Source organism: Piscibacillus salipiscarius, assembly GCF_042685285.1.
GTDB classification, from domain to species: Bacteria; Bacillota; Bacilli; order Bacillales; family Alkalibacillaceae; genus Piscibacillus; species Piscibacillus salipiscarius.
Window position 1 is genome coordinate 1 of the sequence record NZ_JBHUMZ010000047.1, and the last position, 44,285, is coordinate 44,285.

The 44,285-nt window shown below is 38.2% G+C and carries 44 protein-coding genes, 1 other RNA gene, 1 pseudogene and 2 riboswitches; of the genes and pseudogenes, 11 read left to right on the forward strand and 35 right to left on the reverse strand.

Going from position 1 to position 44,285, the window contains the following annotated elements:
• Window positions 1-163: 163 nt before the first annotated feature.
• The 4 genes from ACFSW4_RS13040 to ACFSW4_RS13055 form a co-directional block, all read right to left on the reverse strand.
• Complete coding sequence (locus ACFSW4_RS13040) at window positions 164-304, reverse strand: hypothetical protein (RefSeq protein ID WP_279401910.1); 141 nt, start codon at window positions 302-304, stop codon at window positions 164-166.
• Window positions 305-546: 242 nt separating this feature from the next.
• Window positions 547-1,395, reverse strand: a complete 849-nt coding sequence (locus tag ACFSW4_RS13045; protein WP_377329797.1) for a MetQ/NlpA family ABC transporter substrate-binding protein — start codon at window positions 1,393-1,395, stop codon at window positions 547-549.
• Between the two features lie 57 nt (window positions 1,396-1,452).
• Complete coding sequence (locus ACFSW4_RS13050) at window positions 1,453-2,121, reverse strand: methionine ABC transporter permease (protein ID WP_054754663.1); 669 nt, start codon at window positions 2,119-2,121, stop codon at window positions 1,453-1,455.
• Window positions 2,111-3,139: a methionine ABC transporter ATP-binding protein gene (locus ACFSW4_RS13055; protein ID WP_054754664.1), complete on the reverse strand. Its 1,029-nt coding sequence runs from the start codon at window positions 3,137-3,139 to the stop codon at window positions 2,111-2,113. The genes ACFSW4_RS13050 and ACFSW4_RS13055 overlap by 11 nt, the downstream gene beginning before the upstream one ends.
• A 92-nt stretch (window positions 3,140-3,231) precedes the next feature.
• Window positions 3,232-3,338, reverse strand: a riboswitch (SAM riboswitch).
• Window positions 3,339-3,450: 112 nt separating this feature from the next.
• Window positions 3,451-3,560, reverse strand: a riboswitch (SAM riboswitch).
• Between the two features lie 88 nt (window positions 3,561-3,648).
• Here ACFSW4_RS13055 and ACFSW4_RS13060 point away from each other — a divergent pair.
• Window positions 3,649-4,071, forward strand: coding sequence for a TlpA disulfide reductase family protein (locus ACFSW4_RS13060; protein ID WP_377329800.1), 423 nt, complete (start codon window positions 3,649-3,651; stop codon window positions 4,069-4,071).
• Here ACFSW4_RS13060 and ACFSW4_RS13065 read toward each other — a convergent pair.
• The 9 genes from ACFSW4_RS13065 to ACFSW4_RS13105 form a co-directional block, all read right to left on the reverse strand.
• Window positions 4,063-4,374 (reverse strand): thioredoxin family protein, encoded by a 312-nt coding sequence (locus tag ACFSW4_RS13065; protein ID WP_377329802.1) that lies wholly within the window; start codon window positions 4,372-4,374, stop codon window positions 4,063-4,065. The genes ACFSW4_RS13060 and ACFSW4_RS13065 overlap by 9 nt on opposite strands.
• Window positions 4,375-4,376: 2 nt before the next feature.
• Window positions 4,377-4,736, reverse strand: coding sequence for a toprim domain-containing protein (locus ACFSW4_RS13070; RefSeq protein WP_279401895.1), 360 nt, complete (start codon window positions 4,734-4,736; stop codon window positions 4,377-4,379).
• A 131-nt stretch (window positions 4,737-4,867) separates the two neighbouring features.
• Window positions 4,868-5,251 carry a glycine cleavage system protein GcvH gene (gene gcvH / locus ACFSW4_RS13075; RefSeq protein ID WP_054754666.1) on the reverse strand — a complete coding sequence of 128 codons (384 nt, stop codon included), beginning with the start codon at window positions 5,249-5,251 and terminating at the stop codon, window positions 4,868-4,870.
• A gap of 78 nt (window positions 5,252-5,329) precedes the next feature.
• Entirely contained in the window at window positions 5,330-5,686 is a 357-nt protein-coding gene (locus ACFSW4_RS13080) for an arsenate reductase family protein (RefSeq protein ID WP_377329804.1), read from the reverse strand.
• 266 nt (window positions 5,687-5,952) lie between these two features.
• Window positions 5,953-7,737, reverse strand: coding sequence for an acyl-CoA dehydrogenase family protein (locus tag ACFSW4_RS13085; protein WP_054754667.1), 1,785 nt, complete (start codon window positions 7,735-7,737; stop codon window positions 5,953-5,955).
• Window positions 7,738-7,757: 20 nt separating this feature from the next.
• On the reverse strand, window positions 7,758-8,933 hold the full coding sequence (locus ACFSW4_RS13090; protein WP_377329806.1) for an acetyl-CoA C-acetyltransferase: 1,176 nt from the start codon (window positions 8,931-8,933) through the stop codon (window positions 7,758-7,760).
• Between the two features lie 46 nt (window positions 8,934-8,979).
• Window positions 8,980-11,382: a 3-hydroxyacyl-CoA dehydrogenase/enoyl-CoA hydratase family protein gene (locus ACFSW4_RS13095; protein ID WP_377329808.1), complete on the reverse strand. Its 2,403-nt coding sequence runs from the start codon at window positions 11,380-11,382 to the stop codon at window positions 8,980-8,982.
• 134 nt (window positions 11,383-11,516) lie between these two features.
• Window positions 11,517-12,434 carry a proline dehydrogenase family protein gene (locus ACFSW4_RS13100; protein ID WP_377329859.1) on the reverse strand — a complete coding sequence of 306 codons (918 nt, stop codon included), beginning with the start codon at window positions 12,432-12,434 and terminating at the stop codon, window positions 11,517-11,519.
• Window positions 12,435-12,607: 173 nt separating this feature from the next.
• A complete protein-coding gene (locus ACFSW4_RS13105; protein WP_054754668.1) occupies window positions 12,608-13,000 on the reverse strand; it encodes a DUF302 domain-containing protein in 393 nt (130 codons plus the stop codon).
• 159 nt (window positions 13,001-13,159) lie between these two features.
• On the opposite strand from ACFSW4_RS13105, the gene ACFSW4_RS13110 reads away from it, so the two are divergent.
• The 4 genes from ACFSW4_RS13110 to ACFSW4_RS13125 are packed head-to-tail and all read left to right on the forward strand — an operon-like array spanning window position 13,160 to window position 16,155.
• Window positions 13,160-14,119, forward strand: a complete 960-nt coding sequence (locus tag ACFSW4_RS13110) for a metal ABC transporter solute-binding protein, Zn/Mn family (RefSeq protein WP_054754669.1) — start codon at window positions 13,160-13,162, stop codon at window positions 14,117-14,119.
• Between the two features lies 1 nt (window position 14,120).
• Window positions 14,121-14,876, forward strand: a complete 756-nt coding sequence (locus ACFSW4_RS13115; RefSeq protein ID WP_054754685.1) for a metal ABC transporter ATP-binding protein — start codon at window positions 14,121-14,123, stop codon at window positions 14,874-14,876.
• A 15-nt stretch (window positions 14,877-14,891) separates the two neighbouring features.
• Window positions 14,892-15,755, forward strand: coding sequence for a metal ABC transporter permease (locus tag ACFSW4_RS13120; protein WP_377329811.1), 864 nt, complete (start codon window positions 14,892-14,894; stop codon window positions 15,753-15,755).
• The gene (locus tag ACFSW4_RS13125) at window positions 15,745-16,155 is read left to right on the forward strand and encodes a Fur family transcriptional regulator (protein ID WP_377329813.1); all 411 of its coding nucleotides are present in this window, start codon (window positions 15,745-15,747) and stop codon (window positions 16,153-16,155) included. The genes ACFSW4_RS13120 and ACFSW4_RS13125 overlap by 11 nt, the downstream gene beginning before the upstream one ends.
• 111 nt (window positions 16,156-16,266) lie before the next feature.
• Here ACFSW4_RS13125 and ftsW read toward each other — a convergent pair whose 3' ends face one another.
• The 4 genes and pseudogenes from ftsW to ACFSW4_RS13140 form a co-directional block, all read right to left on the reverse strand.
• Window positions 16,267-17,436 carry a putative lipid II flippase FtsW gene (ftsW, locus tag ACFSW4_RS13130; protein ID WP_377329815.1) on the reverse strand — a complete coding sequence of 390 codons (1,170 nt, stop codon included), beginning with the start codon at window positions 17,434-17,436 and terminating at the stop codon, window positions 16,267-16,269.
• A gap of 113 nt (window positions 17,437-17,549) precedes the next feature.
• Complete coding sequence (locus ACFSW4_RS16165; RefSeq protein ID WP_449305992.1) at window positions 17,550-18,509, reverse strand: ABC-F family ATP-binding cassette domain-containing protein; 960 nt, start codon at window positions 18,507-18,509, stop codon at window positions 17,550-17,552.
• Between the two features lie 111 nt (window positions 18,510-18,620).
• Window positions 18,621-19,199, reverse strand: a pseudogene (locus tag ACFSW4_RS16170) (ATP-binding cassette domain-containing protein); the annotation flags it as partial.
• A gap of 35 nt (window positions 19,200-19,234) precedes the next feature.
• The gene (locus tag ACFSW4_RS13140) at window positions 19,235-20,368 is read right to left on the reverse strand and encodes a zinc-dependent alcohol dehydrogenase (protein WP_377329819.1); all 1,134 of its coding nucleotides are present in this window, start codon (window positions 20,366-20,368) and stop codon (window positions 19,235-19,237) included.
• 141 nt (window positions 20,369-20,509) lie between these two features.
• Between ACFSW4_RS13140 and ACFSW4_RS13145 the strand changes: the two genes are divergently transcribed.
• A complete protein-coding gene (locus ACFSW4_RS13145; protein WP_377329821.1) occupies window positions 20,510-21,715 on the forward strand; it encodes an MFS transporter in 1,206 nt (401 codons plus the stop codon).
• A gap of 9 nt (window positions 21,716-21,724) precedes the next feature.
• Here the strand turns inward: ACFSW4_RS13145 and ACFSW4_RS13150 are convergent, their stop codons facing one another.
• The gene (locus tag ACFSW4_RS13150) at window positions 21,725-22,699 is read right to left on the reverse strand and encodes a cation diffusion facilitator family transporter (RefSeq protein ID WP_377329823.1); all 975 of its coding nucleotides are present in this window, start codon (window positions 22,697-22,699) and stop codon (window positions 21,725-21,727) included.
• 120 nt (window positions 22,700-22,819) lie between these two features.
• On the opposite strand from ACFSW4_RS13150, the gene ACFSW4_RS13155 reads away from it, so the two are divergent.
• Window positions 22,820-23,686 (forward strand): DMT family transporter, encoded by an 867-nt coding sequence (locus ACFSW4_RS13155; protein WP_377329825.1) that lies wholly within the window; start codon window positions 22,820-22,822, stop codon window positions 23,684-23,686.
• A 14-nt stretch (window positions 23,687-23,700) separates the two neighbouring features.
• On the opposite strand, the gene ACFSW4_RS13160 is transcribed toward ACFSW4_RS13155, so the two are convergent.
• The 4 genes from ACFSW4_RS13160 to ACFSW4_RS13175 all read right to left on the reverse strand — a co-directional run bounded on the left by ACFSW4_RS13160 (window position 23,701) and on the right by ACFSW4_RS13175 (window position 25,976).
• Window positions 23,701-25,377: an acyl-CoA dehydrogenase family protein gene (locus tag ACFSW4_RS13160; RefSeq protein ID WP_377329827.1), complete on the reverse strand. Its 1,677-nt coding sequence runs from the start codon at window positions 25,375-25,377 to the stop codon at window positions 23,701-23,703.
• An 85-nt stretch (window positions 25,378-25,462) separates the two neighbouring features.
• A complete protein-coding gene (locus ACFSW4_RS13165; RefSeq protein ID WP_279401898.1) occupies window positions 25,463-25,552 on the reverse strand; it encodes a YjcZ family sporulation protein in 90 nt (29 codons plus the stop codon).
• Between the two features lie 135 nt (window positions 25,553-25,687).
• Complete coding sequence (locus tag ACFSW4_RS13170; protein ID WP_377329829.1) at window positions 25,688-25,792, reverse strand: YjcZ family sporulation protein; 105 nt, start codon at window positions 25,790-25,792, stop codon at window positions 25,688-25,690.
• An 82-nt stretch (window positions 25,793-25,874) separates the two neighbouring features.
• The gene (locus tag ACFSW4_RS13175; protein WP_377329831.1) at window positions 25,875-25,976 is read right to left on the reverse strand and encodes a YjcZ family sporulation protein; all 102 of its coding nucleotides are present in this window, start codon (window positions 25,974-25,976) and stop codon (window positions 25,875-25,877) included.
• A gap of 223 nt (window positions 25,977-26,199) precedes the next feature.
• Between ACFSW4_RS13175 and ACFSW4_RS13180 the strand changes: the two genes are divergently transcribed.
• Together ACFSW4_RS13180 and ACFSW4_RS13185 are read left to right on the forward strand one after the other, a co-directional pair.
• Complete coding sequence (locus ACFSW4_RS13180) at window positions 26,200-26,937, forward strand: TspO/MBR family protein (protein WP_377329833.1); 738 nt, start codon at window positions 26,200-26,202, stop codon at window positions 26,935-26,937.
• A gap of 190 nt (window positions 26,938-27,127) precedes the next feature.
• The gene (locus ACFSW4_RS13185; protein WP_054754677.1) at window positions 27,128-27,601 is read left to right on the forward strand and encodes an SRPBCC family protein; all 474 of its coding nucleotides are present in this window, start codon (window positions 27,128-27,130) and stop codon (window positions 27,599-27,601) included.
• Between the two features lie 553 nt (window positions 27,602-28,154).
• Here ACFSW4_RS13185 and ssrA read toward each other — a convergent pair.
• Window positions 28,155-28,491: a transfer-messenger RNA gene (gene ssrA / locus ACFSW4_RS13190) on the reverse strand.
• A gap of 83 nt (window positions 28,492-28,574) precedes the next feature.
• Complete coding sequence (gene smpB / locus ACFSW4_RS13195; RefSeq protein ID WP_377329835.1) at window positions 28,575-29,036, reverse strand: SsrA-binding protein SmpB; 462 nt, start codon at window positions 29,034-29,036, stop codon at window positions 28,575-28,577.
• Window positions 29,037-29,171: 135 nt separating this feature from the next.
• Between smpB and ACFSW4_RS13200 the strand changes: the two genes are divergently transcribed.
• On the forward strand, window positions 29,172-30,035 hold the full coding sequence (locus ACFSW4_RS13200; RefSeq protein WP_377329837.1) for a GNAT family N-acetyltransferase: 864 nt from the start codon (window positions 29,172-29,174) through the stop codon (window positions 30,033-30,035).
• 152 nt (window positions 30,036-30,187) lie between these two features.
• Here the strand turns inward: ACFSW4_RS13200 and rnr are convergent, their stop codons facing one another.
• The 11 genes from rnr to ACFSW4_RS13255 form a co-directional block, all read right to left on the reverse strand.
• Window positions 30,188-32,389, reverse strand: coding sequence for a ribonuclease R (gene rnr, locus ACFSW4_RS13205; protein ID WP_377329839.1), 2,202 nt, complete (start codon window positions 32,387-32,389; stop codon window positions 30,188-30,190).
• A gap of 19 nt (window positions 32,390-32,408) precedes the next feature.
• On the reverse strand, window positions 32,409-33,161 hold the full coding sequence (locus ACFSW4_RS13210; RefSeq protein WP_377329841.1) for an alpha/beta hydrolase: 753 nt from the start codon (window positions 33,159-33,161) through the stop codon (window positions 32,409-32,411).
• Window positions 33,162-33,323: 162 nt separating this feature from the next.
• Window positions 33,324-33,557, reverse strand: a complete 234-nt coding sequence (gene secG / locus ACFSW4_RS13215; protein WP_377329843.1) for a preprotein translocase subunit SecG — start codon at window positions 33,555-33,557, stop codon at window positions 33,324-33,326.
• Between the two features lie 148 nt (window positions 33,558-33,705).
• Complete coding sequence (locus ACFSW4_RS13220; protein WP_377329845.1) at window positions 33,706-34,947, reverse strand: dicarboxylate/amino acid:cation symporter; 1,242 nt, start codon at window positions 34,945-34,947, stop codon at window positions 33,706-33,708.
• Between the two features lie 228 nt (window positions 34,948-35,175).
• Window positions 35,176-36,459: a phosphopyruvate hydratase gene (gene eno / locus ACFSW4_RS13225; RefSeq protein WP_377329847.1), complete on the reverse strand. Its 1,284-nt coding sequence runs from the start codon at window positions 36,457-36,459 to the stop codon at window positions 35,176-35,178.
• 221 nt (window positions 36,460-36,680) lie between these two features.
• The gene (gpmI, locus tag ACFSW4_RS13230; RefSeq protein ID WP_377329849.1) at window positions 36,681-38,216 is read right to left on the reverse strand and encodes a 2,3-bisphosphoglycerate-independent phosphoglycerate mutase; all 1,536 of its coding nucleotides are present in this window, start codon (window positions 38,214-38,216) and stop codon (window positions 36,681-36,683) included.
• Window positions 38,206-38,970 carry a triose-phosphate isomerase gene (tpiA, locus tag ACFSW4_RS13235; RefSeq protein ID WP_377329851.1) on the reverse strand — a complete coding sequence of 255 codons (765 nt, stop codon included), beginning with the start codon at window positions 38,968-38,970 and terminating at the stop codon, window positions 38,206-38,208. Before tpiA ends, gpmI begins: the two co-directional genes overlap by 11 nt.
• Window positions 38,971-38,991: 21 nt before the next feature.
• Window positions 38,992-40,173 (reverse strand): phosphoglycerate kinase, encoded by a 1,182-nt coding sequence (locus ACFSW4_RS13240; protein WP_054754682.1) that lies wholly within the window; start codon window positions 40,171-40,173, stop codon window positions 38,992-38,994.
• 142 nt (window positions 40,174-40,315) lie between these two features.
• Complete coding sequence (gene gap / locus ACFSW4_RS13245) at window positions 40,316-41,323, reverse strand: type I glyceraldehyde-3-phosphate dehydrogenase (protein ID WP_054754683.1); 1,008 nt, start codon at window positions 41,321-41,323, stop codon at window positions 40,316-40,318.
• A 27-nt stretch (window positions 41,324-41,350) separates the two neighbouring features.
• The gene (locus ACFSW4_RS13250) at window positions 41,351-42,319 is read right to left on the reverse strand and encodes a sugar-binding transcriptional regulator (protein ID WP_377329854.1); all 969 of its coding nucleotides are present in this window, start codon (window positions 42,317-42,319) and stop codon (window positions 41,351-41,353) included.
• A gap of 171 nt (window positions 42,320-42,490) precedes the next feature.
• On the reverse strand, window positions 42,491-42,739 hold the full coding sequence (locus ACFSW4_RS13255) for a glutaredoxin family protein (RefSeq protein ID WP_377329856.1): 249 nt from the start codon (window positions 42,737-42,739) through the stop codon (window positions 42,491-42,493).
• 98 nt (window positions 42,740-42,837) lie between these two features.
• On the opposite strand from ACFSW4_RS13255, the gene ACFSW4_RS13260 reads away from it, so the two are divergent.
• On the forward strand, window positions 42,838-44,064 hold the full coding sequence (locus ACFSW4_RS13260; protein WP_377329857.1) for a mechanosensitive ion channel: 1,227 nt from the start codon (window positions 42,838-42,840) through the stop codon (window positions 44,062-44,064).
• The last annotated feature ends 221 nt before the right edge of the window (window positions 44,065-44,285 follow it).

The window sequence follows — 44,285 nt, forward strand, 5'->3', positions numbered from 1 at the left end:
ATCCTCCTTTGGGATTATGGTGTGGTTACTTTAATTCTATCAAAGGGGATCCTTTTTGTTTATCTAAAATAATAAAAAAATAAAAAATTGTGGATGACAACCATAGTAATGTCATCCACAATTTTTTATTTTACTGGGTTATGTCCCAGCCTCATTTCTTATTTTATCGATGTATTTGACGGTCGACTTCTGATACGAGGCGTCGACTCTCTCTATAGTTCTTCTCACGTTCTTTTTCAATTTGTAATCGTTTCTCGAGCTTCTGACTATACTCCGTGTAACCAACTCCATGCGATTGTTGCATGGCTTTCTCCATTTCGCTTGTGTACGTCAGATCAATCTCATTGTCGTTTAAAATGACTAAATCATTCCTTTCTTTTAATTACAGTTATTATATTACCATGTGCTGAATTTATACCAAAACTCCATATATCCTCTTTAATAACAATTAAAAAGGATATGAGTGGTTTATCCTTACTCATATCCTTACCCTTTATTTTTTGAGTTAAATCCTCTTTGTAGTTATCAATTACAAAAAATTTAACTTTATTTGCTTACAGGAACAACAGCTCCATCATATTCTTCCTTAATAAAGTCTTGAATTTCTTCAGAACGAAGTACCTCAACTAACGTTTGAAGGTTTTCGTTATTCTCATCTTCACTACGAGCTGCAATAACATTAACATAAGGTGAATCCGAACCTTCTAAAATAATGGCATCTTCTTCAGGTACAAGTCCTGCTTCAATCGCGTAGTTTGTGTTAATCGCAACTAATGCATTCTCTTCGCGGTTATAGAACTCTGGTAATAAACCTGCTTCAATACTAGCATCAAATTTTAGATTTAATGGGTTTTCAGCAATATCATCTAGCGTTGCTGAAACTGGGTCTATCCCTTCTTTAATTTTTATTAAATCGTGATTTTGCAGTAATGCTAGCACACGACCATGGTCCGCAACTGAACGGCTTAGTAGTACAGTGGTTCCTTCTTTAATGTCATCAACACTTTTGATATTTTTTGAGTAAATTCCCATTGGCTCAATATGAATGCCGCCTAAATTAACAAAGTCATACCCGAATTCTTTCTTTTGATCTTTCAAATACGGAATGTGCTGAAAGTAATTAGCATCTAAAGTACCGTTACTTAAATCTTCATTTGGTAACACATAATCTTGATATGACTCAATATTTAATGTGATTCCTTTTCCCTCTAATAATGGTTTAGCTTCTTCTAGTATTTCAGCGTGCGGAACACTTGTTGCACCTACTGTGATTTCGTTTGATTCTTCTTCTGAACTTCCTGAATCTCCTGCATTTCCTGATTCACCAGAAGTACCGCATGCGACTAAAACTAATGATAATAAACCGAATAAAAATAGTGCGCTTATTTTTTTCATTTTAAAAAGCTCCCTTCAATATCTTCTTTTTATTTATGTTCAGTTGTAAACAACTTACTAACGTTTATCTAATGTTTTGGATAGGAAATCTCCAATGAATTGAAAAATAAAAACAATAACTACAATAAAGATTGTACAAGCAACGACAACATCAATATCTCGCCTTTGAAACCCTTTCAAATAAGCAAGGTCCCCTAGACCTCCCGCACCGATAACTCCGGCCATTGCTGTATAACTGATAAGGGCAATGGCAGTAACCGTAATTCCTGAGATTAGCGCCGGCATCGATTCTGGAAGCAACACTTTAAAGATAATCGTTCGAGTCTTTGCTCCCATTGACTTCGCTGCTTCAATGACTCCCTTGTCAACTTCTTTAAATGCAATTTCTACAAGTCTTGCATAGAAAGGTGCTGCGCCAATAATCAAAGCTGGTAGTGCTGCTTTAGGGCCCCTAATCGTTCCCATTAAGAAGTCCGTAAATGGGAATAACAATAAGATTAGTATTATAAACGGTATAGCACGGAAAACGTTGACGACTGTTGCTGTCACGCCATTTAACAATTTATTTTGCCACAAGTTCCCTTTCTCAGTTAAAAACAATAAAAGACCTAATAAAATTCCAAGAATCAATGTGCCAATCACTGAAATAATCGTCATGTATAAAGTTTCGTAAGTGGCTGTCCACATTTCATCCATTTGTACATTTGGAAATAAATCAGTCAACATCTTGAATCACCTCAACTTCCACACCCGATGACTGAATATAGTTGATCGTTTCGGTGATAACCTTTTGATCGCCACTAATCTCAACATAAAGCGTTCCATAAGCTCCTTCTTGAGTTGGCGAAATGGAACCTTGTAAAATGTTAATGTCAACAACGTACTTTCTTAATACATCTGAAATGAGTGCCCGCTTTGCATCATTACCGATGAAGTGAAGTTTAACCACTTCGCTATTTGAATCGTTAGTGACGAATCGATGTAAACCTTCTTGGTTATGCTCGAGTGGACTGAGTTGCTGCACAAAGCGCTTAGCAGTTTTAGACTGCGGTTTCACAAATACATCTAACACGTCACCTTGTTCAACGACCTTGCCTTGATCCATAACAGCTACGCGGTGACAAATTTTCTGAATCACATGCATCTCGTGAGTGATCATGATAATCGTTAAGTTTAGTTTTTTATTAATAGATACAAGAAGATCCAAAATATCATCCGTTGTTTCTGGGTCTAATGCAGAAGTTGCCTCATCACAAAGTAAGACGTCTGGATCATTTGCCAGCGCTCTGGCAATCCCAACGCGCTGCTTTTGACCGCCACTTAATTGAGATGGATAAGAATTTTCTCTTCCCTTCAGACCAACAAGCTCGATTAATTCAGATACTTTCTCTTTACGTTCTGATTTTGAAACACCCGCAATTTCAAGCGGGAAAGCAATGTTCTCAAACACTGTTCTTGACCAAAGCAGATTAAAGTGCTGAAAAATCATCCCGATTTTCTGGCGCTCTTTACGAAGCTTGCCTATATTTAAGCTTGTAATATTGGTCTGATTAATCGTAACGTCCCCGTTCGTTGGTTCCTCTAAGCGGTTAATCAATCTAATGAAAGTACTTTTCCCCGCGCCACTGTAACCAATGACACCGAAAATCTCACCTTTATCTATGTTAATAGACACATCATCGACGGCTTTAACTTCTTGATGTTTTGTTTTAAAGACCTTTGACAATCCTTTAATTGAAATCATGTAAAAATCTCCCTTTAACCCTTTTAATCATTAATGATTTAATCAGTAAAAAGACCTTTCCGTTCATAAGAGAACAGAAAGGTACATCCGTTCTCTTATCTACCAAAGCATCATACTTTGCAGGAATTAGCACCTGTCAGGAACACCTGATGGTTGCCGGGCTTCGTAGGGCCAGTCCCTCCACCTCTCTGGATAAGAGTATTATTTGTATATTTTTATATATAAATCATCTTAGTGAATATTCTTAGGACGAAAAATAAAAAAGCCCTTTTCATGCAAGCGCAAGAAAAGAGCCGAATTCACCGTCACTTTTCTTATCTTGCAATGAATCTCTTCATTGCTGGAATTAGCACCTGTTAGGAATATCCTAATGGTTGCCGGGCTTCGCAGGGCCAGTTCCCTCCGCCTCTCTGGATAAGAAATCATGTTTTATTAATTTGATTGATTTTTATGTTAGCATGGTAATGTAGACAAGTCAATAATAAAATCTTATTAAAGGATGATCAACAATGAAAGCACCAATTTTCGAACTTCCTTTCCTAGATAGTCCTAACCAAACATTTAATTTAGAAGATGTATTAGGAAAAAAAGTCGTTCTAATAACTTTTTGGGTGTCATGGTGCCCTGACTGCGCTCGTGACCTTCCTAAAAAAGAGCAGTTCTATAAAACATCTCGCAATGATGAATTAGAAATGCTGACGATTAATGTTACGAGTCGTGAGCATGGTGAAGAAGAAGCGCTAAAATATCAGGAACAATTTTTAACAGAACCTGTTCTAAAAGATAACGGACGAGAAGTTTATGACCTATACGAATGTGAAGGTGTTCCAACAACCATCATTATAGATAAAGAGGGACAAGTCGTTGGACATTTTGGAGATCAAGCTGAATTCGTCTCCATCGTTCATAAATTAAGCGAGGCCTTAAACTAAGTAAGGCCCCATTTCTTTCAATAAGTATGGAACAGAATGAAATGTGTACAATCGATCTTTAAGCTCGCCTTGTCTAAATACCATCAAGCATGGAACGCTTGTCACTTCATGTGCTTGCACCCAGTCAGGTGCTAACGTTGCATTAAGTTCATAAAATTTATCTTGTTCTAAAGTTTCTTCAATATATTCAAGCATTCGCCGAGCTACTTTACACGTCCCGCAGAAAGGACTATTCACAAACACGATGTGATAGTCCTTTTTTTGGGTTATAAAGTGAGCTTGTTTCTGGCTTATTTCAATCACGATTAAAACCCTTTCAAGTACTCCGTTTTGACTTTCATATTAGCTGACAATAATAAAGATGCTAACACATTCTCAGGTGCATCCTCAACTTCGCGGTACTTTTTATCAATATAAATGTTCTCAGCATGGGATAGCTCTTGATTTAACATTTTTCGTAACTTTTTACCAGGCTCATCCGTATCGGTGAAAATATACACATCTCGTTCGAACAATTGATAATCATCCACAAGCTCTTCAAGTGCGTCAATACCTAAAGTTCCAAATGTACAAAGTATAAAAACATCTTCATCATCTAAGATCTTCTGAATCTTTTTACGATCCTGTTTACCCTCTACAATTAACACTCTCGGTAATTCATCCATGTCATCACCATCTATCATCATTGAGCGACATTTCGCTTAGTATTATTTATATTCTCACCATTTTATTTAAACTAGTCATTATGTTTAGATATAAGAAAAGCCGACCCAATAGGATCAGCCTTTTTTCGAGATTACTCAGAATCTGTCATTTCTTGATATTCATCTGCGTCCATTAAGTCATCTAGCTGAGAATCGTCACTTAGTTCAACAACAACCATCCAAGCTTTTTCGAATGGTGATTCGTTTACTAATTCAGGACTATCTTCAAGCTCTTCATTAATTTCAACAATCTTACCTGAAACTGGAGCGTAAAGCTCAGAAACTGTTTTAACAGATTCAACGCTACCGAACGGCTCATCTAATTCTAGTTCGTCTCCTACTTCTGGTAGTTCAACGAATACGATGTCGCCTAGTTCATCTTGTGCGAATTCTGTAATTCCAATTCTAACTTTGTCTCCTTCAACTTTTACCCATTCGTGTTCTTTAGAATAACGATACTCTTTCGGTAAGCTCATTTCTTAACCCTCCAACTTTTCAATATCTAAAGTTAATGATACAACAAAATACTGATTTTTTACACAATATTAATTAAGTTATTTCCAAGTTTCCTCAAAAGTTTCTTCTTTGAACCCGACTGTTACGTTTTGGCCATCTGTTACAATCGGCCGCTTGATCAACATTCCATCTGAAGCCAAAAGTTCGGTCATCTCATCTTCAGACATACCTTTTAACTTGTCTTTAAGTCCTAGCTCTCTGTACTTTTTCCCAGACGTGTTAAAAAACTTTTTGGCTGGAAGCTCGCTTTTCTGAATAAAACTCTTTAACTCCTCTTGAGACGGAGGATTGTCAACAATATGTATGGAATCATACTCAACTCCATTTTCATCTAACCATTTTAACGCTTTACGGCATGTCCCGCATTTCGGGTACTGATAGACTTTTAAACCCATGAGAGCACCTCCTAATTGGTATCATAACATAAAAATTTAGGATTCGGATATTTAAAGTGTTGCTATTGAGGTTTAGTTATTAGCGGATTAGCTTTCTTTAGCTGTGTTTCGTCCTCTTATGGGCGTTTATCCCATTCCTATAGGTGTGTTTCGCTTCCCTATGGGTGTGTTTTTCCTTTCCTATGGGTGTGTTCCACATTCCTATGGGTGTAACTCACTCCTATTAAAAAACAGCCGGGAGCACACCCGGCTGTTTACCTTATAAATTAAACAACATATTTTTCAGCGTCGATAATCGCAGCTGCGATTTCACGCTTCTTCTCAATCACGTTAATTGGATCGTGACGAGTAAGCTTGCGAAGTGCACCTAGCATCATGCGTAGGCTGTCACCTTCATCGCTTGCGATTAATGTTTCTTTCGCGTGAGCTTCAATGCGGTTAAACGCTTCTTGTACGTAAACTTGAGTTAAGTTAAGTTTCTGCTTGCTCTTCTCAGAACCAGCGCTATCTAATGATTTTTGCGTACGTAGAATCGCTGATTCCATGTTATAAATCTCAGCAGCAACGTCTGCAATGTTCACTAATAACTCTTGCTCTTGCTCAAGCTTTTCACCGTATTTCTGAGCTGCAATACCTGCTACTAATAAACCAATTTTCTTAGCATTCTTAAGTAGGTAGTATTCTTGCTCAAGTGGCTCATCGCCAACAGGTTCAGGCATCATTGTCATGAGTTCTTCTTGTAGGCCTTGAGCTTTTTGTAATAAAGGAAGTTCACCTTTCATGGCCTTCTTCATGAAAGTTCCAGGTACTAGCATACGGTTGATTTCGTTTGTACCTTCGAAAATACGGTTGATACGCGAGTCGCGGTACATACGCTCAACTTCATATTCTTGCATGAAGCCATAACCACCGTGGATTTGAACTGCTTCATCTACTGCAAAGTCTAGTAATTCAGTTGCCATATATTTGTTCATGGAGCACTCAATTGCGTATTCTGCGATACTTTTCGCAACTTCATTACCTTCGTTAAGCTGCTCTTTCGTAAGGCCGCCTAAACGCTGTTCGAATAAACCAACTGTACGGTAAACTGCACTTTCGTTTGCATACGTGTTTGCCGCAACGCTTGCTAGTTTCTCTTGAATAAGACGGAATTTAGAAATTGGTGTGTTGAACTGTTTACGCTCATTAGCATATTTAGTTGCCACTTCAATCGCGTGCTTAGCGCCACCAACGCCGCCAATTGCTAGCTTGTAACGTCCAACGTTTAGGATGTTGAATGCGATCACGTGTCCGCGACCAATTTCGCCTAAAACGTTCTCAACTGGTACTTCAGCATCTTCTAAGATTAAGGTACGAGTAGAAGACGATTTAATACCCATTTTCTTCTCTTCAGCACCTGTTGATACGCCTGGGAATTCACGTTCAACGATAAATGCTGTGAATTTCTCGCCATCAATTTTCGCATAAACAACGAACACATCTGCGAAAGCAGAGTTGGTAATCCACTGTTTTTCTCCGTTTAATACGTAGTGAGTTCCAGCTTCATTTAATTTCGCTGTCGTCTTTGCACCTAATGCATCTGATCCAGAACCTGGCTCAGTTAAGGCATAGGCTGCTAATTTTTCACCCGTTGCTAAAGCAGGTAAATATTTTTGCTTTTGCTCTTCATTTCCGAAAAATACGATTGGAAGTGAACCAATACCAACATGTGCACCGTGTGTAATTGAAAAACCACCAGCTAGTGACATTTTTTCAGTAATTAGTGAAGACGTGATTTTATCAAGCTCTAAACCACCATATTCTTCAGGAACATCTGCACCTAATAGACCAAGTTCCCCTGCTTTCTTTAATAAATCAACTGACTTATCAAACTCATGGTTTTCTAAGTTATCAATCACTGGCCATACTTCATTCTTCACATACTCTTCAGTCGTTCTCGCAATCATCTTATGTTCTTCAGTAAAATCTTCAGGCGTTAAAATATCTTCAGCCTTCACATCTTCGACTAAGAAGCCGCCACCCTTAAATACTTTTTCAGTTGTTTCACTCATTTTAAAATCCCCCTTGGATATTAAAGTAATTCAAATACTCCAGCAGCGCCCATGCCGCCGCCAATACACATTGTTACGACACCATATTTCACATCACGACGCTTCATTTCGTTCATAAGTGAAATGGTTAGTTTGGTACCCGTACAACCTAGTGGGTGACCTAAAGCAATTGCACCACCATTGACGTTAACAATATCTTCGTTTAAGCCAAGCTCACGAATAACTTGTAACGACTGAGAGGCGAACGCTTCATTTAATTCGAATAAGCCAATGTCATCTAGTGTTAAACCTGCTTGTTCTACAGCTTTTGGTATGGCTTTTACAGGACCGACGCCCATGATTTCAGGCTCTACACCTGCTACCGTAAATGAATGGAACTTTAAGATTGGTTTAAGTCCTTCTTTTTCAGCCTTTTCACGATCCATCACTAAAACAGATGCCGCGCCATCACTCATTTGTGATGAGTTACCTGCTGTAACACTTCCTTTTACATTAAATGCAGGTTTTAGCTTTCCTAGAATATCTTTTGTCGTTCCGGCACGTACACCTTCGTCACGGTCAAGCGTAACTGTTGTTTCTTTTACTTTGTTATCAGGACCTAGCTCACGGTTTGTTACCTTAACTGGAACGATTTCGTCATCAAATTTACCTTCTTGTAATGCTTTCGCAGCACGTTCGTGACTACGAGCAGCGAATTCATCTTGATCTTCACGAGATACACCAAAACGTTGAGCAACTTCCTCTGCTGTATGCCCCATTGACATATAATAACCAGGAGCGTTCTGAACCAACTCAAGGTTTGGTTTAATCACATGGCCTCCCATCGGAATTAGGCTCATTGATTCAGCTCCGCCTGCTATAATCGCTTCACTACCTCCGACCATAATACGTTCAGCTGCATAAGCGATACTTTGTAAACCTGATGAGCAATAACGGTTGATGGTAATACCCGGTACATCATTAGGTAGTCCAGCAAGACCTGCAATATTACGTGCCATGTTCATCCCTTGTTCTGCTTCTGGCATCGCACATCCCATGATCACATCGTCAATCGGTCCATCATAGTTGTTTGCGCGTTTTAATGTTTCTTTAACCGTAAGCGCTGCTAGATCATCAGGGCGTGTATTAGCAAGTGTTCCTTTTTTCGCTTTACCTACAGGTGTTCTGGCACCCGCTACAATAACTGCTTCTCTCAAAATGGTTCCCCCTCTTCTATTCGAGATTTAACTCTTTAACGAACGATTAGTTACGTAATGGTTTTCCTTTTAATAGCATGTGCTGCATACGCTGCTGAGTCTTCGCTTCACCAATTAAGCTTAAGAACGCTTCACGCTCTAAATCAAGTAAGTATTGTTCATCAACTAACGTTCCGTATTTCAGACGACCGCCTGCTAGAACAAATGCTAGTTTCTCAGCAATCTTAAGGTCATATTCAGATGCATAGCCACTGTTTGCAAGTCCTTTTGCACCAAGTAGCATCGTTGCGTAACCCGCTTCACCAACAACTGGTACTTTTTCACGTTTTGGCGGGTTAAAACCAGCGTTGTGTAAGCTTAAAACTTTTTGCTTAGCATCATGAATTAAGTGGTCTCCATTTACGCTAATACTGTCTGTTCTTTCATCTAATAAACCGTTTTCAAATGCTTCAGCGGCAGATGTAGAAACTTTAGCCATTGCAATCTTTTCGAATACATCATTCGTTACTTTCTGAAGGTCAAAATCTACGCCTTCAGGAAGCCCTTTAAGCTGCTGAATATAGTATTCTTTGTTACCGCCACCACCAGGAATGAGGCCGACTCCAACTTCAACAAGACCCATGTAAGTTTCTTGTGAAGCTTGAACGCTGTGGGCTGGCAAGCAAACTTCAGTACCGCCGCCTAGGGTCATACCAAATGGAGCTGCAACAACTGGCTTTTCGTTATATTTAATATTCATCATCGCTTGTTGGAATTGTCTAATGACCATGTCTAACTCTGGGAAGTTAAAATCTTGCGCTTCCATGAGCATCATGCCAAGATTTGCCCCAACACAGAAGTTCTTACCTTGGTTTCCAATCACTAGACCCTTATAGTTCTTATTCACTTCCTCAAGCGACTGGTTGATCATTTGAATGGTATCTAAACCAATTGCATTGCTTTGTGAATGGAATTCTAGTAAGGCAACGTTATCGCCTAAGTCTATTAAGCTAGCACCAGCGTTTTTCTTAATAACACCATTAGCTTGTTTGTGTAACTTAAGGTTTATTTCTTTAGGGTTAACTTCTTTTTCTACATATTCACCATTATGGTAGAAGTACACTTTACCATTTTCCGTTTTATAGAATGATTCAATGCCTTTCTCAAGCATTTCATCAACCCATGCAGGAACGGTCACACCTTCTTCTTTCATGCGTTCAACTGACTGTTTAACACCAATAGCATCCCACATTTCAAAAGGTCCAAGCTCCCAGCCGAAGCCCCATTTCATCGCTTCGTCAATGGCATTGATATCATCCGCAATTTCTCCTAAAAGTTCAGCTGAGTAAATTAGCGTTGGTTTGGAAATGTTCCAAACTAAGTCTCCAGCACGATCGCCTTTTGCATTTACAATGGCACGTACTTTACGTTTAGAACCTTTTTCTTGCTTAGCCATTTCAGTTGCTTGAGTTTTTAATTTCTTACGTTCTTCATAATCTAATGTCTCAGGATTTAACTCTAAGATCTGGCTTCCTTCTTTACCTTTTTTCTTCAGGAAAAATCCTTGACCTGACTTGGCACCAAGCCAGCCTTTTTCATTCATTTGCTTCATGAATTCAGGAATAACAAACGCTTCTTTTTCGTTTCCATCGACATTGTCATAGACATTTTTCGCAACATGGACAAATGTATCTAAGCCGACTACATCTAGAGTACGGAAAGTTGCACTCTTAGGTCTACCAATCATTGGACCAGTGACAGAATCAACTTCTCCAATCGAATAACCGCCTTTTAACATTTCTTTAACCGTTATTAGTAGCCCGTATGTACCAATACGGTTGGCGATGAAGTTTGGAGTGTCTTTCGCTTCAACAACACCTTTTCCAAGAACGTCTTCCCCAAATGTTTTCACAAAATCTAAGACTTTTGGATCTGTATCTTTATTCGGAATGACTTCTAATAACTTTAAGTAGCGAGGTGGGTTAAAGAAGTGCGTTCCTAAGAAGTGATTCTTAAAATCTTCTGAACGTCCTTCTGCCATCGCATTAATCGAAATACCTGATGTATTCGATGACACTAAAGTGCCATCTGTACGATGGGTTTCAACTTGCTCATATACCTTTTTCTTAATATCTAAGTTTTCAACAACCACTTCAATGACCCAGTCAACGTCTTTAATTTGCTCCATGTGATCATCAAAGTTACCAACTTGAATTAAATCAAGACTCTTCTTACTCGTAATTGGAGATGGTTTTTGCTTCTTAAGCTTCTCCTTATTACTAGCTGCAATACGATTACGTACTGCTGGGTCTTCTAATGTTAAACCTTTTTTCTTTTCAGCTTCAGTTAGTTCACGTGGCACGATGTCCAACATGAGCGTCGGGATTCCCACGTTAGCCAAGTGTGCGGCAATACCAGAACCCATCACACCAGAGCCTAATACTGCTGCGCGCTTGATTTTACGGTTCATGAAATGTTCCCCCTGTTCTTGAATGAATACTCATTCATTTTTATGGTAAAAAATATTGGATAGGTTAAACTACCCAATAAAATAATCTACTTTAACTATAAAATATTTTCAGATATTTCGCAAATACTTTATCATTATTTTTTGAAAATTCCTTTTAACACAAAGGCTACGTTAGCTGGACGTTCAGCTAGACGTCTCATATTATAGCCAAACCAATCATTCCCATAAGGAACATAAACGCGCATCGTATAGCCTTCTTTAACTAGCTTCTCTTGAAGTTCTTGTCTAATACCATATAACATTTGAAATTCAAACTGGTCATTTGAGATCCCTTGTTCATTCACAAACTCTTTTGTGAAATCAATCATCGCATCATCATGTGTTGCGACAGCCGTATAATTTCCATTTGTTAAGTGCAGTTTAATGATCTTTTTAAAATTCTCATCCACATCTTTTTTATCTGGATAAGCTACCTTAGGTGATTCCTTATATGCCCCTTTAACTAAACGCAGATTCGGATTATATTGATCTAGGTGTTTAATGTCATCAACGGTTCTGTATAAGTAAGCTTGTAATACTGTTCCTAGACCATCATACTCTTGCTTTAATTCTTCAAATATATCTAATGTTAATTGACAGCGTTCATAGTCTTCCATATCAATCGTTACGAAAACACCATGCTTTTTCCCTGCTTCTAATATTTTACGCATGTTGTTCATAACGAGTTCCTTAGAAATGTCTAAGCCCATCGATGTCATTTTTAGTGAGAGCTGAGAATCTAGATTTTGACTAGCGATGGTCTCTATTGCACGTACGCATTGTTCTGTACGTTCACGAGCTTCGTTTTCATCGTTAACAAACTCCCCTAAATGGTCTAGTGTGACCGTCATACCTTTTTTATTAAGCTCACGAATAGCTTCTGCTGCTTCTTCTATCGTTTCGCCCGCTACAAAACGTGACGCGAACATTTTAAAGCCATACTTTTTGGCTAATTTAGTAAAAAACTTGTTATTAGATAGGAATAAGAAAAACTTACGCATTAACTTCTCAATCATGATGTTCCCCCCCAATTGCTTCTATATATGTGAAACCGGTTTCTATTTTACCATTTTTTCGACAAAAAAGATAACTAAAATTTTGGGAAAAATGATTCTTTTGCTTCTCCAAAAATTCAAACACTAAAAAGCCCCTATCGTTGCACTGGCAACAATAAGGGCTTCATTAATTATTTAGCTGCTTGATCAATTGCGTTCATCATTGTCTTCTCGATGTCTTTAGCAAAATCTTTTACGTCTTGCTGATCGATGTTTTCCATTAATACAGTAGGTCTCGGCATTCCGATCTTAGTACTACCATCCTTACTAGAATAAACAACTACTTTACAAGGAAGGAAGTAGCTGACCTTTTCTTCCATTTCTAACACTTCACTTGCAGCCTTTGGATTACAAACTTCTAAAATCCTAAATGTTTGGGTGAAATTATCAAATCCCTTGTTATGAAGTGTTTCTTTTACATCAAAATCCCAAAGTACACCAAACTTTACTTCTTTTAATGAATTGGATAGCGCTTCAACAGCTTCATCTACCGACTGACTAGTAGTAACTGTATAATCAAACATGACTAATCCCTCCTATTTAAATCTATAGTCATTATACCCAAAATACATTCAACACAAAACATTACCTAAATCGTAAGCGTTCCTATTTACAAATCGTAATCATTACGATAAACTAAAAAAGTCAACAAGGAATTGAATTATATTTTGGAGGATACAACTATGAAAATTATTAAATTACTAAGCGTAATGATTATTGGACTTATTCTTTTATATGCTTGTCAAAACACATCATCTTCAACATCTGAAGATCAAACCGAACATCATAAAATTGTGACTTCGATTTATCCAATTGAGTATATCGTTTCAGAGATTGGCGTTGATGTGGTCACTGTTGAGACAGTCGTACCTTCTGGAGCCGACGCTCATTCATATGAACCATCAACCAAAACGATGCTTGAGCTCAGTGAGGCAGACGGTTTCTTCTATATCGGTGAGGGAATGGAAAGCTTTTCTGAAACAATGGCTGAAACAGTCAATAATGAAGGCGTTCAGACTTTAGAACTCGCTAAGCACCACGATCTATTCGAAACGATCCATAACGAAGAAGTGGCCGTAACAGCGGAGTCTAATGAAGATGAACACGAAGGCCATAATCACGGCGAATTTGATCCGCACTTTTGGCTGGATCCAACGAGAATGGTTGAAGCGGGTGACGTAATCCTTGATCAGCTAATCACGATGTACCCTGAACAAGAAGATACACTCAAACAAAACTTTGAAACTTTTAAAGATAATATGAACGACTTAGACCAGCAATACCAATCAAGTTTCGAAAATGAGATTAACATCTTAGTAACTCATAAATCCTTTTCGTATCTTGAACAACGTTATCCAATTAAACAATATTCAATTAGAGGTCTGTCGTCATCTCAGGAGCCATCTCAGAAAGAACTACTGCAACTTTTTGACCAAATAGAAAATATGGAATTGGAGCACATTATATTAGAAACAAACTCCGAAGACCGTTTAGCCAAAACAATTGCGGAAGAAATGGAACTTACGCCATATTATCTAAGTAACCTCTCTTCAAGAACTGAAGAACAAATTAATCAAAATAAAGATTACTACGATATCATGATTGATAATTTAAATGTATTAAAAGAGATAAAGGGTGATTAACATGTCTAAACCCATTTTAACGGTAAGGAATGTATCCCACCGTTATGAAAAGCAACCAGTACTTGAAAATATAACTTTTGAAATTAATAAAGGTTCATTCGTAGGTTTAGTAGGGCCAAACGGGTCTGGCAAAACCACTTTAATCAAACTGCTGTTAGGTATTGAAAAATTACAGCGTGGTGAGATTTCAGCATTTGGCCAGCCCATTCAAAAGTTTAAAAATAAAGGCCGCATTAGTTATGTTTCTCAGAAGGCAAACTCTTTTGGACGTGGATTCCCAGCGACTGTAAAAGAAGTAGTATCCATGGGAGTCATGCATAATCAAAAACCATTACTTCCAGGTCAGAAAAACACATTAGAGCTAGTTAAACACGCCCTTAAACAAGTCAACATGGAGGATTACCTTAACCGTAACATTGGTGACTTGTCTGGCGGACAGCAGCAACGTGTCTTTATCGCAAGAGCTATTGCAAATGAACCTGAACTTCTCATTTTAGATGAACCAACTGTAGGCGTGGACTCACAAAACGTCGAGCAATTTTATCAGCTATTGTCACGTTTAAATCAAGATCTGGGTATTACACTCGTATTAGTTTCACACGATATTGGAGCCATTACGACTTATGTTACAGATTTATTATGTTTGAATAGGACGATCCACTACCACGGAAATCCGAATGACTTTGAAAATATGCCAGATGAACAACGTTCTAAACTGTATGGACACAACATTAATACCATCACACACGATCACTAGAAAGGGGCGAGTAGGTTGTTAGATGCATTATTTCAATATGAATTATTAAGAAACACTTTTTATACTGGATTGCTTGTCGGACTTATTGCCCCTTTATTAGGTGCTTTTATTGTCGTAAGGCGCCAGTCAATGATTGCAGACGGTTTGTCTCACGTCACCTTAGCTGGACTGGCATTTGGTCTTTTAATGCAAAAAAAATATACTTTATTAATTTTCACGCCATTTCATACGGGCATTTTGTTTTCAGTAATAGGAGCACTTATTATTGAAAATTTACGCGAAGTCTATAAAGCTTTCCAGGAAATTGCGATTCCGATTATTTTATCTGTCGGTGTTGGGTTAAGCATTGTATTTATTGCCTTAGCTGATGGAATTAGTACTGATATTTACAGTTATTTATTTGGGTCCATCGCAGCTATTAGTAGCGAAGATTTACGCTTAATTCTATTTATAACATGGTTAGTCGTATCATTTATTGTTTTAAGCTACAAAGAATTATTTGCCCTATCATTTGATTCTGAGTTTGCGATTGTGTCTGGTGTTAAGGCTAAAACGCTTAATTTTATATTTATCTTAATGACAGCACTTGTCATATCAGCGTCCATTCGTATTGTTGGTGTATTACTCGTATCAGCACTGATGACATTACCTGTTGCAACAGCGATGAGACTAGCGAAAAGTTTTAAACAGACTATTTTTTATAGTATTATGTTTGGTGAGGTCGCTATTATAATAGGACTCATAACAGGTTATTATTTTGAAATTCCGCCTGGTGGTACGATTGTCATTACATCAGCTTTACTACTAGGCTTTATTCTACTATTCAAGAAGATCACAGCCTCACGAACACTAAAAAAGGATGATGGTTATGCAGCTTAATCAAGCTCTATCAATCTTAAAAGAAGAAGGTTATAAGTATACAACAAAACGGGAAGATATTTTAAACTTCTTTAATCAAGAAGATGGTTATCGAACAGCTAATGATGTCTTACAATTTCTAAGTGGAAAATATAACGGCATAAGCTATGACACCATCTATCGAAATTTACACCTTTTTAGTGAGTTAAATATACTAGAGTCGACTGAACTTAGTGGAGAAAAGCACTTTAGACTGTCATGTGGCCATGATGAACACCATCACCATTTTATATGTAAGTCTTGCGGAAAAACAAAGGCTATTAAATCATGTCCTATGAATCTTTTAAATGTAGACTTTAACGGCTATTTGATCGAAAATCATAAGTTTGAAATTTACGGCTTATGTCCGAAATGTAACTAAGAAAAAGTGGTTCTGGGTCCCCCGTGGAAAGCGAGGGCCTAACCTGTAAGGTTTAAATATTTTTCATTTTAAAAAGCAGCAGGTGCTTAAAACCTGCTGCTTTTATTGATTTTATTTAACTGTACGAAGTGGCTGCTGAGTTGGTACATCTTCATCTGCTTCTTCTACATAACCACGTTTCATATTACCTTTGATTGCCACGTTCATAAGCACACCCAGTGTCGCAAACGTAATTAACATCGAAGAACCACCATAACTTATTAAAGGAAGCGTGATCCCCGTAATTGGCATACTTCCAGAGATTGCACCTAGATTAATAATGGCCTGACTGATAATTTGAAAAGTAATTCCAAGTGCTAATAAACGTCCGAAACGATCCGGAGCACGCTTGGCAATCATAACACCTTTATACATCAATGCCATAAACGTTATGATGACAAACAGGACACCAAATAATCCGAGTTCTTCTGCAATCACCGACATGATGAAATCAGTATGAGCCTCTGGCAGATAACCTGCTTTTTGTACCCCGTTACCCAATCCAACACCATTCACCTTCCCTGATGCAATAGCAATTAACGATTGAATAAGCTGATAGCCTTCACCTGAAGGATCTTCAAATGGGCTAAGGAATGAAGTAAAACGGTCGCGGCGATATCCTGCTCCAAAAATTAAAACCAAAACCAATGCAATGGCTGCCCCACCAATTGTGAATAGATGTCTAAATCTAGCACCTGAGAATAACAATATAATTCCACAGGCAATCAAAATGGAAGTTGCCGTTCCTAAGTCAGGCTGCAATACGATCAAACCGAACACAAACCCAAGTAATAAAATCGGGGGTAGGACACCTTGTTTAAAATCATCTAAACGATCTTGTTTTCTCGTTAGTATATGTGAGAAATACAAAACCATCGTAATTTTAGCAAGCTCAGATGGTTGGAACAGAAAAATTTTAAAATCTAACCAGCGAGTTGCCCCATTAACAGTAACACCCATACTAGTTAATACTAAAACTAAGAATATGACGGTTATTATAAATGCGGGCTGCGTTAATTTTCTTAATGAACGATAAGAAAACATACTCGAGAAAAAGAAAATGACGAGCCCTAAGACCAGCCAAATCCTCTGCCGTTCGAAATAATAACCTGAATCATTTATGGAAGGGTCTAGTCCTGCTTCAACAAAACTAGCACTATAGACCATAACTAGTCCAAACAATGAAAGTAATAATATAATAACTAATAACGGATAATCTAAATTTCTTAAATGTTTTTTCAACCCTAACACCATCCTATTTAATATCATAACTTAAAAGCAGGACAAACAGAATAGGATATTTGACTGAATTATGTATAAAGGCTATCCAGGTCTTCCCTAGATAGCCTTGTGTTTTAAACAGTTGGTTGCTTATTAATCTTCTTCACATCATCTAGATATTCTTCATAAGTCATCGACTTATCAATAATACCTTCGTCCTTAATTTCGATAATGCGATTAGCAATCGTTTGAATGAACTGGTGGTCGTGTGAACTAAAGATGACCGAGCCTTTAAATTTAATAAGTCCGTTGTTTAACGACTGAATTGACTCTAAATCTAAGTGGTTTGTTGGGTCATCTAATATTAATACGTTCGCATTACTTAACATCATGCGTGACAGCATGCAGCGAACTTTCTCACCACCTGATAGAACACTCGCCTTCTTAAACACATCATCACCAGAGAATAACATGCGGCCTAAGAAGCTTCGCATGAATGTTTCTGTTTCGTCTTCTGGTGCATATTGACGTAACCAATTGATTAAGTTTTTGTCAGAGCCTTCGAAGAATTCCGAGTTATCTTTAGGGAAGTACGATTGAGATGTAGTCACACCCCATTTGTATTCACCTTCATCTGGCTCCATTTCACCCATTAAAATTTTCATTAGAGTCGTAACCGCAAAGTCATCACCTAACAAAGCAACTTTATCGTCTTTTTCAAGTCTAAATGTGACGTTATTTAAGACCTTTTTACCGTCGATCGTTTTGCTTAAGTTCTTAACTTCTAATAAGTCATTCCCAATTTCACGTTCAGGTGTGAACGCAATGTAAGGATACTTTCTTGATGATGGTTTAATATCTTCTATATCAATTTTATCAAGTAATTTCTTACGTGAAGTTGCCTGACGTGATTTCGACGCGTTCGCACTAAAGCGCGCGATGAACTCTTTAAGCTCTTTAACCTTCTCTTCTTTCTTCTTGTTCTGCTCTTGTTGCATCTTAAGAGCTAACTGACTTGATTCATACCAGAAATCATAGTTCCCGACATAAAGCGTAATCTTTTCAAAATCTAAATCAGCAATGTGTGTACACACATTATTTAAGAAGTTACGGTCGTGAGAGACAACAATAACGGTATTCTCAAAGTTGATTAAAAACTCTTCTAACCAGCGAATCGCCTGAATATCAAGTCCGTTTGTCGGCTCATCTAAAAGTAAAATGTCAGGGTTACCAAATAGAGCCTGAGCTAGTAAGACTTTTACACGATCTGCTTCTGAAAGCTCAGACATTTTCTTATCATGAACGTCATCAGATACTCCTAACCCACGAAGTAATGTCGCTGCGTCACCCTCAGCTTCCCAGCCATTTAGCTCTGCAAACTCACCTTCGAGTTCAGCAGCACGCATGCCGTCTTCTTCTGTGAACTCACCTTTTGCGTAGATTTCATCTTTTTCTTGAATAATCTCATGAAGGCGCGTATGCCCCATAATGACAACATCAAGAACTTTTTCATCTTCATAAGCATAGTGATCCTGTTTAAGAACCGCAATACGTTCATCTTTTCCAACTGATACATGACCTTCTTGAGGTTCAATTTCACCAGATAATATTTTTAGAAATGTTGATTTACCAGCACCGTTAGCACCGATTAAACCGTAACAATTTCCATTTGTAAATTTGATTGAAACATTTTCAAATAGTTTACGGCTTGGAAAGCGTAAACTTACGTTTGTTGCTTGTAGCATGTTCAAAGTCCTCCACAAAATAAAATTAACCTTTTTCATTATAGCATCAATGTGAAGGGTTTGACGAATGTTAACTAAGGCTTTAACACAACCTTAATACAATTGTCTTCACGGCCATTGAAAATCTTATAACCATGGGGCGCTTCCTCAAGCGGAATTTTGTGCGTAATAATTTCAGTCGGATCGATTTTTTCATTTACAATCATGTCGTAAATCTTAGGCATAATTGGGATGACAGGTGCTTGCCCCATTTTTAACGTAACATTTCTTGAAAAGAAGGCACCTAATGGAAAGACATTATAGTTACTGCCGTAAACACCCGTTAACTGTACCGTCCCTGATTTTTTAACGGCTTTAGTCGATATTTGAATTGGCCCGAGTGTCCCGCCTTGAAGCTTTAATTTTTGTTCTAAAAATTCAAGTGGTGACTTTTTACCATCCATACCTACGCAATCAATGACAACATCCGCGCCGCCTTTTGTTATTTCTTTTAAATGCTCTCCCATATCAGGGTATTTCGTGAACTCAAACACTTCTACTTGATTCGTACGCTTGGCATGATCCATTCGATAATCTAAATAATCAATTGCTATCACCCGTTCTGCGCCTTTAAGCCATGCAAACTTTTGTGCCATTATCCCAATCGGCCCACAACCAAGTACAATGACTGTATCTCCTTTTTTTACCCCTGCGTGCTCTACACTCCAATAAGCCGTTGGAAGAACGTCCGATAAAAATAATAGCGATTCATCATCCATTTCGTTTTCTTCTGGCACCACAAAAGGTGTGTAATTCGCAAACGGGACTCTTAGATACTCTGCTTGTCCTCCAGGGTAGTTTCCAAACTTTTCGGTGTAACCGAAATAACCACCTGAATCGTAATGAGGATTCGAGTTGTCGCATTGACTAGTAATGCCTTGATCACAATAGACGCAATGACCACACGCAACATTAAAAGGAATAATGACGCGATCACCTTTTTTTACCCTGGTAACCTCAGGCCCAACCTCTTCAACAATCCCCATTGGTTCATGACCGATCATATATCCTTTTGGGAGTGGCATATTACCTTGATAAAGGTGTAAATCCGAACCACAAATAGCGGTTGATGTAATTTTAACTATAATATCATCTTTCTTTTCAAGCTTTGGATCATCTTCTTCTGTCACATCTACTTTATATGGCATTCGATAAGTCACTGCCCTCATGTTCATCAGCTCCATTTTTTCTTGTAGTTTTCCAGTAGAACATGGTTTTATTCGAAAACTCACTTCCTTTTAATCCCTTTTATATAAAATGTTGAAATGAGCAAAGTAAATAGTAAAGAAATTAATAATGAGGGACACATGATGAATAAACCAATTAGCACGTGGTGTATTATCTCGATGGCATCGATTCCCTTAGTAATGACTTTAGGTAACTCGATGCTTATTCCAGTTTTGCCTATTTTTGAAAAACAACTAAATATCAGCTCTTTTCAATCGAGTTTAATTATTACCGTATACTCAATTGCAGCTATTTTCCTCATACCCATTGCGGGATATTTATCTGACCGAATTGGAAGGAAAAAAGTCATTGTTCCAAGTCTTCTTCTAACGCTAATAGGGGGATTAGTTGCGGGATTAGCTTCTGTATTTACAAAAGATCCATTTATTTGGATCTTAATTGGGAGGGTCTTACAAGGGTTTGGTGCCGCAGGGGCTGCGCCAATCGTTTTACCGCTCGTTGGCGATCTTTATAAAGACGACGATGAGAAGGCTAGCTCTTGCTTAGGTATTATTGAAACCTCAAATACATTTGGAAAAGTTTTAAGTCCCATCGTAGGTGCCGCACTCGCTGCGATTATATGGCATATTCCGTTTTTTGCGATTTCAGCTTTTAGTTTAATCTCGTTGATTTTTGTATTCTTTTTTATAAAAGTCCCTAAAGAAAAAGACGAGCCACCTGAGTTCAAAACTTTTTTACAAAACACAAAGGAAACATTTAAACAAGAAGGTAACTGGCTTTATGTTGTTTTTGGAATAGGAATTTATACGATGCTCGTTCTATTTGCTATTTTATTTTTCTTATCTGACATATTAGAAAAACAACATGGAATCGACGGGGTAAAGAAAGGGATTATATTAGCGATCCCGCTTCTGGTTTTATGTATTGCCTCATTAATGGCGGGTAAGAACATAAAAGGTGATTTAATCATTATGCGTATGATATTAATTATCGGATTATTGCTTATGGGGTTATTAATACCTTTTGTTGGTTTTTTTGAAAATAATGTTCGTGTATTACTGCTTTTGACGAGTCTTATTGGTCTTGCGATTGGAGCGATACTTCCAACACTTGATGCAATGATTACAGAGAATATCGATAAAGGCGAGCGAGGAACCATTACATCCATTTATAGTTCTGCTCGTTTTATTGGGGTAGCTGCTGGTCCTCCGTTAGTTTCGATTTTCATGCAGGAAGGACTTTCAGTGGCGTTAATCATTGCAGGGATTTTAGGTTTTGGGATTTTAGTCTGTGTATTCACATTTATCAAACCAACTGAAAACAATTAAAAATGAGGGCTACTCGCCCTCATTTTTATTTTGATTTTTAAATTGATAGTCTTGTTTTCCATCCGATTCAATGACGCCAAGTGTCGCATCATCAATATCTTTATCTTTTAAAAGCATATCCTCAACCTCAAATTTAATATCATCTGCATTCGCTAACGACATACCCTTCTCTAACTCCAAATAGCTTTCAACATGATATTGTCTACCTTCTTGAACGACTCTTAATTTATGAATGTCCACAACTTTTGGATGTTTCATGATGATTTCCGCTACTTTATTTTTCACTCGTTTAGGTGCTGAAACTCCGACAAGTCCAATCGTGTTTTCATAACCAATTTTTATGGCAATTCCAATGAGTAAAAGACCGATTAAAATAGTTCCAATCCCATCGACCAGGTAATTACCTGTTAATTCCGCGATCACAACTGCCACTAGCGCAACGAGCGCTCCTAACGTCGCTACAATATCTTCATAGAACACTAAACGTGTTGGTGGTGCTGAATACTTGACATTTTTGATTACACTCTTTATAAAACCATCTTTTGCGGTGTCAGCTTCAGACTCTGACACTACTTCTTTCATAACTTTCCATAACACCGCACCATCAACAACAACTGAAATGATTAATATGGTAAAGTTCAACCAGAAATTACCTGATTCTTTTGGATGCTGGATGATTTCCCAACCTTTATGCAGTGTCTCATAAGCCATAATCGAAACAACAATAACAGCTAATAATACAAATAAGTTCACGACTCGATTAAATCCAGTCGGAAATCGCTTCGTTGGCTCTTTTTCAGCTAATGCGCTCCCGAAATAAACCATTCCTTGGTTCAGCGCATCTGCTGTCGAATGGATTGCCGTTGCTAGCATGGCACCACTACCACTTATAAAAGCTGCAAACCATTTGACTATGGCAAGTCCTGTATTACCTAAGGCCGCTACGCCTGAGGACGTGTTACCCTTTTTAAGTAGTTCCCACATAACTCAAACCTCATCTCTTATCTTTATTTAACGTTATTTTTTACAACTAATAAAATTTGATACTTATTAGGCAAGCACCCTTATTAAATACACCAATATATTAACTATAGGTGAAGATTCATGCGAGTATATGTTGCTTTAATAAGCTTAAGTATCATCTGGGGATTAACCTTTATATTAATCAAAATGACAGTAGGTGACACAGGTGCATGGGGGATGGTATTTCTACGCTGCTTAATTGGCAGCTTATTTCTTCTGCCACTACTTATACTTAAATTGCGAAAAAGAACGTCCCCTATTCCATTTAAGCACCTCATCATTCTTGGAGTGATTAACTCAGGCATTCCTTGGGGTCTATTAGCCTGGAGTGAAACAGCCATCAATAGTAATACGACATCAGTTATTAATGCTTTAACACCCTTGTTTACTGCACTGGTTGGTTATTTGTTTTTTAAAAAGATTTTATTGAAAAGGCAATGGTTTGGAATCTTAACCGGATTCTTTGGCATTGTTATTTTAACTGAATTTCAAATTCATCAGCTTTTTGGTAGTGATTTTATTGGAATTGGGACAATGGTTTTGGCAACCATCTTCTACTCTTTTGGATCTCAGTATTTAAAGAAGCATCTTCAAAAAGAGGATTTAATCATAACGATTACATTATCCTTATTTGTCGGTTCATTAGTCGGTTTAATCATCGGCTATTTCACTCATGACTTACCGAAGTTCGCAGCTTTTGATGTCCAGACAACGTTGATTGTTTTAGCGCTCGGAGCCATTGGGTCTGGTGTTGCTCATATTCTGCTCTACTACATGATCATTCATGGAACGCCGGAATTTGCGGCGACTGTTGCGTATATCATTCCTATTACGGCTATTATTGCAAGCTACCTAATGCTAGGTGAACCGATTACGGTGAACTTAATTACGGGTATGATCTTTATATTCATAGGTGTTTATATAACTGGCCGTTACCGGAAAAATTAATACATCCCTGTGCTTTAGTTAGGCACAGGGTGTTCTTGATTTACGAGCAAATCAAAATGTTTTAAGGCTAATGGATCAGCCTGATAGTCATTCGATTTAAACGTTTGGTGAATGAATACTTCAGCAATGGCTAAATCCCGGTTCAATGTCTCACCTTCTTGTATTTGCTCAAGAGCTACGACGGCCTCGAACAAATCACTCATATTCTTCGCTAGCTTCTTCGGATACATGAGTTTGACTTGATCATCTGCTTGGCTTAGTTTCGTAACTGTTTCTTTTAATTCGACCATTCCCCTCTTAACTAATTGTATTAAGTCATTAGCCTTAATGGTCACTCTACTTAAACGCTGATTCAAGTCTTTTAAAAAAGCTTCGTGCACTTGATACTTTTCTAATAACCTTAACACTTCAAGTCCTAGTATATTAGTCGTTCCTTCCCATACGGTGAGCACTTGAGCATCCCTTAATAGTCTAGGGGGCACAAAATCCTCTATGTAGCCATTACCACCGTGCATCTCAATTGCTTCATGTGAAAACTCGATTGCCTGTTCAGCTGTTTCTTTCTTCATAATCGCAATATACAAACGAAGTAGTGCCTTTTCTTCATCTAGAGCATTTGAATTTGCCATTACGTCATCAAACATTTTCACAACTTCAAACGTTGCATACGTTTCAACTTCTAATTTTGTGATTAAATTAACTAAAGTCTCTTGCACCATTGGATATTGAGTAAGAGCACCACCAAACGCTTCACGATCTTTAGCATAATCCCTCGCTTCCACATAAGCTCTTCGCATAATTCCAATCGAGGCAACCGTATTACAGACTCTAGACAAATTAAGAGCTTCCATCATATATCTAAAGCCTTGTTTTGGATCACCTACTAAATAAGCCATAGCTCCTTCAAATTCCACTTCAGCTGATGGGACTGCCCTTACTCCAAGCTTATCTTTTAACCTGCGAATGCTAAGTTTTTGATTTAACCTATTTTCTTCCCAAGGAACTAAAAATAAGCTTAATCCCTTAGTCCCTTCTGGTGCACCTTCCATTCGCGCAAGCACCATCGCAACGCCGCACATGCCAGCATTACTCGCGAAGTACTTTTCTCCGTATAATCTGTAATTCTCACCATCTTGAACGGCCTTGACTTCATTAGCTCCAACATCCGACCCGCCTTGTCTTTCCGTTAAAAATGTTGCCCCTTCGTACAACTCAACTTCTCCAGTTGAAATGACATGGGGTAAAAACTGCGCACGTAACTCAGCATTTGCATAGTGATCTATTAAATACGCCGTTGCCATGGTTAACGTAACAGGGCAGTAAAATCCAGGCTCACTTTGAGAAAGTAAATATCCTTGTGCATAAGAGAACATATAATTCCCTTTTTCGTTCAGCTCCGGAATCACCTTATGCGGATATCCAACTATTCCAGTTTCATACGTTTCTTGAACCGTTTTTAAATAACCTTCGTTTACCTGCACTTTTGAAATGTCCTCGCCCATCTTGTCGTATTTGATTAACTTAGGCTGCCCATCTCGATCAGTATGCCTCGCACGTTCGTCAATCTCGCCAGCTACTCTTTCACCAAATTGCGATAATTGCCTGTCAGCAAATTCAAAAAAATGAGGATCTAAATTATTTTTCAAAATTCGTCGCAAAACTGCATCATCCGTATAGAAGTTTTGAACCATATTAAACCTCCATATTCTAAATTTTCTTACTATTATTTTAACATAAAAAAAGGCCGCGGAACCCCGCAGCCTTTAAATCCTCATCTTAGTACCAAGCAGCACCTACGATAATTAATAAGATAAATAATACGACAACTAACGCAAAGCCATTGCCGTAACCGTGTCCTCCTGACATGAGCATTTCCTCCTTTTTTGCATTTTCAATAACAATATATGTCTAATAAATATCATTGATAAGGCGAACGCACAGTTTTCAATTCTTTTTCTATACAAAAGCCTTACCAACCCTGAGTTGATAAGGCTTATTTTTTTAGCAGTAGAAAGTTGCTCCTACAATAATTAAAAGGATGAACAGCACAACGTATAACGTAAAATCGTTATAACCACCGTATCCCCCAATACCACAGTTATACACGATCTAACCCCCTTCATTTTCGACTTATGGAGATGAATCTGTTGAATGAAACGGGCTTAATGGTTACAGACAGCTTAAATTTTTAGTACCAAGCAGCGCCAACAATAATTAACAAAATAAACAGCACGACAATTAAAGCAAAATTTCCTCCATAATTATAGCCCATGATCACTCCCCCTCTCATCTTAAGTCAGAGATTAACTTCTCTGTCTAATTTAACTTTATGTTTTAATTCAGAAGCTTGTATAGACTTTTATCATATAGGTGAGATGAAATGATGAGTTGACCCATGGGTATTAACCACAGTCGTTTATAGGTTATGATGAGACCTTTTAGGGAATGAATTAAACATATTGTTACAGATTCGAAGCATAAACTAGTTAGGACAAGATCAAAGGGGGAGTTCGATGAGGGCATTAATTATTTTAAACGGTTTAGCTTTAGCACTCGTGCTTTTTATTAACTATTTATCTTTTTCATTACCGATCAATGGACAAACAACTGGTGAGATTTCAAACCAAATTAATGTATTGCTAACACCAGCGGGATATGTATTTAGCATTTGGGGATTAATCTATGTCATGCTCGGATTATGGATTATTGCAACGTGGTTAAGTCCAGTCGGCAAAAAAGTAGCTGGTAAAGTTGGGTATCTATTTATTATTAATGCCTTACTTAATATCAGCTGGATTTTCGCATTTCATTATGAACGTTTTATATTATCTTTATTCATTATAATGGCGTTGTTATGTGTTACTTTTATAATTTATAAACGCCTAGATGACCCCTCACTATCACGATTATGGCAAATTCCCTTTTCTGTTTATTTACCTTGGGTGTCTATTGCAACATTACTTAACATCGGGATTGTACTTAAAACATTTAACGTTCCTTTTTACGTCAACTATGAGATGCAATGGACAACCGGATTGCTAATCGTCTTAACTCTTTCAGCTATTTGGTTTTCTATCAAAATGAATGATCTAATCTACCCACTCGTTTTTATATGGGCTTTTATCGGAGTAGCGGTAAAGCGTGCTGGAGAGTATCCTTCTATAACACTTACGGCATGGGTTATGGCCGGAGTTCTCGTCATTTATGTCGTATACATGATGATTAAGAAAAAAGCGGTTAGAGTGGTTTAACCATTAATGGCGCGGGGCAAAGAGCATTAAACGTATCCCTGCGCCAGCTCTCTCAACTCTTACTATTCATATAAAACTAAGTTTTGACCAAATGAATATTCAAAGATACAATAAAGTAAATTTACAATCCGGAATTTAAAATACTTACTAAGAAAGAATGTAATAAAATTACAAAGAGGGAGTGTTTTTCATGAAAGGTTCAAAAAATGGCCCATCTGATGAGTATTCAAAGCGCGTAATTGTCAATACACGCATTTTTAATACATCGCGCGAACAAATATTCAATGCGTTCAGCAACCCAGAGCATTTAGCACTTTGGTGGGGGCCAAAGAATTTTACGAACACGTTTTATGAGTTCGATTTGCAACCCGGTCGCATATGGCACTTTATCATGCATAGTCCTGATGGAATCGACTACGAAAATAAAAGCGTCTTTGAAGAAATCGTTAAACCTGAACGAATTGTCCTCCGCCACCTTGAGCCTAATCACGAGTTTCTCCTGACCATTACCTTATCCGAATTAAACGGAAAAACTGAACTCACCTGGCACATGCTCTTCGATTCAGCTTCAGAATGCAATAAGGTAAGAGAATTTGTAGTGGAAGCAAATGAACAAAATTTAGACCGCCTCGAGACTCAATTGGTAAAAATGGCTAACTCCTGATTGGAGTATAATTGTGATAAAGACTGTTTAAAATCTAGCATTTGTGAATATTTCTTAACAGGCTTATTATGATCTTGCTCAAATCTTAATATATCCATCGCCAATTCTATTTTTACATTAGTAAAAAAAACTGCAAACACTACTTAGTGATTACAGCTCATTATATTTAAAATTGACATTGAGTTTTTTAGAACATATGCATGAATTAATTTTAATTTATACTTTAATTCAAAAAAAGCACCGAAATTTATTTCGGTGCTTTTCTGTATGGAGACGGTGGGACGTGCAATTCCAAGCTTTCGCATTGGCACTGACTATATCTTGAACCTGATGGTCAGGTTCCCCGGCGTCTTATACGAAATTTTAATTTACTCACTTAAGAGTAGTATTTCGTATCCTAGTACTACCTCAAAGGGCAGCCTATAAGTCGATACACGGCTGTTGGATCTCTCCACATACCGCTCGGTGTTGCCATACCTTATAAAAGGCTTTAGGTTTCACCGATTAAGCCGGATTATTCACTTATGTGTTACCACATAAGGCGACTATTTCCTAATCGAACCCACGTCCAAGGATATCGGCACTTAAGCTTCTACGAGCGTAGTCGGTATATTATCATTCGCCGACTCTTCAGCCTACCGACAGGCTTCCGAGTGGCTAGTCTGATTAATCTCTTCTAAAGACCTCAGACGGTGGCCTTTAGCGTAGCCCGCTTAGTTTGAGACCCTTCTATCTGCCACACGGGCGATGGCAGGAAGGATCCTGTAGAATCTGCTTACGCAGCTACAGCGAAATCGTTTTGTTTGCCAGTTATTATTAACTGAATGACGTTTAACGAGTCGTCACCTCGGCTCGCTACTTAAGCTCGACCTATCCCTGTCGAATCCGGAACGTCCCCGGATATAATAAGTCTTTATGCGTTTGTATTCTCATTATAACACGCTCTAACGTTATTGAAAATGGAAATACTTGCTTAGTAATTGTCTTTTAATGCGCGTTCGACATCACGTTTCATAGCTTTTTGTTTTAAATCTTCACGTTTATCATACTTTTTCTTACCTTTACCTAAACCAATTAACAACTTGGCAACACCGTTTTTGATATAAATCTTTAAAGGTACAAGCGAATAGCCTTTTTGTTGGGTTTTGCCAATCAATTTATTGATTTCACTTTTATGAAGTAACAGTTTTCTCGCACGTGTTGGTTCATGGTTGAACTGGTTACCTTGCTCATAAGGTGAGATATGCAAGTTATGAACATACGCTTCACCTTTAGAAATTCTTGCGAAGGCATCTTTTAAGTTCACGCGACCAGCACGAATGGACTTAATTTCGGTTCCTTTTAAAACCATCCCCGCTTCATACGTTTCTTCAATAAAGAAATCATGTCTCGCTTTTCGGTTTGTTGCAATGGCATCTGACCTTTTTTTCGCCATTTGTCTTCCTCCTCACTGCATAACGTTATTTTACCAAAAACAATGTGTGATTCAAACTAATCTTTTTAATAGACAACGATAATTTGAATATGGCACTATTAGTAATTAGGAAATGTAAAGTTAGGGGGATGCACCGTGATTGACACCATTCAAATCAGACCGTTAACGATGAATGATTTAGATTTATATAAACAAATGCAGACAGGTATAGAAAATGATTATATTATCCGTATTTTTGATCGATTGATTAACCATAAAGAGCATCAAGTGTTCGGACTTTTTGTTGAAAATGAACTTGTTTCCATAGCGGGGTACACCGTTTTCGCAGGACATTATGCCATGCTGGGCCGTTTAAGAAGTGATCTTCGTTATACTGGCAAAGGTTATGCCACTCAGTTAATCCAATTTATCATTGAACAATTGAAGAAAATGCCTGAGATTAAGTGGATCGGTGCGAACACTCAGAGGCATAATTTCTCTGCACTAAGAGTGTTAGAAAAAGTTCAACTTCCTCCAATTAAGGCGTTGCACGCATCAACGTTAGTCAATTCAGATGGACTTGATCATACTCCAGGACCAATCTGGACACCTGTAGAGTCTCTTGAAGAAAAGCGAAAGTGGATTTCTCAATTTGAAAATGACTCTAATGTTATTTTCCCTTATCAGGCTTATTACCCGTTTCCTGCAACACCTGAATTATTTAATGATGACGAGGTTAGCAATTGGTTGTTTTACAAAAACCCGGATGAAGATCGCCTCATCATTGTATACCACGATCAGAAGAAATATAATTACGCTCACGTGGTTTATCTTTGGGATGATTTATTTAACCAACCAGGGGCTTGGGAGACGATTTATGAAGCTCACAAAACTTTACAACAACAGCATGATGAGGAACTCAAAATTCGAACAGATTTAACGGATGAATCTAGAAAATTGATTAACGATGATGCATTTGAAATTCAAGATCCATGGGTGCTGCATGGGGTATGGGTGTGATTTCCTTATAAAATTAGAAATTTCCCCATAAAATTAATTTTTTCCTTATAAATTAGGAAATTTCCTCATAAAATCGAAAAATTCCTTATAAATTAGAATTTTTCCTTATAAATAAATGGAAACGCCACAGCAACTCAGCTGTGGCGTTAAGTTTATTTCTTTTTCTTCTTTGGTTTCTTATTGAGCTTCTTCGCTTTAATCACTTTTTCATCTTTTTCTTTTTTAGGTTCCATACCGACGATTTCGAAGTCAATCACTCGCTCCTCAATATTAGTGCTTACGACACGAACTCTGACTTCATCACCGATTCTAAAGATGTTACCAGTCCGTTCACCGATCATCACTTGGTGTTTATCATCAAAATGGTAATAGTCATCGGTTAGGTAACTTACATGAACGAGACCTTCGACTGTATTCGGCAGCTCAACGAACATACCGAAGTTAGTAATTGAACTAATAATACCATCAAATTCTTCGCCAATTTTATTACTCATAAACTGAGTCTTCTTAAGATCATCTGTTTCACGTTCAGCATCGACAGATTTACGTTCCATTTCTGAAGTATGTCTCGCGATATCCGGAAGCTTGCTCTTCCATTGATCTTGTGTCTCAATTCCGATATTACCTTCAATGATATACGTTCTAATTAACCTGTGAACAATCAAATCTGGATAACGCCTGATTGGGGACGTGAAGTGTGTGTAAAACTTCGTTGCAAGTCCAAAGTGTCCGACACTCTCTGGTGCATAACGGGCCTTTTGCATGGATCTAAGCATCAGTTTTGATACAATGAGATCCTCTTTGCTTCCTCTAATCTCCTCAAGTACACCCTGCAAAGCTTTAGGATGAATCGAATCAATCGAACCTTTAATTCTGTAACCAAGGTTTGCGATAAATTCAAAGAACGTTTGTAGTTTCCCTTCATCTGGGTCTTCGTGAATTCGGTGAATAAACGGTACTTCCATCCAGTGGAAATGTTCAGCCACCGTTTCGTTTGCAGCAAGCATAAAATCTTCAATAATACGTTCTGCTTCACCGCGTTCGCGCAAGACGACGTCAATTGGGTCACCTTGTTCATCGACTAAAACTTCTGCCTCTTTAAAGTCAAAGTCAATCGCTCCCCTGGCCATACGTTTTTTACGTAAAATGTGAGCCAGTTCATGCATGTCTTTAAACATTGGAACTAAAGGTTCATAACGTTTGTTTAGTTCTTCATCGCCATCTAAAATGCCATTGACGTCAACATAGGTCATGCGCTCAGTTGTGTTAATAACCGCTTGGAAAATTTCATGACTGACGATGTCACCACTTGAGTCAATCTCCATCTCACAGCTCAATGTGAGCCTGTCTACTTGTGGATTGAGTGAACAAATTCCATTTGATAAGCGGTGTGGAATCATTGGAACTACTCGATCTGTTAAGTAAGTACTTGTCCCTCTTTCGAATGCTTCTTTATCGATTGGAGACCCTTCTTTAACATAATAAGAAACATCGGCAATGTAAACGCCTAATAAATAGTTTCCGTTATCAAGCTTTTTAACACGAACGGCATCATCTAAGTCTTTTGCATCAGCGCCATCAATCGTTACAATCTGTTCATTTCGTAAGTCTCTGCGATTTTCTATTTCGCTTTCAGATATTTGGTCTGGCACTTCATTGGCATGCTTAATGGTTTCTTCATCAAATTCCGCTTTAATTCCGTGCTTATGAATAATCGATAGAATTTCTATTCCTGGGTCATTTTTATGACCTAATATATTAATGACTTCACCTTCAGCACTCTTGCGCCCTTCAGGATACTCTGTAATTTTCACAATCACTTTATGTCCATCAACGGCACCGCCTGAATGACCTTCACGGATAAATATATCATTTGGTATACGTTTATCATCCGCAATGACAAAACCGAAACGGCCATTGTCTTGATATGTCCCTACAATCGGAGCATTATTACGCTCAACGATTCTAACGACAGTCCCTTCTGCACGGTTTCCTGTTTCAGAAGGTGTTTCAATACGTGCTAGTACAGTATCACCATTCATCGCTGTCATTAGATCGGACTGGTGAATATAAATATCTGCCTGATCTTCATCATCTGGGATTAGAAACGCAAATCCTTTTGCATGCATTTGGATTCGCCCTTTAATTAAGTTCATCTTCTCTGGTAGCCCGTAGCGATTTTTACGATTACGTACAAGCTCCCCTTCACTTTCAAGTTCATTTAAACTTTTCATGAGTTCTTGAAGCTCATCACTCTCTTGAATATCAAATTCCTCTTGTAAGTCTGACACACTCATTGGTCTGGTCGCTTCTTCTTCAAAAAATTGCTTTAGACGTTGCTTTAAATTTTCCACATCTGTCACCTCATTTCGTTTATTCAGACCAGTCTAGTTTTTCTAAAAACTGATAAACATCCTCATGCACCTGATCCTTGTAGTCACTTAATGTAATGACATGTGGTGCACCTTCATACCACTTTATATCTTTCTTATCGGCTTCAACATTATCATAAATATACTGCGCACTATCTTTATTAATCATTTTATCTTCTTCTGCTTGTAAGACCAGTGTCGGCGCATAAATGGTATCAATTTCATCATGTACTTCTTCAATCAATTTACTTAATGATTGAAATGTTTCATCTGAGTCCTCAATTAAATCGTCGACTTCTTTTTTAATATTATCGTCGTCTTTTTTCTCAAGCTGTTTATATTCTTTCGCAAATTGACGAAAACCTTGCGTCAATTGTTCAACATTATCAAAAAAGACTGGTGAACAAATCGGTATAACGCCTTTCACAGGCTTATTGTATGCGAGACGCAGTGATAGCACGCCTCCAAGCGATAAACCTGCTACGGCGATTTCATCATATCCTCGATTTTTTAAGTGCTCATAGCCATCAACCGCATCCTGCCACCAATCTTTAGCTGTAGATTTGACGAGTTCCTCTGGTGGCTTGCCATGCCCTTTATAAATTGGTGCATGAGAGCTGTAGCCTTTTTTTTCTAAGTAACGGCCAAGCATCCTAACATCTGCAGAATGACCTGTGAAACCGTGTAGTAATAAGACTGCCCTTTTAGAATTGTCTGCTTCGAATGTAAATGGCTCTGGTTGTTTGATTTGCATCTAAATCACCTTCCGTATTTGTATATTAGTTTCCCTATTTAACTATGGGCTAATCATAGAATGAAAATTTTTCATGGAAATTATTATGTGGTAAAAATTAACAACAAATAAAAACATTAAAAAAACAGTAAGTATGTCACTTACTGTTTTAGGATTAATCATTTATTGAAGAATATAACCTAACAAGAACGTAATCACCATGAATGCGACACCGAAAATAATCGTTAGTCGGTGAAGCACACCATCGATCCCACGTGCTTTTTGTTTACCGAATAATTGCTCAGCACCACCTGAAATCGCTCCAGATAGTCCGGCACTTTTACCTGATTGAAGTAAGACAACAACGATAAGTCCAACTGTAGCAATGAATAAAAGCGTAACTAAAAATGTATACATTCTATTGACCTCCTAGTTCATACGGACAATTCCTAATATAAATGTAGCATAATAGTAAGACAATTCGCAAGGTGAATTTGAATTTAATTAAATGAAACGAAAGCAAAATAAAAACACCAGCCAGTTCAGCTGGTGTTTTAACTTCAAATTAGTCACGAATTGAAGGATCTTTCTCTTCAAGATCTTTTTCTGTCTCAGAGATAAATAATGCACATGTAGCATCACCTGTGATGTTAACTGCTGTACGTGTCATATCTAGTAAGCGGTCAACACCTAGGATTAAACCAATCGCTTCAACTGGTAGTCCGACTTGCTCTAATACCATCGCAAGCATAATAAGCCCTACACCTGGAACACCGGCTGTACCAATTGACGCTAAAATGGCTATCATTAGTACTGTCAAAATTTGCGTGAAGCTTAAATCAACAGCATACACTTGTGCGATGAAAACAGTCGCAACACCTTGCATAATAGCGGTTCCATCCATGTTAATCGTTGCACCAAGTGGCTGAACGAAACTACTGACCGATTTACGAACACCTAAACGTTCTTGTGCCGTTTTCATACTAACTGGTAATGTCGCACCACTACTTGCTGTACCAAATGCAACACTCATCGCTGGTGAGAAGTTTTTAAAGAACCACCAAGGGCTCTTCTTCGCTACAAACTTGATCACCGAACCGTAAGTAATAATCGCGTGAATGAATAATGCTGCAAGCACTACAAAGAAGTAAGCTGCCATCGATGCTATGGCATCCATTCCCGCTCCACCAACTGCTGAAGCAATAAGACCAAATGCACCGAATGGAGCTGTGTACATCACAATCATAATTAGATACATGACCAGTTCATTTGCTTGTTCAAATAAATGATAAATTTTATCTGTCTTTTTCGCTAACATCGTCAGTCCAAAACCTATGAAAATAGCAAAGAATATAATTTGCAACATTTCGCCCGATGTCATCGCATCAATAGGGTTGGTAGGAATAATATTAACTAACGTATCTACAACTGATGGCGCTTCTTCACTTTCAAATCCTTCAGCTGATTTGTCTAATAATCCAGGTTCTCCTGGTTTTACGATAAACGCTAGGGCCATCGCGATTGAAATCGCTACCGCAGTTGATAATAAGAAGAATCCAATCGTTTTACCACCGATTCGTCCTAGCTTTTTAGGGTCACCAATATTAGCTGTACCTAAAACAATAGAAATGAAGACAATTGGAACTACCATCATTTGAATTAGACGTAAGAAAATATCCCCTAATGGTGCAAAAACGTATTTGTCTACTGTTCCGAATAAATCAGGAGTAAACAGGTTCATACCTAACCCAATAACTATACCAAGTATGAGTGAGATAATAATGTATTTTGTTAGATTTTTCGCCATATTTTATAACCTCCCTTTTTCCCAATAGTAATACTATATAAATATGAAGCTTTTGTCCAATTTATCACAAATTTGAAATCGCTTACTAATAAAAAAGTTATAGTTCAAATGCCTGTCATGATAGGGTTTTTCTGATGGTTATCTAGTAAAAAATTACCTTTAATAAAATGCATAAAAATAAAATAAGGCTTCCCAACCCATGCGTTGGGAAGCCCCATTCACATTAGATTATCTCAAGTTATAAAATGCGGTTTTACCTGCATAAGTTGCTGCTGTACCTAAGTAATCTTCAATTCTTAAAAGCTGGTTGTATTTCGCCACACGATCTGTTCTAGATGGTGCACCTGTTTTAATTTGACCAGCGTTTGTTGCAACCGAAATATCTGCAATTGTTGCATCTTCAGTTTCACCTGATCGGTGTGAGATGACAGCTGTGTAACCAGCTTTTTTAGCCATTTCGATTGCTTGGAATGTTTCAGTTAACGTACCAATTTGATTCACTTTAACTAGGATTGAATTACCGATTCCTTTTTCAATCCCTTCATAAAGCTTTTTCGTGTTAGTTACGAATAAATCATCACCAACGAGCTGAACACGATCGCCAATACGGTCTGTTAATAGCTTAAATCCATCCCAGTCATTTTCATCTAAACCATCTTCAATAGATACAATCGGGAACTTATTGACCATCTCTTCGTACCAGTCCACCATTTCTTCAGCCGTACGAGTGACGCCTTCACCTTTAAGGTTGTATTTTCCGTTATCATAAATTTCAGAAGCCGCAACGTCCATCGCTAATTTGACTTCTTCACCTGGCTTGTATCCAGCTGCTTTAATCGCTTCAACGATTGTTTCTAACGCTTCTTCATTTGATTTTAAGTTAGGTGCGAAACCACCTTCATCACCTACTGCTGTGTTGTAACCTTTGTCTTTAAGGACTTTTTTCAGCGCATGGAAAATTTCTGCACCTTGGCGAAGAGCTTGTTTAAATGTCGGCGCACCAACAGGCATAATCATAAACTCCTGAATATCAACGTTATTATCCGCATGCTCACCGCCATTTAGGATGTTCATCATCGGTGCCGGAAGTGTTGTTGCGTTAAACCCACCTAAATACTGGTAAAGTGGAAGACCTAAATAGTCAGCTGCAGCATGAGCCGTTGCCATTGATACACCTAAGATGGCATTAGCACCTAATTTAGCTTTGTTTTCAGTGCCATCTAATTCGATTAATAGCTGATCTACTAAAACTTGGTCTGTTACACTGTAGCCAACTAACTCAGGCGCGATAATGTCATTCACATTCTTAACCGCTTCCTCGACACCTTTTCCTAAGTAACGGTTTTTGTCACCATCGCGTAATTCGACGGCTTCATATTCACCTGTAGAAGCGCCACTTGGAACAAGCGCAGAACCAAATGCGCCTGATTCAGTCTGAACTTCTACTTCAACGGTTGGGTTACCTCTTGAATCTAGTACTTCTCTTGCATAAACATCAACAATAAATGGCATGATTGAACTCTCCTTTGTTCGTTTTTATAGAAAATCAAATTGATTATAGTACCTGTTATGAAATTTTCGGCCCTTTTCTTGAAGTTATCAGTCACTTTTCCGGCTTAATCGGTCACTTTTTTAAAAATATCGGTCGGTTTTTCAACTTTATCAGTTACTTTTCCGAAAATATCGGTCGGTTTTTCGATTTTATCGGTCAGTCTCGCCTAAATATCGGTTAGTTATTTAATTAACGATTGGCCTGTCATTTCGTCTGGCTTCTTAATCTCCAATAAATCTAATAATGTTGGCGATAGGTCGCCTAAAATTCCTCCGTCACGAAGCTCTAAGTCTTTTTTCGTCACAATAACTGGAACAGGGTTAGTAGTATGAGCCGTCATTGGGCTGCCATCTTCATTTAAAACTTGATCGGCATTCCCATGGTCTGCTGTAATAATTGCATGACCGCCTAGTTCAACTATTTTATCAACCACTTTTCCTAGACATTCATCAACCGCTTCAACTGCTTTAACAGTTGGTTCGACTTTTCCTGAATGTCCAACCATATCTGGGTTGGCAAAATTTAAGATAATTAAATTAGTTGGTTCTGTATCTAACGTCTCTAATAACGCATCTGTGACTTCATACGCACTCATTTCTGGCTTTAAGTCATATGTTGCGACTTTCGGTGAGTCAATTAAAATGCGCTTTTCACCTTGAAACTTTTGATCAAGTCCACCACTCATAAAATAAGTCACATGAGGATACTTCTCTGTCTCAGCAATGCGAAGCTGAGTAAGCCCTTCGTTCGCCACAACTTCACCGATTGTATTTTTCGGCATATTTGGTGGGTAAGCTATATGAACGTCTAAGTCCTCACTATATTGAGTCAACGTGACCATTTCTAGGTTATTTAAAGGTTCGTAAGTCTCTTCAAAAACATCTAATCGATTATTCGAAAATACATCCGTTAGCTGCATCGCACGGTCAGGTCTAAAGTTCGCAAAAATAATCGCGTCTCCGTCTTGTACCGTACCTACAGGCTCCTCTGCTTCATCAACCATCACGAATGGCTCAACAAATTCATCGACCACATCTTGTTCATAGGAGTCTTTAACGGATTGAATCGCATTTTGTGAGGTCGGCCCTTTACCTTGACGTATTGCAAGGAACGCTTTCTCTACACGTTCCCAGCGGTTGTCACGGTCCATAGCATAATAACGGCCAGACACAGTTGCAAGCTTGCCGATACCTAATGCATCCATTTTCGCTTGTAAGTCTTCTAAGTAAGTAACCGCTGTTTTTGGTCCCACATCGCGTCCATCTAAAAATGCGTGAACATAGACGTCTTCAACTTTCTGCTCTTTTGCCATTTCAAGTAAGGCAAATATATGCTCAATATGACTATGCACCCCACCATCAGATAACAATCCAAAAATATGGAGGGCACCGTCATTTGTTTTCGCATGACTAGATGCCTTAACAAAGGCCTCATTATGATGAAATTCGCGGTCCTTAATCGATAAATTAATACGTGTTAAGTTTTGATAAACAATGCGGCCTGCACCAATGTTTAAGTGGCCAACTTCCGAGTTACCCATTTGACCTTCTGGAAGTCCTACTGCTTCACCAAAAGCTTTTAAAGTCGAGTGAGGATAGTCATTCCAATAACGGTCAAAATTAGGAGTACTCGCTAGTTTAACTGCATTTCCGTGGTCTTCTTCACGAAACGCAAAACCATCTAAGATGATCAAAGCTGCAAGTTTGTTATCTGGCATTCTGACCAGCCTCCACTAATTTTAAGAATGAATCTTCTTTTAAGCTTGCGCCACCTACTAGAGCCCCATCAATATCTGACTGACCAAGAAGTTCTTCAATGTTTTCTGGCTTCACACTTCCACCGTATTGAATGCGAACTTCCTCAGCGACTTCTCCTGAGAATTGGTCTTTAACTACTTGGCGGATGTGAGCGCATACTTCATTGGCTTGGTCGGTCGTCGCCGTTTTTCCTGTACCAATAGCCCAAATTGGTTCATAGGCAATAACGACTTGTTTAGCTTGTTCATCAGATAAACCATCTAGCGCCTGACGAACCTGGCCTTCCACAAAGCTCATCGTTTCATTGTTTTCACGCTGCTCTAACGATTCACCCACACAAACTATCGGAAGTAGGTTATGTTCAAAAGCTGCTAATGTCTTTTTGTTAACAGACTCATCTGTTTCGTTAAAATACTGACGGCGTTCTGAGTGGCCGATCACCACGTAATCAACGAGTAGATCTTCTAGCATGCTAGGACTAACTTCACCTGTAAAAGCGCCACTTTCTTCGTAGTGCATGTTCTGTGCGCCAATTTTAACGTGATAGTCTCTAGCCGCTTCTGATAAAAATGGGATATGAACAAACGGTGCACAAACAACTGTGTCAACGTCTTCATTCGTTGGAACTTTCTCGCGAATATCAACAACAAATCGCGCACCTTCAGCAACGAGCTTGTTCATTTTCCAGTTACCTGCAATGATTGGTTTTCTCATGTTTTCACCTCTGTTTTAAAATTACTTTTCGTTTAATGCTGCTAATCCCGGAAGTACTTTACCTTCCATAAATTCAAGTGAAGCTCCGCCACCTGTTGAAATGTGATCCATTTGTTCAGCATAACCAAATTTCTCAACAGCTGAAGCAGAGTCGCCTCCACCAATTACGGTATATCCTTCAGTTTCTGCTAATGCATCAGCGACACCTTTAGTTCCGTTCGCAAATGCTTCGTATTCAAATACCCCCATCGGTCCGTTCCAAATCACTAATTTAGAATCTTTAATGATGTCGCTAAATTTATCGACTGTCTTTGGTCCAACATCTAATGCTTCCCAGTCAGCTGGGATTTCTTCTATTGGGACGACTTTTGTGTTGGCATCTTTTGAAAATTCATCCGCAACTATCGCATCTACTGGTAAATGTAATGAAACACCTTGGTCTTTCGCCTTTTGTATAAATTCTTTAGCAAGGTCAATTTTATCCTCTTCTAATAAAGAATTACCGATTTCGTGTCCTAACGCTTTTATGAATGTATAAGACAATCCACCGCCGATTAGTAAGTGGTCGACTTTATCTAATAAATGATCGATGACACCGATTTTATCTTTAACCTTCGCTCCACCAATAATCGCTGTGAACGGTCTCTCAGGATTTTCAAGCGCTTGTCCTAGTACTTTAATTTCTTTTTCAAGTAAAAAGCCAGACACAGCTGGTAAGTGATGGGCTACCCCTTCTGTTGACGCATGAGCACGGTGAGCCGCACCAAATGCATCGTTCACATAAACGTCACCTAATGACGCTAGCTGCTTGGAGAGTTCTTCGTCATTCTTCTTCTCACCTGGATGGAAGCGAACGTTTTCTAATAATAAAACTTGTCCGTTATCCAAACTATTCACTTCATTTACGACTTCCTGGCTGTAAACTTCGTCTGCTTTAAGAACAGGTTGTTCAAGTAAATTACTCAAGTGTTGAGCAACCGGATCTAAACGTAGATCATCTACGACTTCCCCGCCTGGACGACCTAAGTGACTCATTAGAACCACACGTGCCCCTTGGTCAACTAAATATTGAATCGTGGGCAAAGCCGCACGAATACGTGTATCATCTGAAATGTCTCCTTTTGATAAAGGCACATTAAAATCTACACGGCACAATACTCGCTTACCTTTTAAATCCACATCTTTTACCGTCATTTTGCGCATGTCAAAACCTCCAAAAAGTTCTTTATGTAACTAATATAGCAAAACTTACCTCTTGTTTCGACAAAAATTCTAGAAAATAGGGAGGAACAAGTCAATGTCCCTCCCTATATTTTACCAATATTCAACCATTCATTCGAAAAACTTACAGACCTTGTTTTGCCATGTAAGCCGCTAAGTCTACACAACGAGTTGAGTAACCTGATTCGTTGTCATACCAAGATACGACTTTAACCATGTTGTCTTCAATAACTAGTGTTGAATCACCATCAACGATTGAAGAGAATGGGCTACCATTATAGTCGCTTGATACTAGTGGTAGATCTGTATAGTCTAAAATTCCTTTTAATTCATTTTCAGCTGATTCTTTAAGCGCTGCATTTAGCTCTTCTACTGATACATTTTTATCTAACTCTGCAACTAAGTCAACAATTGACACGTTCGGAGTTGGAACACGCATTGCCATACCTGTTAATTTACCGTTTACTTCTGGAAGTACTTTTGCAACTGCTTCAGCTGCTCCAGTTGTTGTTGGGATAATGTTTTCAGCTGCAGCACGCGCACGGCGATAATCTTTATGTGGTAAGTCTAAAATTTGTTGGTCATTTGTATAAGAGTGTACTGTTGTCATGATTCCACGCTTAAGACCGAACTTGTCGCTTAACACTTTTGCAACAGGTGCTAAGCAGTTTGTCGTACATGATGCGTTAGATACGATATGATGACTATCCTTGTCATACTTGTCATCATTAACACCCATAACAACTGTTAAATCTTCATCTTTAGCAGGGGCTGAGATGATGACTTTCTTCGCACCAGCATCAATGTGTTTTTGAGCATCTTCACGGCTACGGAATAGACCAGTAGATTCAATCACAATCTCTACCCCGAAATCACCCCATGGAAGGTTTGCTGGGTCGCGTTCAGAAAGAACTTTAACCTCTTTTCCATCAACTAGAATGGCATCTTCTTTTGCTTCGATGTCAACATCTAGTTCACCATGAACGGTGTCATATTTTAATAAGTGAGCTAGCATGTTCGCATCTGTTAAGTCATTAACTGCTACTACTTCTACCTCATCATTTGTAAGTGCTGCACGGAACACACGACGTCCAATACGTCCAAAACCATTAATACCTACTTTTACTGCCACTATAAAAACCTCCTATAAAATATATAATCATGAATGTGTCAATAAATCTCGAGCAATTGCTTCATCTATAATTAACACATCTGTTGAACCCCATTTAAAAAAGGCTGAAATTGCTTCACTCTTACTTGCTCCACCCGCTACCGTCATAACGGTCTTATCATCTGTCAAATGGTCTTTTGTCATACCGATAGAGTTTAACTGGTGTATAGTTTTCCCGTTTTGGTCAAAGTAATAACCAAAAGCTTCCCCTACAGCGGAATTTTCTTTTAATAAATTCACCTGAGAAGAATCGGCTTGACGGCGATGAGCCATCTTTAACGCATCCCCAATTCCGTGGATGACGATATCGGCCCTTTGAATTAGAGACATCACATCTTTAACAGCTGGCTCCTCGATCATTTTTGAATAAATATCTTTGCCCACTGTATCTGGGACATAAAGTAAGCGATAACTACCATTCATTCGCTTAGCCATTTGAACACAGATAGAACTGGCCTGGTATTCATGCATATCGCCAAGGCCACCTCGTGCTGGAACAAATAATGGCCGAACCTGGTCAATTGGGTTTAGACTCTCTGCAACCGCAGCCATCGTCGATCCACCTGTTACGGTTACAATGGAATCGTCACTCAGCCTTTGCTGCAATTCGTCCGCTGCAGCCTGACCAAGTAATTCTTTAACGTCTTTGTTTTGATCCGCATTTCCAGGTACGATTTTCACCTTTTCAACTGGTAGAACTTTTAACAGTTGAGCTTCTAAGTTTTCAAGATCTGAGATTTCACGCATAATGTCTGGGTAAGTTTCAACGATGGACCTGCCATGGTCACTCACCCACATTCCTTTACTCGTAATCTCAACAAGCCCTTGCTCATCGAGAAGCTCAATTTCGCTACGCATTTGCCTTTCCGTTTTATTTAACTGATCAGCTAATGCTCTGCGACCAATTGGTTCATGCAGATGAATCATCTTTAAGATCTGATAACGCTGATCAATCACGGTTAACAAGTCCGGAATAAGCATTTTTTGAAACTGATAAAGTTTATTCAGATCCCATCACCTGCCCTCTTGGTCATTTTTTGTCCTTTAGGTAGTCATTTTTTGTCCCGCGTAGGGCAAAAAAATATTCTAACAACAGAATAGCAAAACACCATCTAGCTTGCAAACATTTTATTCTGTTAAGTTTTCCTTCAACAAATCATCTAACGAGCCCGCATTTAGCTCCGATACATCAAGTTCTTGATTATTCACTTTAACAACTGGAATCGTTAAAAAATACTTATTTAATAACTGATCATCCTGCTCAATATTTTGTTCGACAATCTCAAATTCATACATGAGCTTATAGGTTTCAAGCATCTCTTTAATTTCATCACACAGTTTGCAATTTGGTTTGGTATAAAAATTGACTTGTTTCAAAACAATTTCACCTACTTTTCATCAAAATGTTTAACAATATGACTTTAGGTTATATAAAAAATATATCGCAATATAAAAAACATAAAGGAGAGGATTGCATGAACGATTTAACATCATCGTTTCAAAGCATGCTTAGCGATTTAATCCAAGCCATTCCTAATGTGATTGCTGCATTACTACTTTTATTATTAGCTTGGATCGTCGCAGTTGTAGCCAAAAATATTGTACAAAAACTTTTCGTCAAAATGGGTTTACACAAAGGATTAGGTAAAACACCAATGGTCAGAGACGAAAATCACGGAAAAAGCTTACTAGATAGTGCTGGTAAAGTCATTTATTTTCTAGTATTCATTTTATTTTTACCCGCTATATTGGACGCTCTTAACATGAGCTCAGTCTCCGAACCTATTTCCAATATGATGGACAAACTTCTTGGATTTATCCCTAACCTCATTGCCGCAGCCATCATATTAGTTATCGGAATCTTCATTGCTAAACTCATCAAAGAACTTTTCGAGAAATTCTTCAGAAGCTTAAATTTAGATGATTGGTTTAACAAAATTAGCCCTAAAAACTCTGGTGGAGCAGAGGTTCAAACGACTCTATCAAACGTTCTAGCTAATATCATCTATATTATCATTTTAATTCCAATTATCACAATCGCACTTGAAGCGCTAGAAATCCAAACGATTTCAGAGCCAATTCAAGCTGTATTAAACGACGTTCTATCTATGATTCCAAATATCTTTGTTGCGATTATTCTACTAATCGTTGGTTACTATCTAGCAAAACTACTAGGCAACCTATTAACTAGCTTACTACAAGGAACTGGTATCAATAACATCTATGAATCATTTGGACTAAACAGTGAAAACAAACCAAACGTTGATCTAGCTCAATTACTAGGAACAGTTGTTAAAGCGTTAATTGTTCTGTTCTTTACAGTAGAAGCACTAAACGTTCTAGAACTAGAGGTTCTGAACACCATTGGTGATGCACTAATTGGTTACCTGCCATTCTTATTAAGTGCTCTATTAATTCTAGGTGGTGGACTATTCCTTGCTAATCTATTAAGCAACTGGATTACGAAATACACAAACAGTCCATTCTCAGCACAAATCGTAAAATACGTGGTTATGGTTTTTGCCGTATTCATGACACTAGATCAATTACAGTTCGCGAAAACCATCGTTAATATTGGCTTCCTATTAATTCTAGGTGGTCTCATGGTCGCATTCGCTATCTCATTTGGTATTGGCGGACGCGAATTTGCGAAATCTCAATTAGCTAAACTTGAAAGCAAGCTAAACCGAAAAGATCAATAAATAGGTAGAGGCCCTGAGCAGCTCAGGGCCTCTTTTCTTATCTACTATAAAAGCCAAAGCGTTGAACCTCGGCTTTTTCTCAATTTGGCTATTTTATTCGCTACTTTAGCCGTTTATGGAGTTAGTATAAAAAGTGGACACGTGAGATTGAGTAGTTTTTTTAATACAATAGACTATTAAGGAGCGTGTTTACGATGCCAAAACGATCTGAAAATTATCCT

Excerpts from the sequence above, each read along its gene's own strand:
- ACFSW4_RS13140 (WP_377329819.1), bottom strand. The coding sequence starts at position 20,368 with ATGAGGGCAGTGACTTATCGAATGCCATATAAAGTAGATGTGACAGAA.
- ACFSW4_RS13175 (WP_377329831.1), bottom strand. The coding sequence starts at position 25,976 with ATGAGAGGGGGAGTGATCATGGGCTATAATTATGGAGGAAATTTTGCT.
- ACFSW4_RS13070 (WP_279401895.1), bottom strand. The coding sequence starts at position 4,736 with ATGGATGAATTACCGAGAGTGTTAATTGTAGAGGGTAAACAGGATCGT.
- ACFSW4_RS13210 (WP_377329841.1), bottom strand. The coding sequence starts at position 33,161 with ATGCAAATCAAACAACCAGAGCCATTTACATTCGAAGCAGACAATTCT.
- ACFSW4_RS13060 (WP_377329800.1), top strand. The coding sequence starts at position 3,649 with ATGAAAGCACCAATTTTCGAACTTCCTTTCCTAGATAGTCCTAACCAA.
- ACFSW4_RS13155 (WP_377329825.1), top strand. The coding sequence starts at position 22,820 with ATGCGAGTATATGTTGCTTTAATAAGCTTAAGTATCATCTGGGGATTA.
- ACFSW4_RS13220 (WP_377329845.1), bottom strand. The coding sequence starts at position 34,947 with ATGGCGAAAAATCTAACAAAATACATTATTATCTCACTCATACTTGGT.
- ACFSW4_RS13260 (WP_377329857.1), top strand. The coding sequence starts at position 42,838 with ATGAACGATTTAACATCATCGTTTCAAAGCATGCTTAGCGATTTAATC.
- ACFSW4_RS13160 (WP_377329827.1), bottom strand. The coding sequence starts at position 25,377 with ATGGTTCAAAACTTCTATACGGATGATGCAGTTTTGCGACGAATTTTG.
- secG (WP_377329843.1), bottom strand. The coding sequence starts at position 33,557 with ATGTATACATTTTTAGTTACGCTTTTATTCATTGCTACAGTTGGACTT.
- ACFSW4_RS13040 (WP_279401910.1), bottom strand. The coding sequence starts at position 304 with ATGCAACAATCGCATGGAGTTGGTTACACGGAGTATAGTCAGAAGCTC.
- ACFSW4_RS13240 (WP_054754682.1), bottom strand. The coding sequence starts at position 40,173 with ATGCGCAAAATGACGGTAAAAGATGTGGATTTAAAAGGTAAGCGAGTA.
- ACFSW4_RS13085 (WP_054754667.1), bottom strand. The coding sequence starts at position 7,737 with ATGAGTGAAACAACTGAAAAAGTATTTAAGGGTGGCGGCTTCTTAGTC.
- gpmI (WP_377329849.1), bottom strand. The coding sequence starts at position 38,216 with ATGCCAGATAACAAACTTGCAGCTTTGATCATCTTAGATGGTTTTGCG.
- ACFSW4_RS13115 (WP_054754685.1), top strand. The coding sequence starts at position 14,121 with ATGTCTAAACCCATTTTAACGGTAAGGAATGTATCCCACCGTTATGAA.
- ACFSW4_RS13045 (WP_377329797.1), bottom strand. The coding sequence starts at position 1,395 with ATGAAAAAAATAAGCGCACTATTTTTATTCGGTTTATTATCATTAGTT.
- ACFSW4_RS13180 (WP_377329833.1), top strand. The coding sequence starts at position 26,200 with ATGAGGGCATTAATTATTTTAAACGGTTTAGCTTTAGCACTCGTGCTT.
- ACFSW4_RS13150 (WP_377329823.1), bottom strand. The coding sequence starts at position 22,699 with ATGTGGGAACTACTTAAAAAGGGTAACACGTCCTCAGGCGTAGCGGCC.
- tpiA (WP_377329851.1), bottom strand. The coding sequence starts at position 38,970 with ATGAGAAAACCAATCATTGCAGGTAACTGGAAAATGAACAAGCTCGTT.
- ACFSW4_RS13185 (WP_054754677.1), top strand. The coding sequence starts at position 27,128 with ATGAAAGGTTCAAAAAATGGCCCATCTGATGAGTATTCAAAGCGCGTA.
- ACFSW4_RS13080 (WP_377329804.1), bottom strand. The coding sequence starts at position 5,686 with ATGGGTTTAAAAGTCTATCAGTACCCGAAATGCGGGACATGCCGTAAA.
- ACFSW4_RS13165 (WP_279401898.1), bottom strand. The coding sequence starts at position 25,552 with ATGTCAGGAGGACACGGTTACGGCAATGGCTTTGCGTTAGTTGTCGTA.
- ACFSW4_RS13055 (WP_054754664.1), bottom strand. The coding sequence starts at position 3,139 with ATGATTTCAATTAAAGGATTGTCAAAGGTCTTTAAAACAAAACATCAA.
- ACFSW4_RS13145 (WP_377329821.1), top strand. The coding sequence starts at position 20,510 with ATGAATAAACCAATTAGCACGTGGTGTATTATCTCGATGGCATCGATT.
- ACFSW4_RS13125 (WP_377329813.1), top strand. The coding sequence starts at position 15,745 with ATGCAGCTTAATCAAGCTCTATCAATCTTAAAAGAAGAAGGTTATAAG.
- gcvH (WP_054754666.1), bottom strand. The coding sequence starts at position 5,251 with ATGAGCTTACCGAAAGAGTATCGTTATTCTAAAGAACACGAATGGGTA.
- smpB (WP_377329835.1), bottom strand. The coding sequence starts at position 29,036 with ATGGCGAAAAAAAGGTCAGATGCCATTGCAACAAACCGAAAAGCGAGA.
- ACFSW4_RS13105 (WP_054754668.1), bottom strand. The coding sequence starts at position 13,000 with ATGTTTGATTATACAGTTACTACTAGTCAGTCGGTAGATGAAGCTGTT.
- ACFSW4_RS13110 (WP_054754669.1), top strand. The coding sequence starts at position 13,160 with ATGAAAATTATTAAATTACTAAGCGTAATGATTATTGGACTTATTCTT.
- eno (WP_377329847.1), bottom strand. The coding sequence starts at position 36,459 with ATGCCATTTATTGTTGATGTTTATGCAAGAGAAGTACTAGATTCAAGA.
- ACFSW4_RS13095 (WP_377329808.1), bottom strand. The coding sequence starts at position 11,382 with ATGAACCGTAAAATCAAGCGCGCAGCAGTATTAGGCTCTGGTGTGATG.
- ACFSW4_RS13050 (WP_054754663.1), bottom strand. The coding sequence starts at position 2,121 with ATGTTGACTGATTTATTTCCAAATGTACAAATGGATGAAATGTGGACA.